Here is a 53525-nt window from a genome sequence, read left to right on the forward strand (position 1 = left end):
TGGCGGGTATCAAGCAACCCACTGCGGATGCCGTCGCTCATCTCTGCGAAAGCGTCGGGGTAGGCTTTGCGGATGGCACGCAGGGTGGCGGCAAGCATATCCAGCTGCTCACAGGTAGCTGTCAGCAGGTCGATTGCATCGCTTGCCACGGTGGCGATTGCGGGTGCGTTGCTCATACGGCACCGCCTTGCACTTCCAGAGCGCGAGCACGGGCCATGGCGGCGTTGTAGCGGCGCAGCCTAACCGCGAGGCTGGAGTCAGCTCGCAAAGCTGCCATAGCGCGGGCCTTCCAGGCTTCGGCATGAGTGCAGGTGTAGGCAGGCGCGGACGGGTTGAGGGCATTTTTCATGGGACGGTACTCCGTTACGACACGGGTTGACCGCCACAGAAATGTGGCGGCCGGGAGGTTCGTAACCGTGTACCCACGGTGGACTTCTTCCCCCTTTCGGGGTGTTTTATCCGTCACCCTCCCGGCCATAAAACGGCTGGAGTCGCCCAAAATCCGGGCGGATTGTGGGCGCAAAAAATCCACGACTGTCGGGCGCGGGGTTCCGGGGTACATAGAGTTACGACACTCTTGGCGAAAACCATAGCGCGCCTGGACGGGCTTGGCAACGGTTGGGAGAGAATGTTCGTTCATGCGGCGGCCTTCTGCGCTTTAGCGCGCCGGGTGAACATCAGCGCCAGCACCTTGTCAGCGTGCTCGTGTGCGCAGGCAGGCAGGCTGTAGCGCGTTACGTCGCACGGCTCGCCCCAGTTGTTCGCTGCTTTCTCCGGCATGTGCTCGAAGGTCAAACCGTGGTTATTTTCCAGCGCCGGAATAGTCGAGTTCAGGCAGGTGTCACCGACTTGGCGGGCGGCCTCAAACCGATTGAGAGAGCCGAAGTGGCGCAGGTACACCAGGACGCGAGCAATCTTGCTCGGCGCGGTGCGAAGCAGCTCGTCAGGTTTCATTCTGCGTCCCTCGCTTCGATCTTGGCGAGGAGCCAGGCCTGCACCTCAGCCACGACGTAATAAGCGGCGGCCTGGCGCGAATCGCCGTCTTTGATCGGGCGCGGGAAGGTTGAGTCTTTCTTGCGGAGCTTGTCCAGGCCAGAGCGGGACAGGTCGAGCCAGGCGCAGAGCGCCGGCTGGCGGATAAGGGCTTTACTTGGGGTAGGTGCTAGGTGCATATGGGCGCATCCGTTTGGTTGGGATGCCCCCCATTATTCACATGCCTTTCCGCTTAAGAAGGCCCTGAATAGGCCCTCATTTATGTCTATTCGGGGCTTACTGCTAATTTACGACGCCAAGCGAGCACGGCCTTCCGGGCCTTGTCTTTGCCAGGCAGGCCGTGCACGCCCGATTCGCGCAGTAGTTCAGCTGCTAAACCGGCAATTTCGACTTTGCCAATAGCATTGCCGACATGATCCTCAATCATGGCGGCCACCTCGGATAACAATGAGTGCTCAAGGCTGCTCGACTTCCTCCCCGGCTTGTTCTCGTATGGGGTCAGTTGTCCGGCAACAGAGTTCAGAACGGCCCCCAAGCGCACTAGGCCTTGCTGTAGTTGCTGAAGGGACAGATAGGCATCGCCACCAGCCTGGCGTATCTCCTCCCAGACCAAAGCGTCGGCATGCATTGGGAGCTGGTCGATATCTTTGTATAGCCCCCATGCAGTCTTGCCAAGCGCTTGCAGGTGCTCGACTGCAACCCCAACTTGCGGCTCAGTATCTGCTGCGCGCCTGAAATCGCGATATACGCCAATACGATAGGAGATTCTTTCAATCAGCAACTCAAAGTTGCCACCGAGGCGGCGGATTGTATCGGTCGTTTTGGCAGTGAGTTGATTATCCACATATCCGCCACTGCGCTGCGGCACAAGTTTTTTCATGCCCGCCTGATCTCCACCACGTTGCCCTGTGCCAGCTTGTCCAGGTAGTCGGCATACCATTGCAGCATGGTCGTGCGTTGTTCCAGGTACTGGGCCTTGTTGTAGATGCCGCGCACGCCGGGGGCCTTGTGGCTCAACTGGGCTTCGATATGGTCAGCGGTAAACCCGTGTTCGTTAAGGATGGTGCTGGCGATATGGCGGAAGCCATGGCCAGTCTGTCGGCCCTCGTAACCAAGACGCCGCAGAGCCATTAAAAACACAGTGTCACTGCGCGGTTTGGTGCGGTCGCTACGCCCAGGGAAGAGTAGGGCATAAGCTCCAGTGAACGGGCGCAGTTCTTCCAGTAGTGCTATGGCCTGGCGGCAGAGCGGCACCAGGTGCTCACGGCCCTTCTTGCGGCCTTTGCGCTCTACCGGGATCGTCCACAGCTTCTTGTCGAAGTCGAACTCTGACCACTGCGCCTCGCGCAGCTCGCTCGGGCGCACGGCCAGCAGGGTCAGCAGGCGCAGGCCGAGCTGCACGTCCTTGGCGTGAGGGTAGGAGTGGATGGCGCGGAGTAGGGCGGGCAGCTCATCGGCAGAGACGTGGGCATAGTTCTCTGCCTTGCCGGCTGACAGGAACTTATGCACGCCGTCCAGCGGGTTGTTCACTGCGCGGCCTGTCACGCGGGCCAGGTAGTACACGTCCTTGCAGTAGGCGCGCACCCGGCTCATCTGCTCGAGGATGCCTTGCCGCTCCATGCCGCGCAGTAGCTCCATCCACTCCATAGGCAAGATGCCGGTGTACGGACGTTTGCCGAAGGTAGGGAACACATGGCGTTCAAGTGCACCCATCACCCGTTTAGCGGTGCCAGCGTCCCAGCTGTTCAGCCGAGAGGCGTACCACTCCCGCGCCAGGTGCTCAAAGGTGTTATCAGCCGCGGCCTGTTCTTTAGCCTGGCGGGCCTGCTTACTTGCGAGTGGGTTTTTCCCTTCGGAAGCATCGGCCCGCAGATCAGCAGCTTTCTTCCTGGCCAGTGAACCACTCACTTCGGGGTAGCCGCCCAGGCCAAGCCATGACCACTTACCGTCTGGCTTCTTGTAGCGGAATTGCCACGACTTCTGCCCGTCTGGCTTGACTCGAAAATATAGGCCCGAGCCATCTAGCTCGCGGTATTCCTTGGCGTCAGGCTCCAGGCCCGCAAGGGCTGTGTCTGACAAGGGGCGGCGCTTGATCTCCGATCGCTGCATTTTGTGTATCCCCTCGGTTCAATTATTTGTCGAGGATACACACAGGGATACAGGGTGCGCAATGGCATGTGGGAACAAGTAGGAACGTGCAGATATAAGAAAGCCCGCACTAGGCGGGCTTCTTGGGGTGTTTCCGAAGCATGTGGGAACATGTGGAAACAGGTGTTTGGTGGCTACGCAGGGACTTGAACCCCGGACCCCAGCATTATGAATGCTATGCTCTAACCAGCTGAGCTACGTAGCCGAGTGGCGCGCATTATTCGCGTCTTGAGGGTTGCTGTCAACCCTGTTGAGTAGAAAATTTCTGCGCGCGATCAAGCGCTTACACGTTAAAGCGGAAATGCATCACGTCGCCGTCCTTGACGATGTATTCCTTGCCTTCCAGACGCCATTTGCCGGCCTCTTTGGTGCCGGCTTCGCCCTTGTATTGGATAAAGTCGTTGTAGGCGATGACTTCGGCGCGGATAAAGCCTTTTTCGAAATCGGTGTGGATCACGCCCGCAGCCTGCGGTGCGGTGGCACCGACGCGTACGGTCCAGGCGCGGACTTCTTCGACGCCGGCGGTGAAGTAAGTCTGCAGATGGAGCATTTCGTAGCCGGCGCGAATAACCCGATTCAGGCCGGGTTCTTCGAGGCCCAGGGCCTCTAGGAACATGTCCTTTTCTTCACCGTCGTCCAACTCGGCGATTTCCGCTTCGATCTTGTTGCACACCGGCACCACGATGGCACCTTCTTCTTCGGCAATGGCGCGCACCACGTCGAGCAGCGGGTTGTTGTCGAAGCCGTCTTCGGCGACGTTGGCGATATACATCACTGGCTTGGTGGTGAGCAGGTGGAAGCCACGGATCACTGCTTTCTCATCCGTGCCCATGTTCTTCATCAGGCTGCGCGCGGGCTTGCCTTCGCTGAAGTGAGCAATCAGCTGCTCCAGTAGGCCTTTCTGCACCACTGCGTCCTTGTCGCCGCCCTTGGCGTTGCGGGTGACTTTTTGCAGCTGCTTTTCGCAGCTGTCGAGGTCGGCGAAGATCAGCTCCAGATCGATGATCTCGATGTCGCGCTTGGGGTCGACGCTGTTGGATACGTGAATCACGTTGTCGTCTTCGAAGCAGCGCACCACATGGGCGATGGCATCGGTCTCGCGGATATTGGCGAGGAACTTGTTGCCCAGGCCTTCACCCTTGGAAGCGCCGGCCACTAAGCCTGCGATATCAACGAATTCCATGGTGGTCGGCAGGATGCGCTTGGGGTTGACGATATCGGCCAGGGCCTGCAGGCGCGGGTCGGGCATCGGCACGATGCCGCTGTTCGGCTCGATGGTGCAGAAGGGGAAGTTCTCCGCCGCAATCCCGGATTTGGTGAGGGCGTTGAACAGGGTGGACTTGCCGACGTTGGGCAGGCCGACGATGCCGCAGTTGAATCCCATGGTGTGTCCCTCGCGCGATTGGCGGTGAAGAGTTAAGAAGAGGCTTTCTGACTGTGCAGCTTGTGCATGGCCTTGCTCCAGTCGCCTGCGAGAATTTCCGGCAGGACGCCCAGGGCAAAGTCGATGCTGGTGTCCAGCAACTCCTGCTCGCTGCGCGGGGCGCGGCCGAGGACGAAGTTGGAGACCATGCTGCTGTGCCCGGGATGGCCAATGCCAAGCCGCAGGCGGTAAAAACTGTTCTGATTGCCGAGCTGGGCGATGATATCGCGTAGCCCGTTATGCCCGCCGTGCCCGCCACCCTGTTTGAGTTTGGCGACGCCTGGCGGCATATCGAGTTCGTCGTGGGCCACCAGAATGGCTTCCGGCGCAATGCGGAAGAAATTCGCCAATGCCGCTACAGCCTGGCCGCTGCGGTTCATAAAGGTGGTGGGGATCAGCAGACGAACATCGCGGCCCTGATGGCTGAATTTGCCAGTCAGGCCAAAATACTTTTTGTCGAGGCTCAAGTTGATGCGCTGGCTGTCGGCCAGACGCTCAACGAAAAGGGCCCCTGCATTATGCCGGGTCTGGTCGTATTCAGGGCCGGGGTTACCCAGGCCAACGATCAGTTGTACGGCAGTCATGTCAGGAGCCCTTTTGTGGAAATAGCCCGGCAGAATCGCATGCCGGGCTGGTTTCCGACGCTGCGAGGTTTACTCGGCAGCGCCTTCGCCTTCGCCTTCTTCTGCGTCTTTAGCAACGCGCGAGGCGTGGATGTTAGCCACGGCCAGGTCGTTACCGTGAGCCAGTGCAACCAGCTCAACGCCTTTTGGCAGTTTCAGATCGGCCAGGTGAACGATCTGACCGATTTCAACGGCAGCCATATCGACTTCGATGAATTCCGGCAGGTCTTTCGGCAGGCAGGACACTTCTACTTCGGACAGTACGTGGGAAACTTCGCCACCTTGCTGCTTCACGCCAACTGCAGTTTCCTGGTTGAGGAAGTGCAGGGGGACGATAGCGGTCAGTTTCTGGCCAGCAACGACGCGGATAAAGTCGGCGTGCATCACGTAGCCTTTGGCCGGGTGACGCTGCAGGGCTTTGATCAGTACGCTTTCGTTGCTACCGGCAACGTTCAGGCTCAGCACGTGGCTGTAGGCTGCTTCGTTTTCCAGCAGCTTGGCCAGTTCTTTGGCCAGCAGGCTGATCGATTGCGGGGCTTTTTCGCCACCGTAGATTACGGCAGGCACCATGGCAACGTTACGACGCAGGCGGCGGCTCGCACCTTTCCCCAGGTCGGAACGCACTTCGGCATTCAGGGCAAATTCAGCAGTCATTTCACTTCTCCAAAATAACCAAACCGTCCGTTACGCTTGCGACCAGCGACGGGACGGTTGGTTGAAAGGCCTTGCCATTAGGGCAGGGCGTTTGCGCTCAGGGCGATTTCCGGATTAACGGAACATCGCGCTGATCGATTCTTCATTGCTGATGCGGCGGACCGCTTCAGCGACTACCGGGGCGATATCCAGTTGGCGAATACGCGAACAGGATTGCGCGGCGGCGGACAGCGGGATGGTGTTGGTCACCACCAGCTCGTCGAGTACGGAATTTTCGATGTTTTCGATCGCCCGGCCAGACAGTACAGCGTGTGTGGCGTAGGCGAAGACTTTGGAGGCACCGTGTTCTTTCAGCGCTTTGGCTGCGTGGCACAGGGTGCCGGCGGTATCCACCATGTCGTCGACCAGGATGCAGGTACGGCCTTCCACGTCACCGATGATATGCATCACTTCGGAGTGGTTGGCTTTTTCGCGGCGCTTGTCGATGATCGCCAGGTCTACACCCAGGGATTTGGCCACGGCACGAGCACGTACCACGCCGCCGATATCCGGGGAAACGATCATCAGGTTTTCGAAGCGCTGGTCTTCGATATCGTCCACCAGTACTGGGGAGCCGTAGATGTTATCTACCGGGATATCGAAGAAGCCCTGGATCTGATCCGCGTGCAGGTCGACGGTCAGAACCCGGTCGATACCTACAACGGTGAGCATGTCAGCCACAACTTTGGCGCTGATTGCCACACGGGCGGAACGCGGACGGCGATCCTGGCGGGCATAGCCGAAGTAGGGGATAACTGCAGTAATTCGGGTCGCTGAGGAGCGGCGGAAGGCGTCGGCCATCACTACCAGTTCCATCAGGTTGTCATTGGTTGGCGCGCACGTCGGTTGAATCAGGAAGACGTCTTTACCGCGGACGTTTTCGTTGATTTCAATCATGATCTCGCCGTCGGAGAATTTACCGACTGAGGCATCACCGAGGGGAATGTGCAGCTGACGTACGATACGTCGCGCCAGATCGGGGTTAGCGTTCCCCGTAAAGACCATCATCTTGGACACGCGCAGTACCTGCCGGCTGAGGGTATACCTGGATGAGTATAGAAAATGGCAGGGGCGGCTGGATTCGAACCAACGCATGGCAGGATCAAAACCTGCTGCCTTACCGCTTGGCGACGCCCCTGTATCCGGTGTTACTGAATGCTCTGAGTTGTGTATCCGCTCCAGGACGGAAATGGCAGGGGCGGCTGGATTCGAACCAACGCATGGCAGGATCAAAACCTGCTGCCTTACCGCTTGGCGACGCCCCTACAACCGTACAACTCGGTAGAACACATTCACTTCCTGACCAATTTTTCCAGCTTGCGGTGCAACATCGAGATGTTACGACCCTGGGCAACAAAACTTGGCAAAGTGCCTGGAAGTTGGCGGGCGACTTTATCAGCATCGTCCCGGTTTGGGAAGCTCCCAAACACACAAGCTCCAGTGCCGGTTAATCTTGCGGGAACAAATTTGTTCAACAAGATCAAAGCGTTATGTACTTCTTTATAACGCTTCTGGACCACCGGCAGGCAGTCGTTACGACCACCCCCCTCAAGAAGGCTGCGAACTTTAATGGGCGGCGTATCCCGTGTCAACTCAGGGTCGGAGAAAACTTCTGCTGTGCTGACAAAGACTTGCGGTATGGCGACGAGAAACCAGGGCTCTTCCAGCTCCACGGCGGTGAGGCGCTCGCCCACACCCTCGGCAAAGGCCGCGTGACCGTGCACGAACACCGGCACATCGGCACCGAGCGACAGGCCCAGGGCTGCGAGGCGATCTTGGTCCCAGTTCAGCTGCCATAGATGATTGAGGCCGAGCAGGGTGGTGGCGGCATCCGAGCTGCCCCCGCCGATACCACCGCCCATGGGCAGGCGCTTGTCCAGCCAGATATCGGCCCCCAGGCGGGTGCCGCTGGCGTGCTGCAGGCTGCGGGCGGCGCGCACGATCAGGTTGCTGTCGTGGGGAACGCCGTCAATGGGTGTGTGCAGATGAATTTCACCGTCCTGGCGCAAGGCAAAGCCCAACTCGTCGGCGAAGTCGAGAAACTGGAACAGGGTCTGCAACTCGTGATAGCCGTCGGCGCGGCGGCCGAGGATGTGCAGCATCAGGTTGAGCTTGGCCGGTGCCGGCAGAGTCAGTTCGGCGGCAGCGGGAATTGCCGGGGCGGTCATTGGCCCAGCTGGCGCGGCTGCCAGTCCTTGATCACCAGGGTGACCTGCAGGTCAAAGCCGCTGAGCTTGATCCGCTCGGGCAGCCAGAAACCATTCTGCTCGGCATAGCGCAGGTACTCGACCTGCCAGCCATCCTGGCTCAGTTGCGCCAGACGGCTATCGGCATCCAGGTTCAGGCGGCTCTTGCTATCCGGGGAGGGCAGGCCGCGAATCCACCAGAGTAGGTGCGAGACCGGCAGATTCAGACCGAGTTGCTCCTGCATCAGCTGTTCCGGGGTGGCGGCCTGGTAGCGGCCTTGGTTGGCCACTTCCAGCAGGATGGCACCGGGGCGGCCGGTCAGGCGTGCGGCCCCGCGGCCGAGGGGGCCGGACAGGCGAATGTCGTAGTAATCCTGGCGTTGCAGCCAGAACAGGGTGCCGCTGCCTGAGTCCTGGGGGGCGCGAATGCCGACCTTGCCGCTGATCTGCCAGGCGTCGAGGCTGGCGACTTGCTGTTTGTGGGCTTGCCACAGGCCGGCGTCGCCCTGGCCCTCCAGGGCTTCACGGGAGGTCAGGCCGGCGCAGCCGGCGAGCAGGGCAATCAGGCTGAAAACAATCAGGTGGCGCGCAAGCATCAAAGCGTCTCTGCTCCGGTCAGGCGCAGCAGGGTGCTGCGCAGAATTGAACTGTCGGGTTGCTGTGCAAGGGCCTCGCGCCAGATTTTGCGGGCTTCCTTCTGTTTGCCCTGGGCCCAGAGCACTTCACCCAGGTGGGCGGCCACTTCGTGGTCGGGGAACTCTTGCAGGGCCTTGCGCAGCAGGCGTTCGGCCTCGTCCAGGTTGCCCTGGCGGTAGTTGACCCAGCCCAGGCTGTCGAGAATCGCCGGGTCGTCGGGGTTGAGCTGGTAGGCCTGCTCGATCAGCTCGCGCGCTTCGGCGTAACGGGTGGTGCGATCGGCCAGGGTGTAGCCCAAGGCGTTGAGGGCCATGGCATTGTCCGGCTCGCGCTCAAGGATAAAGCGCAGGTCTTGCTCAAGCAGCGGTAGGTTGTCGCGCTTTTCCGCGAGCATGGCGCGGGTATAGAGCAGGTTGAGGTCTTCGGGGAATTGCTTCAGGGCCTGCTCGATCACCTGCCAGGCGCGCTGGTTGTCCTGCTGCTTGCTCCAGGCTTCGGCTTCGATCAGGTACAGCTGGATGGCGTAATCGGGCTGGGTTTCCCGGGCCTGGCGCAGGCGCTTAGCCGCTTCCTCGCCGCGCTGCTGCTTGAACAGCAGCTCGCTCTGGCGCGACTGGGCGGGCAGATAGTCGTTGCTGGGACCGACCAGGGCGTATTCGATCAGGGCGCTGTCAGGCTCATCGAGGGCTTCGTAGGCGCGGGCCAGGTTGTAGTGGGCGGCGTCGACGTGATTGTCACGCTCGACCAGTTCTTCCAGGTAGACAATTGCCTCTTGCCAGGCTTCGGCTTCCAGGCAGACCAGGGCTAGGGAAAAACGCAGGTCGTCGTCATTGGGGAACTGCTGCAGCAGCGAGGCAAATTCGCCCTTGGCTTCGTCGAGGCGATCTTCGGCCACCAACAGGCGGGCGTAGGTCAGGCGCAGGCGTTTATCGTCCGGGTGCTGCTTGATAGCTTTTTCCAGCAGGGACAGGGCGTCATCGTTGCGTTCGAGGCTCTGCAGCAGGCGTGCCTGCAGCAGGATGGCGGCGATGGGGCGGTCCTTGGCCGGTTGCTCCTGCAGGCGCTCTAGGGCTTCCTGAGCGCGGCCGTCCTGTTGCAGCAACAGGGCCTGGCCGAACAGCAACTGATGGTTGTCGGGGTATTTCTTCTGCAGGCGAGCAAAGCTCTGCAGCAGCCCGGCGCGGGTGTCCGGGTCACTTTCCGCGGCGGACAGGGCGAGGAAGTCGAAATGCGTATCGCCCTGGCGCTGCAGCACACGTTCCATAAAGCTCATGGACTCGTCGTAGCGCCCGGCGCGGGCCAGCTGCACGGCGGCGGCGCGCTGGGCGTCGATGCTGTCGGGGGCATTCTTGGTCCACAGCAGGCTGGTTTCCAGGGCGGCCTGCTCGGCCCCCAGGTACTCGGCAATGCGAAAACCGCGCTCGGCAACGCCAGCATCCTGGGTCGCATTGGCCTGCTGGACATAGTTGCCCAGGGCAATGTCGAAGCGATTGCGTTGCCCGGCCAGTTCGGCCGTCAGCAACGCCAGCAGGGTGTCTTGGCTGAAGGAGCCATACACCTGAGGCTCCGCGGCTGGCGTCACAGCTGCAGGGTCTTCCACCGGTGGCGTGCCATCCGGGGCTGAGGGGGCAAACGTCTGGCAGCCACTGAGCAAGGCAGCGGCAGTCAGCAAGGCAAGGGATCTATTCATAGAGAGATATGTGGCCAACCTGCGGTTTGGGCATCATGACACAAGCGCCAGGGCAAGCCCATGGGGTGGGATGATCCGGATTAATAGATAAATCTGGCTAATGGGACAATAGCTAGCGGTGGTTGTTCTCGCCTGGCCGAAGTAGGACAATTGCCGGCTTCCACTCCCTGTCAGCGACCTTGCATGGCCTTTATTGCCCTTGGTATCAACCATAAAACCGCTTCGGTGGATGTCCGCGAACGCGTGGCTTTTACCCCCGAGCAGTTGGTTGAGGCGCTACAGCAGCTCTGTCAGCGCACCAGCAGCCGGGAGGCGGCGATTCTTTCGACCTGCAATCGCAGCGAACTCTACCTCGAACAGGACGGCCTGAGCGTCGATGAAGTGCTGGCCTGGCTGGCCGCTTATCACCAGCTGAGCCTTGAAGAGCTGCGCGCCTGCGCCTATATCCATGCCGATGACGAAGCCGTGCGCCATATGATGCGCGTGGCCTCGGGGCTGGACTCCATGGTGTTGGGCGAACCACAGATTCTCGGCCAGATGAAATCGGCCTTCGCCGTGGCCCGCGAGGCCGGCACCCTCGGCCCGCTGCTCGGGCGCTTGTTTCAGGCCACCTTCAGCACCGCCAAGACCGTGCGCACCGATACCGCGATTGGCGAAAACCCGGTCTCCGTGGCCTTTGCCGCCGTCAGCCTGGCCAAGCAGATTTTCGCCGACCTGCATCGCAGCCAGGCGCTGCTGATCGGCGCAGGGGAGACCATTAGCCTGGTCGCCCGTCATCTGCACGATCAGGGCATCAAGCGTATCGTGGTGGCCAACCGCACCTTGGAGCGCGCCAGCAACCTGGCCGAGCAGTTTGGTGCGCATGCGGTGCTGCTCTCGGAAATCCCTGATGAGCTGGTCAACAGCGATATCGTTATCAGCTCCACCGCCAGCCAGCTGCCGATTCTCGGCAAGGGCGCGGTGGAACGGGCGCTGAAGCAGCGCAAGCACAAGCCGATCTTTATGGTTGATATCGCCGTGCCGCGGGATATCGAGCCGGAAGTCGGCGAGCTGGACGACGTCTACCTCTATACCGTCGATGACCTGCATGAGGTAATCGCGGAAAACCTCAAAAGCCGTCAGGGCGCGGCCCAGGCCGCCGAGGAACTGGTGGCGATCGGCGCTCAGGACTTTATGCAGCGCCTGCGCGAGCTGGCTGCAGTGGATGTGCTCAAGGCCTACCGCCAGCAGGCCGAGCGCCTGCGCGACGAGGAGCTGAACAAGGCCCTGCGTCTGCTCAACAACGGCAGCTCGGCCGAGGATGTGCTGGCGCTGCTGGCCCGCGGCCTGACCAACAAGTTGCTGCATGCGCCTAGCGTGCAGCTGAAAAAATTCTCTGCTGACGGCCGCGTCGATGCGCTGGGCGTGGCTCAAGAACTCTTTGCCCTCGACGAGGGCGCGCCGCCTGCTTCGACCCATAGCGGCTCGGCCAATAAATAAAGGTCTGCAATGAAAGCGTCACTGATCAATAAACTCGACCTGTTGCAGGATCGTTTCGAAGAGCTGACCGCGCTGCTCGGCGATGCCGAAGTGATCAGCAACCAGCCGCAGTTTCGCGCCTATTCCAAGGAATACGCCGAGATTGAGCCGGTATACCAGGCGTTCAGTGCGTTCCGCAAAGTTCAGGCCGACCTCGAAGGTGCCCAGGCGCTGCTCAAGGACAGCGACCCGGACATGCGCGAGATGGCCGAGGAAGAAGTTGCCGAGGCAAAGGAACAGCTGATCGTACTGGAAGCCAGCCTGCAGCGCATGCTGCTGCCCAAGGACCCCAACGATGGCCGTAACGTATTCCTCGAAGTACGCGCCGGCACCGGTGGTGATGAGGCGGCGATCTTTTCCGGCGACCTGTTCCGCATGTATTCGCGTTATGCCGAGCGTCAGGGCTGGCGCGTAGAAGTGCTGTCGGCCAGCGAAGGCGAGCATGGCGGCTATAAGGAAGTGATTGCCCGGGTCGAGGGCGACAACGTCTACGGCAAGCTCAAGTTCGAGTCCGGCGCGCATCGCGTGCAGCGCGTGCCCGAGACCGAATCCCAGGGCCGCATTCACACCTCGGCCTGCACCGTCGCCGTGCTGCCCGAACCGGATGAGCAGATGGCCATCGATATCAACCCGGCCGACCTGCGGGTGGACACCTACCGCAGCTCCGGTGCCGGCGGTCAGCACGTTAACACCACCGACTCGGCGATCCGCATCACCCACATTCCCACCGGCACCGTGGTGGAATGTCAGGAAGAGCGCTCGCAGCACAAGAACCGCGCCAAGGCCATGGCCTGGCTCGCGGCGAAATTGAAAGACCAGCAGGAAGCCGCCGCGCACAAGGAAATTTCCGACTCGCGCAAACTGCTGGTGGGCTCCGGTGACCGTTCCGAGCGCATCCGCACCTACAACTTCCCGCAAGGGCGAGTCACCGATCACCGCATCAACCTGACCCTGTATTCACTCAATGAAGTGATTGCCGGCGGCGTCGAAGCGATTATCGAACCGCTGCTGGTCGAATATCAGGCCGATCAGCTGGCGGCGCTGGGCGATTGATAGGTTTGAATTTGACTCGGTAGCACGGCTTGCACCGATTGATCCCCTCGCCCCTTTGGGGAGAGGGTTAGGGAGAGGGGAGCGGTATCCGCCAGTACGTAGGGTGGATGACGCTTTTTCATCCACCAGGAGCCCGCACGGTGGGTCGATACAGCGCGAGCTACGCGCCTCGATCCACCCTACGAGAGAAGCATGGCTACCATCGAATCCCTGCTTAACGCTGCCGATCTACCGGACTCGCCCACCCCGCGCCTGGACGCCGAGTTGTTGCTCGCCCACGCCCTGGGCAAGTCGCGCAGCTATCTGCATACCTGGCCGGAGCGCGAGCTTGAGGCCGAGCAGCTTGAGCGCTATCAGGCCGCAATCGTTCGACGTCAGGCTGGCGAGCCGGTGGCCTATATCCTTGGCCAGCAGGGCTTCTGGAGTCTGGAGCTGGAGGTTGCGTCGCATACCCTGATCCCCCGTCCGGATACCGAATTGCTGGTGGAAACCGTGCTCGCGCTGCTACCGGCCACGCCTGCCACGCTGCTGGATCTGGGCACCGGCACCGGTGCGATTGCCCTGGCTTTGGCCAGCGAACGTCCAGCCTGGCGGTTAACCGGTGTGGATCGCGTGCCGGAGGCGGTGACCCTGGCCGAGCGCAATCGCGCACGGCTCAAACTGGCCAATACCAGCTTTGTTGCAAGCCACTGGTTTAGCGCTTTAGATGGACAGCGTTATCAGCTGATCGTCAGCAACCCGCCCTATATCGCCGCTGATGATCGTCATCTGGCCGAAGGCGATGTGCGTTTCGAGCCGAGCAGCGCGCTGGTGGCGGGCGCGGATGGGCTGGACGATATTCGCCTGATCATTGCCCAGGCACCGGACTATCTTGAAGCAGGCGGCTGGCTGTTGCTGGAGCATGGTTTCGATCAGGCGTTGGCGGTGCGCGAGCTACTCAATGCGCGTGGCTTTAGCGCGGTGGAAAGCCGGCGTGACCTCGGCGGCCATGAGCGCATCAGTCTGGGACGCTTCGATAATGAGTGACGCCATGAGTGCGCAGGACATGCTGAATGACGAGGAGCTGCTGCGCTATAGCCGGCAGATCCTTCTGCAACAGATCGATATCGCCGGCCAGCTGCGCCTGAAAAACAGCCGCGCGCTGATCATCGGCCTCGGCGGCCTGGGCTCGCCGGTGGCACTGTATCTGGCGGCGGCGGGCGTCGGTGAATTGCATCTGGCGGATTTCGATACGGTCGACCTGACCAATCTGCAACGGCAGATCGCCCATGACACCGCCAGCATTGGCCAAAGCAAGGTCGACTCGGCGAGTAAGCGTCTGCTCGCGATCAACCCGCAGCTGCGCCTGCAAGCGCATCGGCAGGGCTTGGACAGCGATTCTCTGGCGGCCGCTGTGGCGGCGGTGGATCTGGTGTTGGATTGCTCGGACAATTTCAGCACCCGCGAGGCGGTCAATGCCGCCTGCGTGGCCGCCAAGGTGCCGCTGGTTAGCGGCGCGGCGATTCGCTTGGAAGGCCAGCTCTCGGTATTCGATCCGCGGCGGGATGACAGCCCTTGCTACCACTGTATCTATGGTCACGGCAGCGAGGCCGAGTTGACCTGCAGCGAAGCTGGTGTGGTCGGCCCGCTGGTAGGTTTGGTCGGTAGTTTGCAGGCGCTGGAAGCCTTGAAGCTGCTGGCGCAGTTTGGCGAGCCGCTGGTGGGCCGCCTGCTGTTGATCGATGCGCTTGGCAGCCGTTTCCGCGAGCTGCGGGTCAAGCGCGATCCGGGCTGCAGCGTGTGTGGCGATGCGTAGGGTGGACATGGCTCCAGCCTTGTCCGCCATTACTGTCTGCGTGGTGGACAAGCCTTCGGCATGCCCACCCTACACTTGGCTGCAGTGGGTAAATATATGAGTCATCCAGACGCCCCGATTGGCGTATTCGACTCCGGCGTCGGCGGGCTGTCGGTGCTGGGTGAGATTCGTGCGCTGTTGCCGAATGAATCGCTGCTCTATGTCGCCGACAGCGGCCATGTGCCCTATGGCGAAAAGAGCCCGGAATTTATCCGCGAGCGCTGCCGGGTGCTGGCCGAGTTTCTTCTCGCCCAGGGTGCCAAGGCACTGGTGCTGGCCTGCAATACCGCCACGGTGGCGGGGGTGGCCGAGTTGCGTGAGCTCTATCCGCAGTTGCCATTGGTGGGCATGGAGCCGGCGGTCAAGCCTGCAGCGGCCGCCACGCAGAGCGGCGTGGTGGGTGTGCTGGCCACCACCGGTACGCTAAAAAGCGCCAAGTTCGCCGCCTTGCTCGACCGTTTTGCCAACGATGTGCGGGTGATTACCCAGCCCTGTCCCGGGCTGGTCGAGCGTATCGAGGCTGGCGAGCTGGACAGCGCCGCTACTCGCGAACTGCTCCAGGGCTTTGTCGCGCCGCTGCTGGCCGAGGGCTGCGATACGTTGATTCTCGGCTGCACCCATTACCCCTTTATCAAACCGCTGTTGCGTAGCTTGGTGCCGGACTCGGTCAGCCTGATCGACACCGGCGCGGCGGTGGCGCAGCAGGTCCGACGTCTGCTGGCAGGCAATGATCTGCTTGCCAACGGCCCGGCGCAGCCGGCGCAGTTCTGGTCGAGTGCTGATCCTGCGGCCATGCAGCGGGTGTTGCCGCTGCTATGGGGCGAAGCGGCGCTGGTCAGCGGCCTGCCCGACGCGGTTTACCCATAAGTAGTCTTTCTCAGCAGCTAAAGATTTCTATACTCTCAAGCAGTGACTGCAAGCTTCTACTTGGGTGGATAAGGATTATTACCATGAGAAAAGTCGTTACTTTGGCTGCGTTTGCGGCCTTAGCATTGGGGCCGGTGAGTGCGTTACAGGCGGCTGATCTGAGTGTTGCGGTTGGCCAGACGGGCGACTCGACCATGACCTATCGCCTCGGCACCCAGTTCGATTTCAACCGCAGCTGGTTTGCCAGTGATGTCGGCCGCCTGACTGGCTACTGGGACGCCGCCTACACCTATTGGGATGGCGACAAGACCGCGAGCAACCACAGCCTGTCGCTCAGCCCGGTGTTCGTTTACGAGTTTGCCGGCGAGCGCTTCAAGCCCTATATCGAAGCCGGCATCGGTATTGCGGCATTCAGCAGCACCGAGATGGAAGACAACGACCTGGGTTCCTCCTTCCAGTTTGAAGACCGCATCGGCTTCGGCGTGCGTTTCGCCGGGCAGGAAGTCGGCGTGCGTGCGCTGCATTACTCCAACGCCGGGCTTAAACAGCCTAACGACGGAGTTGAGAGCTATAGCCTGCATTACCGTATGAGTTTCTAGCGGTTGGTGGCGTTAAAAAAAACCGGATCGAGGTCCGGTTTTTTATGGTCTGCTATCCGTGGCACCACCCTTGGGGCGGTCGCTGCGCGACGTTAAAAATCGTACCTGACGATTTTTTGTACCCGCAGTAACGCGCGCGGGCTCAGCGGTAGATGCTGGTCATGCCCTTGCGCTCGTCCAGGCATTCGGGGGAGGCGGTTTCGAATTCGCGGCAGATCAGTGGGCGCACTTCGTAAATGGTGCAGCGCATGCTGTTGCGGTCCAGTGCAGCGCACCAGCCGTCGTCCAGGCGCAGCATCACTTCGCCGCCCCAGTCGTCGGTGTCGATATAGCGGGGCGGCACACCGGTGTCGGTGATCAGCATGACTTCCAGCTGGCAGCAGCAGGCGGCGCAGTTGCTGCAGCTGACCGCCGGTTCGTCCGCGAGTTGGGTATGGGGGATGTTCTGACTCATGCCGCGCAGTGTACGCCATGTGGTCGAGGCAGGAGCAGTGTGCAAATGTTGGATGCGCTGCTCGCAGGTCGGTGCGCGCGGCGCACCCTACAGCGTGCGGCTACGTAGGCTCTGTTCGTACTGGCCGCGATAGAGCTTGGCAAAGCCATGCAGCACGGGCATCACCAGGGCCCAGATCGCGCCGATCAGCAGCAAACTTTGCCAGGTGCCGTAAGGCAGGCCGACGCCGGCGATCTGTGCGCCCGCGTAATAGGACAGCGGTGCGGCGATGGCCCCCAGCAGGCTGGCGCGCCACCAGGGTTGTGCGGTCCACGCCAGGCAGTGGTTGAGGGTGGTGCCCAGCAACAGCCACAGGCAGGCCAGCCATAAGGGGATCAGGGTGCGCGGCGTGCCGAAGTCGAATACTCCGAGGTTGAGCAGAAAGCTGTCCAAAGCGCTGCCGGCGAGAAACACGCTGATCAACAGTTTGCCTTCCGCCGCCCAGCTGCTGGTCCAGAGCAGATGCACCGCCAGCACCGCTGCGACAATCAGCAGCCACAGGCTGTCGCCGCCAAATACGCAGGCGAACCAGCCGAGCTGAAACAGCAGGGTGTTGACGATCAATTTAGGCATTGAGGTTTCCCAGTAGCGGTGCAGGATGTGCCGCAGGCTTAGCCAGCAGCAGTTGCGCGGTGCCGATGGTGCGCTCGATAAAGCCGCCCTCGCAATAGCACAGGTAGAACTCCCACAGCCGATAGAAGTAGTCGTCGTAGCCGAGCTGTTCGAGTTTGTGCCGCGCCTGGCGCAGGTTGTCATGCCACAGGCGCAGGGTACGGGCGTAGTGCAGGCCGAAATCCTCCATATGGTGCAGGTTCATATCGGTTTTGTCGGTGACTATTTCCAGCATCTTCTGCACCGAGGGCAGGGCACCGCCGGGAAAGATATAGCGTTGGATAAAGTCGACGCTGTTTTTCGCCTGTTCGTAGCGCTGGTCGCGGATGGTGATGGCTTGCAGCAGCATCAGGCCGTCCGGCTTGAGCAGCTTGGCGCACTGCTCGAAGTAGTTGCCTAGAAAACGATGACCGACGGCCTCGATCATTTCGATCGACACCAGCTTGTCGTACTGGCCGTCGAGGTCGCGGTAGTCCTCCAGCAACAGGGTGATGCGCCCGCCCAGGCCGAGCTCGGCAATGCGCTTTTCGGTATAGGCGAACTGCTCGCGCGACAATGTGGTGGTGGTAACCCTGCAGCCATAGTGACTGGCGGCATAGATCGCCATGCTGCCCCAGCCGGTGCCGATTTCCAGCAGGTGGTCGCCGGGCTTCAGCGCTAGTTTCTGGCAGATGCGCTCGAGCTTGTGCAGCTGCGCCTGCTCCAGGCTGTCATCGGCGCTTTGGAACATTGCGGCCGAATACATCATGGTCGGGTCGAGAAACTGCTCGAACAGGTCATTGCCCAGGTCGTAGTGGGCCGAGATGTTCCTGCGCGAGCCCTTGCGGGTGTTGCGGTTGAACCAGTGCAGGGCCTGCACCAGAGGGCGGCCAAGGCGAGCCAGACCCCCCTCCATGGCATCTAGCATCTCAAGATTGCTGACGAATACCCGGATCACCGCGGTCAGGTCCGGAGTGCTCCAGTAACCGTGGATATAGGCCTCGCCAGCCCCAATCGAGCCGTTGCCCGCCACCAGGCCCCAGACCGCCGGGTCGAGCACCTGGATTTCGGCACTGAGGCTGGAGTGGGCGTCGCCGAACTCCAGGCGTTCGTCGCCTTCGATAATCACCAGCTGGCCGTGGCGCAACTGGCCGAGCTGACGCAACACCGCACGGCGCAACAGGCTGGCACCGATGCCGCTGCCGGCGCGCACACTATCTTTGGCGGAGACAAGGCTAGAGCTTTTCATGGGGGACTTCCTTCGATACGGGGCGAGCGACGCGCAAATCGCCTTCAGCGGCCCGGTGGCTGAACAGGGGAATACGTTTGAGCAGCAGGCGCAGGGCCTGCCAGTAGATGGCGACGACGGTTTTGCCGGTCATCCAGGGAAACTGCAGCAGGTAGCGGTGCAGGCTGGCGCGGTTCAGTTCGGTGCGTTGCAGGCTGAGGCTGGCATCGAAGAGTTTTTCCTCGCCCTGCCAGTCGGCCATGTGAATGCCCAAGCGCTCGCCGGCGGGGCTAAAGCTCATGCGGTATTCCAGCTCGCGCGGCAGAAACGGCGAAACGTGAAACGCCTTGGCCACGGCGACATGCTGATGGCCTGTGCCCTCGGCCGGCAGTACGTAGTGGTAGCGCTCGCGGAAAGGTGTGTTGCTGACCTCACAGAGAATCGCCGCCAGGCTGCCATCGGCCTCATAGCAGTAGAAAAAGCTCGCCGGATTGAAGGCCAGGCCCCAACTGCGGGGCTGGGTCAGCAGGCAGATATGGCCCAGCGGCGTACGGCCCAGTGCCTCGCCAACGCGTTGGCGCACGGCGTCGATCAGCTTGATCCCCGCGCCGGTGAACTGCGGCAGATAGTCGGTCTCGCGAAAGGCAAAGGGCGTAAAGCGGCCACTGCCAGCAAGCGGCGACAACGCCAGCACGGCTTCCTGCTCGCTCAGGTCGAGGTAGAGCAGGCCCATGCGATAGCGGAAATTGTGCAGGCGCGGCGCAAAACGCCGGTGCTGCACCCAGCCGCTGTACAGGGCGCTGTTCATCGCCATTGGGCTGTTCACTAGAGTGCCTCACCGAATTCACGGGCCACGCGCAGCGCGCTGACCACGCCGTCTTCGTGGAAGCCATTGGCCCAATAAGCGCCGCAGAAGTAGCTGTGGTTAGCGCCAAGCAGTTCTTCCCAGCGCTCCTGCGCGGCCATGCCGGCCAGGCTGTATTGCGGGTGGGCGTAGGTGTAGCGGGCGAGAATCTTGCTTGGGTCGATAGCGGCGGTCTGGTTCAGGCTGACGCAGAAGGTGGTGTCGCTGACGATGCCCTGAAGGATATTCATGTCATAGGTGACGGCGGCGGGCTGATCCACTGGCCCGCCGAGGCGATAGTTCCAGCTGGCCCAGGCCAGGGGCCGTTTTGGCAGCAGGCGGGTATCGGTGTGCAGCACCACGTCGTTGTCGGCATAGGGCAGCGCGCCGAGGATTTCCTGCTCGATGCGCGTAGGTTCGGCCAGCAGCGCCAGGGCCTGGTCGCTGTGGCAGGCGAAGATCACCTTGTCGAAGCGCTCGGTTCCGGCGGCGCTATGCACGGTCACGCCGTCCCCATCACGCTCGACCCGGCTCACCGGGCAGTTGAGGCGGATATGCTGCTTGAAGGACTCGGTCAGCGGCGCGATATAGCTGCTGGAACCACCTTCGACCACGCACCACTGCGGCCGATCACTGACCGACAGCAGGCCGTGGTTCTTGAAGAAACACACGAAGAATTGCAGCGGAAAACCGAGCATATCGTTCAGTGACATCGACCAGATCGCCGCGCCCATGGGCACGATGTAATGCTGGATAAAGCGCTCGCTGTAGCCATTGGCCTTGAGGTAGTCGCCCAGGGTCATGGTGCTGGCGATACGTTGCTGGTTGAGGTCGTTCAGCGCCTCGCGGTTAAAGCGCAGGATGTCGCGCACCATGCCCCAGAACTTTGGTGAAAGCAGGTTGCGGCGCTGGGCGAACAGGCTGTTGAGGCTGTGCCCGTTGTATTCCACGCCGCTGAGCGGGTCGCTGACCGAGAAGCTCATCTCGGTGGCCTTGAAGCCGACCCCCAGCTTGCCCAGCAGGCGAATAAAGTTGGGGTAGGTCCAGTCGTTGAACACGATAAAACCGGTGTCCACGGCGTAGCGCTGGCCAGCAACCTGCACATCCACGGTGTGGGTGTGCCCGCCAATCCAGTCGCCGGCCTCGAATACGCGGATGTCGTGGCTGCGGTTAAGCAGGTAGGCGCTGGTCAAACCGGCGATACCACTGCCGATAATGGCGATCTTCATGAGTTGTCCTTGGACTTGGCGTTAGTGCGAGCCATACGGGCCCCCATGGCCACCTGCAAGCGCTTGGGCAGATGGCCGAGCAGCTTGAGCATGGCGATAAAGGGGCCGGGGAAGCTTATTTCAAAGGGCTGCTGGTGCAGGCGTTCGGCGATATAGCGGGCGGCTTTGTCCACTGGCCAACGCATCGGCATGGGGAAGTCGTTCTGTTGCGTCAGTGGGGTGTCGACAAAGCCCGGGCTGACCAGGGTTACGGCGATACCCTCGGCGGCCAGGTCGATACGCAGGGCCTCGATCAGGTAGCGCATGCCAGCCTTGGACGCGCCATAGGCTTCGGCGCGGGGCAGCGGCAGGTAGGTCACCGAGCTGCCGACGGCCACCAGGTGCGGCTTGTGGCCCAGGCGCAGGAGGGGCAGGGCCGCCTCGATGCAATAGCTGGCGGAAAACAGGTTGGCGCGGACCACCCGCTCGACCATCGCCGCCTCGAAGCTCTGCACCTCGACGTATTCGCAGGTGCCGGCATTGAGGATCACGCTGTCCAGCGCGCCCCACACCTGGCCTATATGCGCGCCGATGGCGCGGACCTGGGCGGCGTCGGCAAGATCGCCAGAGACCACCAGCACCTGCGCCGGGTAGCGCTTGGCCATGGCCTGCAGCGGCTCGAGGGTGCGGGCGCTGAGTGCCAGGCGGTGACCCTGTTGCAACAGCTGCTCGGCCAGTGCCGCACCGATGCCGCTGCTGGCACCGGTAAGCCAGATACGCCGTGGTTTCGTGCTCATGCCAACCTCCGTTTCAGCCAGCGAATCGCCATGCCGAGCAACGGCAGGTGCTCATAGAGCAGACTGCCGGCGTCGAAATAGTCGCGGTGGCGATAGACCTTGCTCTGCCACAGCAGGTGCGAGCAGCCCTCCACGCGGATCAGCTGGCCGCCAGCCAGGCGCGGGTGGCGGTAGCTCATGGTCCAACGCAGGTAGCCTTCGCCGTCGCGTACCTGGTCGAAGCCGTAGAAGTCGAAGCGCAGTTCGCTGACGTTGGCGTACAGCTCGGCGAAGTAGTGCTGCATATTGCTCAGCCCGCGCACCTCGTGCATCGGGTCGCAGAACAGGGCGTCGTCGCTGTAGAGCTGGCCCAGACGCTCGAGGTTGTCCTTGTTCAGACCGGCAAAGCGCTGGGCGAACTGGCGCAGGAAGTCGCTCATAGCACCTCCTCGCCGGCCAGGTGCGGCAGGCACTTGAAGGCGGCTAGGGCACGCGCGCGGCTGGCGCTCAGGTCAACCATGGGACGCGGGTAGTCCGCGCCGCCAAACAGCCCGCCGCCACTGAGCAACGCGCCGCTCGGCTGGTGGATATGCTTCTTGCTCAAGCCCCCAAGCTCGGGCAGCCAGTGGCGGATAAAACGTCCGTCCGGGTCGAAGCGCTCGGACTGGCTAAGCGGGTTGAAGATGCGGAAGTAGGGGGCCGAATCGGTGCCGGTGGAGGAGCTCCATTGCCAGCCGCCATTGTTCGCTGCCAGGTCGCCGTCGATCAGGTGGCGCATAAAGAAACGCTCGCCTTCGCGCCAGTCGATCAGCAGGTTCTTGGTCAGAAACATCGCCACGATCATGCGCAGGCGGTTGTGCATCCAGCCGGTGGTCAGTAGCTGGCGCATCGCTGCATCGATAATCGGAAAACCGGTACGGCCTTGCTGCCAGGCTTGCAGCTCCTGCGGGGCGTTGCGCCAGGCCACGGCCTCGGTTTCCGTGCGAAAGGCGCGGTGCATGGAAACCCGCGGATAGCCGACCAGAATATGTTTGTAGAACTCGCGCCAGAGCAGCTCGTTGATCCAGGTAATCACCCCGAGATTGCCGCTGTCGAACTCGCCCTGGTTGGCCTGCAAGGCCGCATGCAGGCACTGGCGCGGCGAGATCACCCCAGCGGCCAGGTAGGCGGACAGCTGGCTGGTGCCAGGCTGTGCCGGGAAGTCGCGGGCGTTTTGATAGAAGTCGATCTGCTGTGCGGCAAAATCATCCAAACGCCGCGCCGCCTCTGCTTCACCGGCTGGCCACAGCTCACGCAGTTCGGCAGAGGGTAGGGCGAAGCCTGCAACTTGTTCAGGAAGGGCATCGCTTTGGATCGCCAACGGCACCTGCGCCTTGGGCGTGGCGATCAGCGCCGGCAGGGCGGTGTGCAGGCGCTGATAGCAGACCTTGCGGAACTGGCTATAGACCTGGAAGTAACCGCCGGATTTGGTCAGCACGCTGCCGGGTTTGAACAACAGCTGATCCAGATGGCTGCGAAAATTTACCCCAAGGCCACCAAGCGCCTCGGCCACAGCCTGGTCGCGGCGGGTTTCATGCACGCCGTACTCTTCATTGACCTGCACCGTGCCTATCTGCAGCTGCTGGCACAGCTCGCCGATTACCTGTGGCGCGGCGCTCCAGCTGTCGGCTTCACGCACCAGCAGCGGCACGTTGAGTTTGCCCAGTTCAGTGGCCAGCTCTTTGAGGTTGCGCAGCCAGAAGTCGACCTTGCTCGGCGCGTCATCGTGGGCCAGCCACTGGCCGGGGCTGAGCAGGTACAGCGCCACGGTCGGGCCGCTGCTCATGGCAGCGGCGAGGGCGCTGTTGTCCTGCACGCGCAGGTCGGTACGAAACCAGATCAATTGCAGCATGGTATGTCCCATCAGCTGTTCAGCAGGTTCAAGTCGGTAAGGATTTGCAGCGCGGCCAGCGGATCGGCGGCCAGGCTCAGGTCGGGGTTCTGCGCGGCCATGCCGCGCAGCTCCTGTTGATGGATCTGCACCGCCTGACCGATGATCAGACAGGGGCAGTCGTAGCCGGCCAGCAAGCGTTGCAGGTGATTGGTATTGAGTGCCTGGCTGGAATACAGCAGCACCGCGCGGGGCTGGATATGTTCCACCGCCAGGGCCAGTTCGGCCGGCGACAGCGGCCAGTCGAAGACGTCCACCGGGCAGTTGGCGCTGCTCGCCAGCCAGGCGGTCAGCCACATGCCCGGGGCCATGGGCAGGTCGGAGACATTGATCAGCAGCAGCGGCGCACCGTTGTACTGGCGATTGTTGTGGTACAGGCGCGCGCCCAGCTTGCTGCGCAGCCAGGAGTAGAAAAACACCCGCTCGGCCTGGGCACCGAACTGGTTGCGCCAGCGCAGTTCCAGTTCTTCCAGCAACGGCAGCAGCAGTTGTTGGCACAGGGTGTGCGGCGGGTAGAGCGCCAGTTCTCTGTTGAAACAGTCATCCAGGCGGCGCTCGCTAAGGTTGCAGATGCTCTCCTGCAGGCGCTGGCGCTTTTCCTCCCACTGCGAGCTGGCCTCACTGAACGCCGGCTGGCCGCTGCGCAGCAGGCCCTTGACCTGACTGACCGAAACCCCGCGGCCGAGCCAGGTGAGGATTGCCTGGATCCGAGCCACATGCTCGGCGGAATACAGGCGGTGGCCCTTGGGCGTGCGGTGCGGCACGATCAGGCCGTAGCGGCGTTCCCAGGCGCGCAGGGTGACGGCGTTGACCCCGGTGATGCGCGCCACATCGCGGATCGGCATAAAGCCTTGGGCGATGGCGGTTTGGTAGTCGTCGCCGGCGGCGGGGGCGTGGCTGTGGGTGAGTTCGTCCATGGTCAGAGGGCGTTACGCAGGCTGAGGTTTTCCGGGTGCGGCTGCAGGTACACCTGCTGCGCGATGTAGCTGTCCGGGTGGCGACGGAAGTGATGCTTGAGCAGGGTCATGGGCACCACCAGCGGCACCACGCCATGGCGGTACTGGCCGATCAGCTGCTGCATTTCCTGCTTCTCTGCGCTGCTCAGTGCTTGCTTGAGATAGCCGCAGATGTGCTGCAGCACGTTGCTGTGGGTGCGGCGGGTGGCGCAGCTTTTCAGCGCGCTCATCAGTTCGCTGAAATAGCGCGGTGCCAGCTCATTGATGTCGTGCTGGCCGAGGTTGCCGAGCATGCGCCCCAGGCTCTTGTACTGCTGCGGATGGGTGGCCATCAGCAGGTACTTGTAGCGCGAGTGGAAGTCGATCAGGCGCTTGCGCGTCAGGCCATCACGCAGCAGCTGTTGCCATTCGGAGTAGGCAAACACGCGGGTGATAAAGTTTTCGCGCAGGATCGGATCGTTGAGGCGGCCGTCTTCTTCCACCGGCAGATCGGGGTGCCGGGCGCAAAAGGCCTGGGCAAAGATGCCACGGCCAGGTTCGCTCGGGCGGCCGTTGTCCTGGTAGACCTTGACCCGATGCAGGCCGCAGGACGGCGACTGCTGCATAAAGATATAGCCGCAGATATCGCCCAGCTCACCAGCCATGCGCTCGCCGTAGGCGGTCAGGGGCTCGGTGACATCCACTTCGCGGTTGACCGTGCCCACTGCCCGGGGAGCCTGCGGATCGCCGACCAGGCGGATAGGTTCGCGGGGGGTGCCCAGGCCTATCGCTACTTCCGGGCACAGTGGGGCGAAGTCGAAATATTCGCTGAGGGTGCGGCTGCACAGACGCGATTCCTTATGGCCGCCGTTGTAGCGGACCTCGGCTCCGAGCAGGCAGGCGCTGATGGCGAGCTTGGGCTTGGTGGCAGTGATCTGGGACGTGTTCATGGCGCGACCTCTGATGTACGTCTTGTACATGCTGTGATGCATGTACAACTTGTGTTCATCATAGGTTTGTTGTTGTACAAGTCAAATACTTTGTACAGCTTCTGTAATGGAATCGGCTGGGTGGCGCAGCGAGAGATTCGCTACGACTTGGCCGTGGCGTTCGGGTGAGGGCAGGCGGGAGGGGATTTACGCGGCAGGAGCAGGCCGCTGGGAGGAGGGGCTTACTGCCAGCCCATCAGCCAGTGCTGGGAATTTTCCAGGGTTTGCCAATCCAGGCGTTGGTTGCGCTGGCTGAGTACGGCCTGTAATTCGACCTGCAGCACCGTGCCGTCTTCATCACAGAACAGTTCGGTGACCAGGAAGTGTTTTTCACGGTTCAGCGGCTGTGCTGCTGTCCATTTCGACAGCAGCAGCTTGCGCGGGTTAAGCCGGTGTTTGCCTGCGGTGTTGTTCGCCAAGCCCTTCATTGCAGGTGTTCAAGCAGGCGGCGGGCGGCTTCCTGGCCGCTGAGCCAGGCCCCTTCGACGCGGCCCGACAGGCACCAGTCGCCGCAGGCATACAGGCCCAGGCCGGCATCGGCCAGTACGCCCCATTGGTGCGCGGCAGCCGGGCGGGCATACAGCCAGCGATGGGCCAGGCTGAAGGTCGGTGCCGGCACAGCGCAGCCGATCAGTTCGGCAAAGGCCCCGTGCAGTTGCTCGATCACTTCTTCCTTGGGCATATCCAGATGCTGCCTGGTCCACTGGCTGGTGGCGTGCAGCACCCAGGTGTCCTGGTCGGTGTCGCGCCCGGGCTTACTGCGGTTGCGGGCCAGCCAGTCGAGCGGGTTGTCGCGCACAAAGCAGCCTTCGACCCTGGTTTCCAGCGGGCTGTCGAAGGCCAGGGCCACGGCCCAGGTCGGGTCCATGGCGACGCTGGCCGCGGCCCCGGCCAGTTTCGGGGCGCTGGAGAGCAGGGCAGTGGCCTGGGGTGCGGGCGTGGCAATCACTACATGGCTGAAGGGGCCATGGTTGTTGCCTTCCGCATCCTGCAGGTGCCAGTGCTGCTCGCCGCGAAACACTTCGGTGATACGGCAGGAGAAATGCACCGGTAAGGCCCCGAGCATGGCCCGGGTGATGGCGCTCATGCGTGGGCTGCCGACCCAGCGTGTCTGCTCGTCCGGCGAGGCGCTGAGCTGGCCGTTGTCGAAATTGTAGAGGCTGGGCGTCCACTCACTGACCCAGCCACGGGTCTGCCACTGTTGCACCACCTCGACGAAGCGGCGGTCGCGGGCCGTGAAGTACTGGGCACCCAGGTCCAGTGCGCCGGCGTCGCTGCGCTTGCTGGCCATGCGACCGCCGCTGCCACGGCTTTTGTCGAACAGTTGCACCGCATGTCCGGCCGCGTGCAGGGCCTGGGCTGCGGACAGCCCGGCGATGCCGGTACCGATGATGGCGATGGGGTTGATGGCTGTCATGGCTTACCTCTTGCTCAAGGCCATTTAGGCTACGCTTTAGACAGAAGCTATACAATATGGATTTTTTGTATAGGATGTGTGGCTGCAGTCGCGCCTACCTATAGTTAAGACAACTGGCTGCCGGAATAAAGGCACGCCGGTCATAAAACTTCATATTGCGCATATTCACTGTCAGGCCATGCGAGGACGATGCCATGCACATACTTCTAACCGGCGGTACTGGCCTGATCGGGCGTGCGTTGTGCCGACACTGGGCACAGCAGGGCCACCGGCTGACGGTGTGGAGCCGCACGCCGCAGCAGGTCGAGGCTCTGTGTGGGGCCGGGGTGCGCGGCATCGGTCGCCTTGAGGAGCTGGCCGAGGAACCGCTGGATGCTGTGGTCAACCTGGCCGGCGCGCCGATTGCCGACCGGCCCTGGACGCGCAAGCGCAAGACGCTGCTGTGGGCCAGCCGCATCACCCTGACCGAACAGTTGTTGGCCTGGCTAGCGAGCCGCGGGCAGAAGCCCCAGGTGTTGTTGTCCGGCTCGGCGGTGGGGTGGTATGGCGACGGCGGCGAGCGCGAGCTGCATGAGGATTCGATCCAGGTCACCGACGATTTTTCCGCGCAGCTGTGCGGTGCCTGGGAAGAAACCGCACTGCGCGCCGAAGACCAGGGCATCCGTGTGGTGCTACTGCGCACCGGGCTGGTGCTGGCCCGCGACGGTGGTTTGCTCAAGCGTCTGTTGCTGCCGTTCAAGCTGGGCCTGGGTGGCCCCCTGGGCAGCGGCCGGCAGTGGATGCCGTGGATTCATCTCAGCGACCAAATCGCTTTGATTGATTTTCTCCTGCAGCAGGAGCAGGCCCGCGGTCCTTATAATGCCTGCGCGCCGCAGCCGGTGCGCAACCGCGAGTTCAGCCAGGCCCTGGGCCGCGAGCTGCACCGTCCGGCGTTTATGCCGGCACCGGCGTTTGCCTTGCGTCTGGCGCTGGGCGAGTTGTCCGAGCTGCTGCTCGGCGGCCAACGCGCCTTGCCGACGCGCCTGCAGGCCGAAGGCTTCAGTTTTCGATTCACTCATTTGGATGTGGCGCTGGCGGATCTGCTGGGCCAACCTGACTAGGATTGCGCATGACCGATAACGCATTGCTGCTGGTAAACCTGGGGTCGCCGGCCTCCACCGAAGTCGCCGATGTACGCAGCTACCTCAATCAGTTTCTGATGGACCCCTATGTCGTCGATCTGCCCTGGCCGCTGCGGCGCTTGCTGGTGTCGCTGATCCTGATCAAGCGCCCGGCCGCTTCGGCCCACGCTTATGCCTCGATCTGGTGGGAGGAGGGCTCGCCCCTGGTGGTATTGAGCAAGCGCCTGCAGGAGGCAATGAAGGCGCAGTGGAATCATGGTCCGGTTGAGCTGGCCATGCGTTACGGCGAGCCGTCGATCGAGACGGTGCTCCAGCGTCTGGCCGCCCAGGGCATCAAGCAGGTCACCCTGGCACCGCTGTACCCGCAGTTTGCCGACAGCACCACCACCACGGTGATCGAGGAAGCGCGACGGGTGGTGCGCGAGCACAAGCTACCGATCCACTTTTCGATTCTGCCGCCCTTCTATGAGCAGCCCGAGTACCTCGAGGCCCTGGCCGACAGCGCCAGGCCCTATCTGGAGCAGGACTTCGATCACCTGCTGCTGAGCTTCCACGGCCTGCCGGAGCGCCACCTGCGCAAGCTTGACCCGAGCAAGCATTGCCTCAAGGGCCCGGACTGCTGCATGAGCGCACCCCCTGAGGTGCTGGCCAGCTGTTACCGCGCTCAGTGCATGCGCAGTGCCCACGCCTTTGCCCAGCGCATGGGCCTGCGCCCGGAGCAGTGGTCGGTGTCCTTCCAGTCGCGCCTGGGCCGCGACAAGTGGATCGAGCCCTACACCGAAAGCCGCCTGGAGGAACTGGCCGGGCAGGGGGTGAAAAAGCTGCTGGTTATGTGCCCGGCCTTTGTCGCCGACTGCATCGAAACCCTGGAGGAAATCGGCGACCGTGGCCGCGAGCAGTTTATCGAGGCCGGTGGCGAAAGCCTGCAGCTGGTGCCCTGCCTGAACGACCACCCAAGCTGGGTGGCGGCGTTAAAAGTACTGAGCGAGCGTGCACCCTTGATGCTTTGAAGCGGGGGATGCATTAGCTCGAAAGGATGCATTGCATTCGCCTGACTGATAACACCTACGGGCGATACTCATCGCCCTGTATATCGACCTAAGCTGGCAGTTCTTTCAACCGTCGTGCAGCGCATCTGTGCTGCCGAGGAGACTGCCAGTGCCTCACAACAACAATAACGGCTATCCCTCCAGTACCCGCGCCTGGGTCACTGTCGCCATTCTGATGGTCGCCTATGTGCTGTCCTTTATCGACCGGCAGATTCTCAACCTGCTGGTGGGGCCGATCCGCCGCGATCTGATGATCAGCGACACCCAGATGAGTCTGTTGATGGGGCTGTCCTTCGCCCTGTTCTACACCGTCTGCGGGATTCCCCTGGGCCGCCTGGCCGATACCAAGAGCCGCCGCGGCCTGATCGCCATCGGTGTGTTGTTCTGGAGTGCGGCCACCGCCGCCTGCGGCCTGGCGAAGTTGTACTGGCAGTTTCTGATCTGCCGTATCGGCGTGGGGGTGGGCGAGGCGGCGCTGTCGCCGGCGGCTTACTCGCTGATTGCCGACAGTTTCCCCGCCGAGCGCCGCGCCACAGCGATCAGCGTGTATTCCATGGGGGTTTATCTGGGTTCGGGCCTGGCTTTTCTGCTCGGCGGTCTGGTTATCCAGTTCGCTTCGGCCCAGGGCGATGTGCTGCTGCCAATCGTTGGCGAGGTGCGACCCTGGCAGTTGATCTTCCTCATTCTCGGCGCGGCCGGGGTGCTGTTTACCCTGTTGATGCTGGCGGTCAAGGAGCCGACCCGGCGTGGCGTCGGTGCTGGCGTTGCGGTGCCGCTGGCCGATGTCGGCCGCTATATCCGCGCCAACAAACGCACCGTGCTCTGCCATAACTTCGGCTTCGCCGGCCTGGCCTTTGCCGGCTATGGCAGTGCGGCCTGGATTCCGACCTTCTTTATCCGCACCTACGGCTGGGACGCCGGCCAGGTGGGCATCGTCTACGGCAGCATTGTTGCGGTGTTCGGCTGTCTGGGCATCGTCTTCGGCGGCCGCCTGGCCGACTGGATGGCCAAGCGCGGCAGCAGCGACGCCAATATGCGTGTCGGCTTGTACGCGGCCATTGGCGCGGTGCCTTGTGTGCTGGCCTTTCCGCTGATGGAAACGGCGCTATGGGCGGCGATCTTGACCGCGCCGGCGGTGTTTTTCCTGAGCATGCCGTTCGGCGTGGCTCCGGCGGCGATCCAGGAGATCATGCCCAACTCGATGCGCGGCCAGGCCTCGGCGATCTACCTGTTCGTGATCACCCTGATCGGCCTGGGCATCGGCCCGACCGCAGTGGCGCTGGTGACCGATTATGTGTTCGGCGACGACATGGCGCTGCGCTACTCGCTGCTGATCGTTACCAGCATCGCCGTGTTCAGCTCCATTGTGCTGCTGAGCATGAGCCTCAAGCCTTATCGCGAAAGCGTGGTGCGCCTGCAACAGTGGGCGGCTGAGCCGGCTTGAGGAAGGCAATCCCGGATTGCGCCTAAGGCTTATCCGGGCTGCCGGGCCGCTTTGTAGGGTGGACATCGCGAAGCGTTGTCCACCGCTGGCATCCGCATGGCGGACAAACCTTGCCTAGGCCTCTGGCTCTTCGCTAAGCGTCTTGTTGCGCCAGCCTTGGCCACCCGGCAGCAGGAGGTTGAGCAGGATGGCGATGATGCCGCACAGGGAGATGCCTTTCAGGCTGACGTCGCCTGCGCCAATCACCATACCGCCAATGCCGAACACCAGGGTGACCGCAACGATCACCAGGTTGCGCGCCTCGGACAGGTCGACCTGGTGACGGATCAGGGTATTCAGGCCGACCACGGCGATGGAGCCGAACAACAGGCAGAGAATGCCGCCCATCACCGGCACCGGGATGCTCTGCAGCACCGCGCCGAACTTGCCGATAAAGGCCAGGGTCATGGCGATGACCGCCGCCCAGAGCATCACCTTGGGGTTGAAGTTCTTGGTCAGCATCACCGCCCCGGTAACTTCCGAGTAGGTGGTATTGGGCGGCCCGCCGAGCAGGCCGGCGGCCGAGGTGGCCAGGCCGTCGCCGAGCAGGGTGCGGTGCAGACCCGGCTGTTTCAGGTAGTTCTTGCCGGTGACGGTGCCGATCGCCAGCACGTCGCCGATATGCTCGATGGCCGGGGCAATGGCCACCGGCAGGATAAACAGGATGGCCCCCCAGTGCAGTTCCGGGGCGACGAAGTTCGGTACGGCCAGCCAGGGCGCAGCGGCCACCGGGCTGAAGTCGACCACGCCGAACAGCCAGGCCAGCATATAACCCAAGAAAATCCCGCAGAGAATCGGGATCAGGCGGAAGATGCCGCGGCCGATCACCGCGACGATCAGGGTGGTGAGCAGCGCCGGCAGGGAAATCATCAGGGCGATGTCATAGGGCACCAGCTGCGCGCTGGCGTCACCGGCCTTGCCCATGGCCATATTGGCCGCCACCGGGGCCAGGCCCAGGCCGATGGCCATGATCACCGGGCCAATCACCACTGGCGGCAGCAGGCGGTCGATAAAACCGGTGCCTTTGATCTTCACTGCACCGGCCAGCAGCATATAAGCCACACCGGCGGCGACCAGGCCGCCGAGGGTGGCGGGCAGGCCGAAGTCGGCCTTGGCGGCAAGGATAGGGGCGATAAAGGCAAAGCTGGAGGCGAGAAACACCGGCACCTGGTTCTTGGTCACCAGTTGGAAGATCAAGGTGCCGAGCCCTGCGGTAAACAGCGCCACGTTGGGGTCCATGCCGGTGATCAGCGGCATCAGCACCAGTGCGCCAAAGGCCACGAAGAGCATCTGCGAGCCGGCCAGGGCCTGACGCCAGGTGGCGTCCTGCATATGATCCTGCATGCTCAGGCGTCCTTTTGCTTGGTGCCGAAGATCTTGTCGCCGGCATCGCCTAGGCCGGGAATGATATAGCCGTGTTCATTCAGGCACTGGTCGATGGAGGCGGTAAAGATGGTCACGTCCGGGTGGGCATCGGCCACCGCCTTGATGCCTTCCGGCGCGGCGACCAGGACCATGGCGCGGATTTCCTTGCAGCCGGCTTTTTTCAGCAGGTCGATGGTGGCGACCATGGAGCCGCCGGTGGCCAGCATGGGGTCGATGATCATCGCCAGGCGCTCGTCGATTTCCGGTACCAGTTTTTCCAGGTAGGTGTGCGCTTCCAGCGTTTCCTCGTTACGCGCCACGCCCACGGCACTGACCTTGGCCCCGGGAATCAGGCTGAGCACGCCTTCGAGCATGCCGATGCCGGCACGCAGGATCGGCACCACGGTGATCTTCTTGCCGGAGATCTTTTCCACCTGCACTGTGCCGCACCAGCCTTCGATCTCGCAGTTTTCCAGGGGCAGATCCTTGGTCGCCTCGTAGGTCAGCAGCGCGCCGACTTCCTGGGCCAGTTCGCGAAAATTCTTTGTGCTGATATCGGCGCGGCGCATCAGGCCGAGCTTGTGGCGGATCAGCGGGTGGCGGATCTCGAGGATGGGCATGGCGGGGTCTCCGGCAGGACGGGTAGAAAACTGGCCTAGATTAAAGCATTGGCGATTCCAATTGCTGCCTCGAGCCCGGGTGAAATCGGCAATTAGCGTCTAAATTTCGCCTGTTGCCGACAATTTGCCCTGTTTGTCTGCCAGACCTTGCTCTGCTTGCCGCAGATGGGTACCTTTGCCGGCTTTTATTTTGACGCATCGATCAGCTTTCTGCTGCTTGTCGTCCCGTTCCCAAGAGGAAACAGCATGTCCGTCGATCTCGCGCATATCCGCCAAGTCATGTCCGAAGCCGATTGCCTGTACAGCAATGCCGAGGTCGAAGTGGCCATCGACACCATGGCGGCGGCCATCAACAGCGAGATGGCCGAGAGCAATCCCGTGGTGTTCTGCGTGATGAACGGCGGGCTGATCTTCTCCGGCAAGCTGTTGCCCAAGCTCAACTTTCCGCTGGAACTGTCCTACCTGCACGCCACCCGCTACCGCAATGAAACCAGCGGCGGCGAGCTGTTCTGGAAGGCCAAGCCGGAAATCTCCTTTATTGATCGCGACGTGCTGATCATCGACGACATCCTCGATGAAGGGCACACCCTCGGCGCAATCATCGATTTCTGCCGGCATGCCGGTGCCAAGAACGTGCGCATCGCCGTGCTGGTAGACAAGACCCACGACCGCAAGGCGCGCCCCGACCTCAAGGCTGATTACGTCGGCATGCCCTGCGTTGATCGCTACGTGTTTGGCTACGGCATGGATTACAAGGGCTACTGGCGCAACGCGCCGGGGATCTACGCGGTTAAAGGTCTGTAAGCACCGCTGCTGTAGGGTGGAAAACCGCGAAGCGTTTTCCACCATCAAGGTCCATGGTGGATAAGCTGCGCGTTATCCACCCTACGTTGCTGATCCCTCATCGGCCTTGGGTGTCAGCCAGCGCAGGGCCTTTTCCCGGGCCTGGGCCAGGTCGCGCACGTAGGCCAGATGGCCTTCGACGCGCTGGATGCCGGCGCGCCGTAGTTGCAGGCGCACATGGGGCACCGGCCCGCTCAGGATCAGGCCGACGCCCTGGGCGCGGTAGTCGCGCAGCACATTGTCCAGCGCCGCCAGGGCGGTCATATCCAGCAGCGGTACCGCGCTGATATCGACGATCACCACCTTGACCCCCGGACTAAAGCGGCGCAGCACGCTCAGGGCCTTTTCCGCCGCGCCGAAAAACAGCGGGCCGCGAATGGCGTACACCAGCACATGCTCGGGCAGATCACTCAGCGCCTGGTGAAAGTCCCGGGGCAGGCTCTCGGTGTCGGTCAGGTCGCTCATGCGCTTGATAAACAGCCCCGCCGCGAGCAGCAGGCCGACCCCCACCGCCAGCACCATATCGAACAGCACGGTCAGGGTCAGGCAGGTCAGCAGTACCAGCACGTCGCTGCGTGGGGCTATGCGCAGGGTGTGCTGCACATGCCGCACCTCGCTCATATTCCACGCCACCATCAGCAACAGGGCGGCCAGGGCGGCCATCGGCAGGTAGCTGAACAGCGGCGCGAGAAACAGGATGGCGACCAGTACCACGGCCGAATGGATAATCGCCGCCAGCGGCGAAAAGGCCCCGGCGCGCACATTGGCGGCGCTGCGGGCAATCGCCGCGGTGGCGGTGATGCCGCCGAAAAGGGGCGCGAGCAGATTGCCCAGGCCTTGGCCGATCAGCTCACCATTGGGGTCGTGCTTGCTGCCGGTCATGCCGTCGGCGACCACCGCGCACAGCAGCGACTCGATGGCTCCGAGCATGGCGATGGCAAAGGCCGGGGCGAGCAGCTGGCGGAACAGTTCGAAGCTGATTGCCAGCGGTTGTCCGTCGGGGCCGGGCAGCAGCCAGGGCCAGCTGAAGCTCGGCAAAAAAGGCGGAATGCCCGGGTACTCGACACCCTCCACGCTGTAGCTGAAACGCTCGCCGATGGTCGCCACGGGTATCTGCAGGCTTTCCAGCAGCAGGCCGAGCAGGGCACCCACCGCCAGCGCCACCAGATGCCCTGGCACCCTGGGGACCCAGCGCGGCCAGAGCAGCAGCACCGCCAGGCACACCAGTGCCACCAGGCTGTCGCCCAGCTGCAGGCTGGGCAGGGCCTGCAACAGCCCCTGCACCTGCTCGATATAGTTGTTCGGCTGGTCGGCCAGGCTCAGGCCGAACAGGTCCTTGAACTGCAAGGTGGCGATCACGATGCCGATCCCGGCGGTAAAGCCCAGGGTGACCGGGTAGGGGATAAATTCGATCAGCCGGCCGGCGCGCATCAGCCCCAGGGCAATCAGAATCAGCCCGGCCATCAGGGTGCACAGCAGCAGGCCGCCGAGGCCGAATTGCTGGGTGATCGGCAGCAGTATCACCACAAAGGCCGCGGTCGGGCCGCTGACATTGAAGCGCGAGCCGCCAAACAAGGCGATCAGGCTGCCGGCCACCAGCACCGTATACAGACCGTGTTGCGGCGGCACGCCCACGGCAATCGCCAGGGCCATGGCCAGCGGAATGGCGATGATGCCAACGGTGAGGCCGGCACTGAGGTCGCCGCGCAGGGCGCGCCAGGAGTAGCCGGCACGCAGGGTTTGACGCCAGGCAGCGAACAGCGGCGGTAAGGGCAGCGACATGATGGCTCCGCGGTGGATACTGGCAGTATAGGGGCTGCGGCGGCGGTTCAGGGGTGACCTAAGTCGGCTATTCCGAGCCCCGTGGCCATGCTAAAAAGTTCGGCTCGCTGGTGATGCGTTGAGCCCTGGCCCGCGCCGGGGGTAAACTGCCGGCCCCCGAGGCCCGGTATGCTGGAGTTGATGATGCGCAAAGACAAGAAACAGGTGATTGGCGAAGAGATTGGTGACGAGCCGATCAAGCTGTTCCTCGCCGTGGAGCCGGCCGATGCCACGCCGCCCTCGCTGCACAAACTGGTCAAGGCCTACCGCGGCCTGCGCATCGACGACTTCGAGCGTTTTGTCGGCTTTTTTGTCGCCGCCGGGTACGACCTGAACGCCAAGGATGCCCAAGGCAACGACTTTATCGCGCTGATTCAGGACCAGCGCTTTGCCGAACCCTATATTGAAGTGATCAAAGCCGCTCGCGGCTGATCCAGCCCTTCCGCCAGGCCCTCCCATCTGGCCTAGCTTGCGCTGCTTCCCAGCGATCGCGGGCATGGCCCGCTCCTACGGATGTCAGCGTCTGTAGGAGCGGGGGGGACACCTCGTTCCATGCCCGCGAAATCAATCCTGATCCCCGCTCAACTTCTTGCTACTAATCACGCAAATCAATAGTGCTGGGCGGGCGAGACGACCGGTCATATTCTTGCCGGCATGAACTCAAACATCCGACTCGACAAGCGTGACCTGATCCTCGCCAAAGGCGCCGAGGTGATGACCCGTCGTGGTTATCACGGTGCTGGCGTGCAGGAGATCGTGCAGGCGGCGGGGGTGCCTAAGGGCTCCTTCTACCACTACTTCGCCAGCAAGGAAGACTTTGCCCTGCAGGCCCTGCAGCAGGTTTACCAACCGCGCCTGGCGCGTTATGCCGAAGCCCTAGCCAATCCTGCATTGAGCCCGCGCGAGCGCATCCTCGGTTATTACGCCGAACTGGTAGAGCACTTCGCTCGCCAGGAGCGTCTGGAGTACCACTGCTTTATTGGCAGCCTGAGTTTCGAGATGGCCGAGCTGTCGCCGACCCTGGGCGCGCAGGTCGATGCGATCCTGCAGCGCTCGGCGGACATCCTCCAAGGCTGCCTGGAACAGGCGCAGGCGGCCGGTGAACTACCGGCCGATGAGGATTGCCGCAACCTGGCGAGCTTTGTTGCCAATGCCTGGCAGGGCGCGCTGACCCGGCTCAAGGTGTCGAGCAATACCCGGGTGCTGGAAGACTTTATCCAACGTCTGCAACTGCTGTTGCAGGCCTGACATTTAACCTTCGACTAACCATGACCGGTCGCCAGGCCGGCTAGAGGAACGATGATGACCGATCCCGTTAAAGCGCTGTTCCAACCCTTTACCCTGGGCAACCTGGAGCTGCCGACCCGTGTAGTCATGGCCCCGATGACCCGTTCCTTTTCCCCGGGTGGCGTGCCCAACAGCAAGGTCATCGAGTACTACCGTCGCCGCGCCGCTGGCGGTGTAGGTCTGATCGTCACCGAAGGCACCACGGTTGGCCACAAGGCCGCCAACGGTTACCCGAACGTGCCGCGTTTCTACGGTGAAGACGCCCTGGCTGGTTGGAAGAAAGTGGTCGAGGCGGTGCACGCCGAAGGCGGCAAGATCGTTCCGCAGCTGTGGCACGTGGGCAATGTGCGCAAGCTGGGCACCGAGCCGGACGCCAGCGTCCCAGGCTACGGCCCGAGCGAGAAAATCAAAGAAGGCAACGTGGTTGTGCACGGTATGACCCAGGACGACATCAACGAGGTGATCGCCGCCTTCGCCCAGGCTGCCAAGGATGCCCAAGCCATCGGCATGGACGGCGTGGAAATCCACGGTGCCCACGGCTATCTGGTCGACCAGTTCTTCTGGGCCGGCAGCAACCAGCGCAGCGACGAATACGGCGGTGACCTGGCGCAGCGCTCGCGTTTCGCCATCGAACTGATCAAGGCCGTACGCGCCGCAGTCGGCCCGGAGTTCCCGATCATCTTCCGCTTCTCGCAGTGGAAGCAGCAGGATTACAGCGCCCGTCTGGTGGAAACCCCGGAAGCCCTGGAAGCTTTCCTCAAGCCGCTGTCTGACGCCGGCGTGGATATCTTCCATTGCTCGACCCGCCGCTTCTGGGAGCCGGAATTCGACGGCTCCGAGCTGAACCTGGCCGGCTGGACCCGCAAACTTACCGGCAAGCCAACCATCACCGTCGGCAGCGTCGGCCTGGACGGCGAGTTCCTGCAGTTTATGGTCAACACCGACAAGGTGGCTCAGCCCGCCAGCCTGGAAAACCTGCTGGAGCGCCTGAACAACCAGGAGTTCGACCTGGTGGCCGTAGGCCGCGCGCTGCTGGTTGACCCGGATTGGGCGGTAAAAGTACGCGATGGCCGCGAGCAGGACATTTTGCCGTTTAGTCGTGATGCCCTGACCAGCTTGGTCTGATTACCCGTTTTATCGTGTGCGCCGCAAAACGGCGCAACACTCCTCAAGCCCCGGCACATCGGGGCTTTTTTTCGTCTGCACAATCGCCGCAACTGGTGTGCTGCAACAGCCTGGGCGGAGCGGCGGTATTTTTCACGAGCGGCTGTCTGTGGCTGCTTATATGCAAACGAAGTAAGAAGTTCCCGTGTCATCAAATATTTATATATCAGCAACGGCGCTGAAATATCCCGCCGCCAAGATTCCCTCCAGCACGAACGAGCCCCAGCGCTCGGGTGTTTTAAACACTTAAAAGTCCATTTAGAGGAATCTTCGATGATCCGTAAGCACAGCTTTCGTGGAGTAATGGCCGGCTTCGCAACCAGCGCTCTGGCCCTGGCCGTTTCCGCCCAGGCTTTCGCTGGCACCGTTACAACTGACGGCGCCGACATCGTGGTCAAGACCAAGGGTGGCCTGGAAGTGGCCACCACCGACAAAGAATTCAGCTTCAAGATTGGTGGTCGCCTGCAGGCTGACTTCGACCAGTTCGACGGTATCTACACCAAGAACGGTAAGACCGCCAACGAAGCCTACTTCCGCCGTGCCATCCTGGAGATTTCCGGTACTGCCTACAAGGATTGGAAATACGCCTTCAACGTCGATTTCGGTGAAAGCGGTTCGAGCAAGTGGGACGAAGCGTCCATCACTTACACCGGGTTCAAGCCGGTTAACGTGAAAATCGGTCGTTTCGACCCGGATTTCGGTCTGGAAAAAGCCACCAGCTCCAAGTGGATCAGCACCATCGAGCGTTCCGCTATCTATGACCTGGCCGACTGGGTCAACGACAAGCAAGATGGCATGGGCATCCAGGTTAGCGGTGTGGCAGGCGAGCTGTTCTACGGCTCGGCCGGGATCAACCGCGCCAAGGGTAACGAAGATGACGACGGCAAGAACAACAACACCTACAACCTGCGCGGTGTGATCGCGCCGATGGCCGAGGCCGGCAATGTGCTGCACTTCGGCGTCAACTACGCCAAGCGCACCACTGAAGACTTCGATGGCCGGGTGCGTTCGCGTCTGAATGTGCGTGGTACTACCGAAGACACCAAGAACGGCAACCGTCCTGACTTCGCGCCTGCAGTTGCCGGCCAGTTCGACGGCGATGATGCCTGGGGCCTGGAAGCCGCTTTCGCTATGGGTCCGTTCTCCATCCAGAGCGAATACCTGCGTCGCGACATCGATGCCAAGTCGGGCTCGCTGCGCAATGACCGCGAAGCCACTGGCTACAACGTGCAACTGGCTTACACCCTGACCGGTGAAGCCCGCGGCTACAAACTCGACGGCGGCAAGTTCGACAGCATCAAGCCTGCCAACAAGCAGACTGGCGCTTGGGAACTGGTGTACCGCTACGACAATATCAAGGCTGAAGAAAGCGACTTCGTAGACACCAAGGCCAAGATCCACACCGTGGGTGTGAACTGGTATGCCAACGAAGCGGTAAAAGTTTCGGCCAACTACTTGATGGCTGACAGCGACAACATCGCCAATGCCAGCAACGGCGACGATGGCGACGCACTGAGCCTGCGCCTGCAATACGCGTTCTAAGCAACAAACTCCTCATACGCTGCTCCTTTCAAGCCCCGCCTCGTGCGGGGCTTTTTTTCGTCGCGATATATCTGCAACGCGGCCCATAAGCGGGGGCAGGCTGCGGGTTGATCTCCCGTAGCGCCCTACAGCGGCTCTGGCGCTATAGTGCAGCCTTGCCCGACTCGCCGAGCTACCGATGTTGCCTACCCGCCTGAATTCCATCGATGAAATTGCCGCCAGTCAGTGGGACGGCCTGCTGACTGAGGCGCAGCCCTTCTTGCGCCATGCTTTTCTCGCGGCGCTGGAGGACAGTGGCAGCGTTGGCGGGCGCAGTGGTTGGCAGCCGGCTCATGCGGTTCTACTGGGTGAGCAGGGCCAGCTGCTGGCCGCCATGCCGGCCTATGTGAAAAGCCATTCCTACGGCGAGTACGTGTTTGACCACGGCTGGGCCGATGCCTGCCACCGTGCCGGCATCGATTATTACCCCAAACTGCTCGGTGCCATTCCCTTCTCGCCGGTGGGTGGGCAGCGCTTGCTCGGCGATCCGCTGGCCGCCGGGCAATTGCTCGATAAGCTAAGCGCCAGCCTGGCAGCGCAGGGGCTGTCGAGCCTGCATATCAACTTCACCAGCCCGGCCGACGATGCCCTGCTGCAGGGCCGCGACGGCTGGTTGCAGCGCCTCGGCTGCCAATATCACTGGCACAACCGCGGCTACCGGGATTTTCAGGACTTTCTCGATGCCCTCAGTTCGCGCAAGCGCAAGCAGATGCGCAAGGAGCGCGAACAGGTGGCAGGGCAGGGCATCGACTTCGACTGGCGTGAGGGCCATCAGCTTAGCGAGCTGGAGTGGGATTTTGTTTATCTGTGCTACGCCAATACCTACCACGTGCGCGGCCAGTCACCGTACCTGACGCGCGCCTTCTTCAGCCTGCTGGCCGAGCGCATGCCCGAGATGATTCGTGTGGTGCTGGCGCATCAAGCCGGTAGACCGGTGGCCATGGCCTTTAGCCTGGTCGGCGGCGACAGCCTATACGGGCGCTACTGGGGTTGCCTGGCCGAGTTCGATCGGCTGCACTTCGAAACCTGTTTCTACCAGGGCATGGACTATGCGATTGCCCAGGGAATGCAGCGTTTCGATGCCGGTGCCCAGGGCGAGCACAAGCTGATCCGCGGCTTTGAACCGGTGATCACTCACTCCTGGCACTACCTCTGCCATCCAGGCCTGCGCGATGCCGTGGCGAACTTCCTCGTCGAGGAACAGCACGGCATCCGCGCTTATGTCGAACAGGCCCGCGAGCTACTGCCGTACCGCCAGAACTGAGATTTTTCGCGGCCATGGGCCGCTCCTACAAAAACAGCGTGTTGTCAGTCTATCCTCGACGTAGGAGCGGGCCATGCCCGCGAATTTCTCAAGGAGAACGCTTATGGACGAGCGTTACAGCTACCGGAAACCGGGGCACGCAGCATTACGCAATGGCCGTGCATCTATCTGCAATACGGCTTATCTGATCACCACAACAACTCAAAATCGCGAACCGCTGCTCAGCCACTTTCCTGCGGCGTGCTCGGCCGCTCGCTGTTTCGAAGACGCCGCCTTGCTCAGAGGAAGCCGCATGCTGGCCTGGGTGTTGATGCCGGACCATGCGCACTGGTTGCTTCAGCTTGGCGAGGCCGACAACCTCGGCGATGTGATTGGCCGGCTCAAATCCGCCAGTTCCCGCCACACTAATCGCACCCTGAATCGAATGGGGTCGCTGTGGTCGAAAGCCTTTCACGATCATGCCCTGCGCGAAGAGGACGATCTGCAAGCCGTCGCCCGTTATATCGTGGCCAATCCGCTGCGAGCGGGGCTGGTCAAGCGGATCGGGGATTATCCGTTCTGGAATGCCATCTGGCTTTGATCCGGATCGGCGATGGTTGGTGTATTCAATATCGCTTCGCGGCCATGGGCCGCTCCTACGGGGGGAGTGGTGTATCCGCGTTGTGCGTTTTACTCCACCCCAACAAACCCCCCGGTCTGGTGCTGCCAAAGCCGTGCATAGAGGCCGCCTTGGGCAATCAGCTCACTGTGGCTGCCGGTTTCGACGATGCGACCCTGATCGATCACCACCAGCCGGTCCATGCGGGCGATGGTCGATAGGCGGTGGGCGATGGCGATCACCGTTTTGCCTTGCATCAGGGTATCCAGGCTTTCCTGGATCGCCGCTTCGATTTCCGAGTCCAGCGCCGAGGTGGCTTCGTCGAGCACCAGGATCGGTGCGTCCTTGAGCAGCACGCGGGCGATGGCGATGCGTTGGCGCTGGCCGCCGGAGAGCTTGACCCCGCGCTCGCCGACCTGGGCGTCGAAGCCGCGGCCGCCCTGGCCGTCGTCGAGCCGCGGGATAAAGCTGTCGGCGCGGGCTTTGCGCACGGCTTCAAGCAATTCATCCTCGCTGGCATCGGGTTTGCCATAGAGCAGGTTGTCGCGGATCGAGCGGTGCAGCAGCGAGGTGTCCTGAGTGACCATGCCGATCTGTGCGCGCAGGCTTTCCTGGGCTACTTCGGCGATGTTCTGGCCGTCGATCAGGATGCGCCCGCTCTCCAGGTCGTAGAGGCGCAGCAGCAGATTGACCAGAGTTGACTTGCCCGCGCCGGAAGGGCCAACCAGGCCGATTTTCTCGCCGGGCGCAACCGTCAGGCTCAGGCCGGCGATCACCCCGTGGCTGTTGCCGTAATGAAAGTGGATATCGTCGAACTGCACCGCGCCGCGGCTGACTTGCAACGGCTTGGCCTGTTCCTGGTCGAGCACCTGGCGCGGCTGGACGATGGTTTTCATGCCGTCCTGCACGGTGCCGACGTTCTCGAAGATGCCGTTGACCACCCACATGATCCATTCGGCCATGCCGTTGATGCGGATCACCAGGCCCAGCGCCAGGGCGATGGCACCGGTGCTGATCAGCGCCTGGCTCCACAGCCACAGGGCCAGCGCACCGGTGCCGACGATCAGCATGCCGTTGAGGCAGGTCACCAGAAAATCCAGGGTGGTGATGATGCGTGATTGCAGGCGCACCTTGCCGAGCAGCTCCTGGATGGCGTCACGGGTGTAGTGCTCCTCGACCTGGGTATGGGCGAACAGTTTGAGGGTGGCGATATTGCTGTAGCCGTCGACTACCCGGCCCATGACTTTCGAGCGCGCCGCCGAGGCTTGCGCGGAGCGCTCCTTGATCCGCGGCACGAAGTACCAGAGCGCCGCGCAGTAGCCGATGATCCACAGCAGCAGCGGGGCAATCAGGCGCAGGTCGGCGGCGGCGAACAGGTACAGCGCGCTGGCGGCATACACCGCCACGTGCCAGAGGGCGTCGACCACCTGCATGGCCGAGTCGCGTAGCGAAGGGCCGGTTTGCATGATGCGTTGGGCGATGCGCCCGGCGAAGTCGTTCTGGAAGAAGCCCAGGCTCTGCTTGAGCACATAGCGATGGTTCTGCCAGCGGATCAGGTTGGTCAGGCCGGGGTTGATGGTCTGGTGGGTCAGCAGGTTGTGCAGGCCGAACACCAGCGGGCGGATAACCAGGGCCACCAGCAGCATCCACAACAGGGTGCCCTGGTGTTGCTGGAAGAACTCGCTACTGGGGGTGGTCTGGGTCATGTCGATCAGCTGGCCGAGGAAGCTGAACAGCGCCACTTCGATCAAGGCGGCGACGAAACCGACCACCAGCACGGCGATCATTAGCGGCCAGACCTGGCGCAGGTAGTGGGCATAGAAAGCCAGCATGCCGGCCGGCGGTTCGACGTCGGGGCTGGGTTTGAAGACGTCGATCAGGCTTTCGAAGCGGCGAAACAACATGTCAGGCGTCCTGCCCAGGTCGGGGAAAAGAGCCTGATTCTAGCGAGTTTGCCGGGGCGGGTGTTGCGCGGATGACGAGGGTGGGCATCTGCAGCATGCCCACCCTGCGGGGTGGATCAGAGGCGCTTGGCTTCGAGGATCAGCACCGGTTCGCGGGGCACGTTCTGGTGGCCGCCGCGGTTGGCGGTGGGCACCTGGGCGATCTTGTCGACCACGTCCATGCCCTTCACCACCTTGCCGAATACCGCGTAACCGAAGTCGCGCGAGCCGTGGTCAAGGAAGGCGTTGTCCTGGTGGTTGATAAAGAACTGGCTGGTGGCCGAGTCGCGCACCTGGGTGCGGGCCATGGCCAGGGTGCCGCGTACGTTGTGCAACCCGTTGTCGGCTTCATTCTTGATCGAGGCTTGAGGGTCTTTCTGCTGCATCTGCGCATCGAAACCGCCGCCCTGCACCATAAAGCCCGGAATTACCCGGTGGAACTGGGTGCCGGCGTAATAGCCGCTGTCCACGTAGCCGAGGAAGTTGGCGGTGCTGATCGGGGCCTTGGTGGCTTCCAGTTCGATTTCGATTTCGCCCAGGCTGGTGGTCAGCAGCACTTTCGGGTTATCCGCGGCCAGCAGGCTGGTGGCGAACAATAGGGAGCAGGCGGCGAGGGTGAGGGTTTTCAACATGCGTGTGGGTCCTTATTGGGCTGTGGGGGCAGCCTGCTCGACTTCGCTGAGGAAGGCCAGCAGATTGCTGTTGAATAGTTCAGGTTGGTCCAACGGGGTGGCGTGGCGCGAGTCGTCGATCACCAGCAGGCGGGCATTGGGCATTTCGTCAACGTAGGCCTGCTTCTGCGCCACCGGGGTGTAATCGCGGTCAGCGGCGATTACCAATGTAGGACAGGTGATGGCTGCCAGTTGTTCGCGTACGCCCCAGCCGATAATCGCATCGAGGCTGGCGAGGTAGGCGCGTTTGTCATTCTGCGGCCAGCGCTCCTCGATCTTGCGCCGCAGTTCGCCCTGCTCGGGCTTGGGGAATAGCAGCCGACCGAGGCCCTTGGCGATGGTGTCGAGGCTGAGCAGGCGTGACAGGGTCCAGCGTTTGGCGATTTCCAGGTAATCGCGCGGGCTTTTCGCCTTCACTTCCGGGCCGCTGTTGACGATGCACAGGCTTTTCAGCAGGTCGGGGCGTTCCACGCCGAGCTGGAAGCCGATCATCCCGCCCATGGAAATGCCCACCAGGTGCACCGGGCCGTAGTTCAGGTGTTCGATCAGGGCGATGGTGTCTTCGGCAAAACCGGCGATGCTGTAAGGCTCGCGCGGTTTGTCGGAACGGCCGTGGCCGCGTACGTCGAGGGCGATCACCCGGTAGTGGGCCGCCAGGTCGGGGATCTGGTACTCCCAGTCGCGGGTGCTCGAACCCAGGCCGTGGACCAGCAACACGGGCGCGCCGTGGCCGTACTCTTCGTAGTGCAACTGACAGCCATCGTGATTGAAATAGGACATCTAGCGGACTCCTTATCAGGCCGAGGGCAGGGGGGCGGCAAAGGCTGCATTCAACGGCGCGGCATCGAAGCGGCGGATCAAATCGACCAGGATCTGGGTCGCGGGGCCCAGGGGTTTGTCTTTGTTCGAATAAAGATAGAAGACCGGGTTGCGGCTGCCACCCTGATCCAAGGGTAGGGGTTTGAGCAACCCGTCCTTGAGTTCCCGTTCGATCAGGTGGCGCGGCAGCCAGGCGAAGCCCAGGCCGTTGCCAACGAAGGTCGCCGCGGTGGCCAGGCTGCCGACCGTCCAGCGCTGTTCCGCACCGAGCCAGCCGACATCCCGCGGCTGCAGGCGGCCGGAATCGCGGATCACCACCTGCATCTGGGTTTCTAGGTCCTGAAAGGTCAGTTCGCGTTGCATGCGATGCAGGGCATGGTCGGGGTGGGCGACAGCGATAAATTCGACCGAACTCATCTCGGTGCCGAGAAAGCCCGGAAGGCTCAGGGCGCTGATGGCCAGGTCGGCCGTGCCTTCCCGGAGCACCTCCTCGACGCCGGACAGCACCTCCTCGCGCAGGCGCACCCGGCAGCCGCGGCTTTGCGGCATAAAGGCGGTCAGCGCCCGCACCAGGCGGGCGTTGGGGTAGGCGGCATCGACCACCAGGCGCGCCTCCGCTTCCCAGCCCTGCTCCATATGGTGGGCCAGGTCTTCCAGCTGGCTGGCCTGCTTGACCAGTTGCCGCGAACGGCGCAGCAGCACGTCGCCGGCTTCGGTGAGCACTGCCTTGCGCCCGTCGATACGCAGCAACGGTACGCCGAGCTGCTCCTGCATGCGCGCCACCGTATAGCTGACCGAGGATTGCGAGCGGTGCAGCACTTCGGCCGCCTGGGCGAAGCCGCCCTGGTCCACCACCGCCTGCAGGGTGCGCCATTGATCGAGGGTCACGCGTGGGGCTTTCATCGATTTATCCTGTCCACTAAGGTGCAAATGCCGGCTCAATCAACCTAAACTGGCCGTCTTTCGCTGGAGACTGCCCGCATGAAAAAATTCTGTTGCGCCTTGCTCGCCTGTTTGCCGCTGAGCGTTTTTGCCTACCCGATCGAGCTGGAAAAACAGTTCAACGGTGCCGAAGTCTCGGCCTCCACCCAGGAAATCGACCACAACATGGGCGGCCTGATGCTGCACAACTATGGCAGCAGCGCTGCCCAGTGCACGGCGCTGTTTCGCAACGGCCCGGAAGCCCCGCGCACCCGCAAGGTCAGCCTGGCAGCAGGGGAAAGCAGTAATGTCACGGTCAAGTTCAGCCGCAGCATTATTCGCCTGCGCATCCAGCTGACCTGCGGCCTGCAATAACCTGCCGGGGTGTTCCCGAGCCTAATCCTGGGGGTGGTATAAATCAACTTTATCGATAGCTTGGTGCAGATATTTGCGCTTTTTTATCGGTTTGTGCCTCTCTACTCTGCGCCCATCGACGTTCATCACCCCCTACGCGATGGAGCACCCAGCATGTCAACGCTACTGGTAATCGAAAGCAGCGCCCGTCAACAGGGTTCGGTATCGCGCCAGCTCACCGCGCAATTTATTGCCAACTGGCAGGCCGCCAACCCGAGTGATCAGATCAAGGTACGCGACCTGGCCATCGATCAGGTGCCTCACCTGGATGCCAACCTGCTGGGCGGCTGGATGACCCCGGCCGTGCAGCAGAGCACCGCCGAACAGGCGGCGCTGGCCTTGTCCAATAGCCTTACCGACGAGCTGCTGGCCGCCGATGTGCTGGTGCTGGCCGCGCCCATGTACAACTTCACCATTCCCAGCACCCTCAAGGCCTGGCTCGACCATGTGCTGCGCGCCGGGGTGACCTTCAAGTACACGGAAAACGGTCCGCAAGGCTTGCTCAGCGGCAAGCGTGCCTTTGTCCTGACTGCCCGCGGCGGTATCTATGCCGGCAGCGCCATGGACCATCAGGAACCTTACCTGCGCCAGGCGCTGGCCTTTATCGGCATTCACGATGTCAGCTTTATCCATGCCGAAGGCCTCAACCTGGGCGGCGAGTTTATGGAAAAGGGCCTGAGCGAGGCCAAGGGGAAAATCGCCCAGGTCGTCTGACCTCAGCGCTTATCGACTCTCCTGGCATCCGCAGCTCCCGGATGCCGTTCCCCGACCCGTTGCGAAAGCAGCTGGTCGGTTTTTTTTATCTGCCGTTGCCACGGTGGGTGGCGATTGTTCGGTGCGTCGCGACAGGCTAAGGTCGCCGCCTTGCAGAGAGGTGGCTATGCGTTATCTGGTTATCGTGACCCTGTTGTGGGCCTTTTCCTTCAGCCTGATCGGCGAATACCTGGCCGGCCAGGTCGACAGCTATTTTGCCGTGCTGACGCGCATCGTTATCGCCGGTCTGGTGTTTTTGCCCTTGACCCGCTGGCGCGGCGTGGCCCCTGGGTTTATGCGCGGCATGCTGGTGATCGGGGCGCTGCAGTTCGGCGTGACCTATGTCTGCCTGTACCTGAGTTTCAGCGTGCTGACGGTGCCGGAGGTGTTGCTGTTCACCATTCTCACGCCGCTGCACGTGACCCTGATCGAGGATGCCTTCAACCGCCGCTTCAATCCCTGGGCTCTGCTTGCCGCCCTGGTGGCGGTGGCGGGCGCGGCGGTGATTCGCTACGACCAGATCAGTGCCGACTTCTATTACGGCTTCTTTCTGCTGCAGATCGCCAATGCCACCTTCGCCGCCGGCCAGGTGTTCTACAAGCACCTGCTGACGCGGTATCCGGCGAGCATGCCGGAGTACCGGCGCTTCGGTTATTTCTACCTGGGTGCCCTGGCCGTGGCGCTTCCGGCCTTTCTCGTATTCGGCAACGCCGCCCGCTTACCCGCCAACGTCACCCAGTGGAGCGTATTGCTCTGGCTCGGCCTGGTCGCCTCCGGTCTTGGTCTTTACTGGTGGAACAAGGGCGCGAGCCTGGTTGATGGCGGCACCCTGGCGGTGATGAATAACGCCCTGGTGCCGGCGGGGTTGCTGGTCAACCTGCTGTTGTGGAACCGTGATGCCGACCTGCTGCGCCTGGGCGTGGGCGGGCTGGTGATTGCGGGCTCCCTGTTGCTGACGCGGCTGGCCATGGCGCGCCGGCCTGCGCTTGAGGTGAGGCGATGAATCTATCCGGTAAGGGCGTGGCATTTTCAGTCGGTGCCTCGGTACTGTTCGCCATGATCCCCGGCTATGTGCAGCAGCTGGCTCCTCTGGACGGCCTGCAGGTATTCGCCCAGCGGGTGCTCTGGTCGATTCCCGCGGTGTTGCTGCTGGTCGCCCTGTCGCGCCAGTGGGCCGTGCTGGGCCGGGCCTTTGTGCGCTTGCGTCACGAACCCTTGCTGCTGGCTGCGCTGCCGCTGGCTGCCGGGATGATGGCCATCCAGTGGGCGCTGTTTGTCTGGGCTCCGCTGGCCGGGCGGATGCTTGAGGTGTCGCTGGGTTATTTCCTTCTGCCGCTGGCGATGGTGCTGAGCGGGCGGGTGTTCTATGGCGAGCGGCTGCGGCCTTTGCAGCGCCTGGCGGTGATCTGTGCGCTGCTCGGGGTGGCCCACGAACTCTGGCTGACCCAGGCGTTTTCCTGGATCGTGCTGGTCACGGTGCTCGGCTATCCGCCTTATTTTATGCTGCGCCGCTGGATGCGCCTGGATGCGCTGTCCGGCTTCGTTCTGGAAATGCTGATGATGGCACCGGTGGCGATCTGGATGATCGTCGCCTGGGGCCCGCCGCAGGTGTTTGCCCAGGCCCCGCAACTGTGGTGGCTGCTGCCGGGGCTGGGCCTGCTCAGCGCCCTGGCGTTTGCCGCGATGATGGCCGCCAGTCGCCTGCTGCCGATGGGCCTGTTCGGCATTCTCAGTTATGTCGAACCGGTGTTGCTGTTTCTGGTGGCCCTGGTGTTTCTCGGCGAGCGCTTCAATGCCGCGCAGTGGCTGACCTACCTGCCGATCTGGCTGGCGGTGCTGCTGGTCGCCTGGGATAGCGCGCGGGTGCTGCTCAAGCAGCGCCGCGCCTTTGCGGTTGGCTAAGGCAGTGAAGGGCTGCGTGCATCGCTAGGGCGGCCTCGGCGCGAAGCGACAGACCGCCATTTTTTGTGCCGCGCCAGTGGACCAGGGTGCACTGCCTGCGGCGAGTGACACCCTACGGATTGCCCAAGCTAATGAGGTGACGCCTAGTGCGTCACATCATGGCGCTGTCTCTCAGTCCAGTATGTTTCTCAGCACTTCGTAGACAATTCCGGTGGCTATGGCCACCAGCACCACGTCGGTGCCGACCTGTTTCCACTCGTAGCCCTCGTAGCGTGGCAGCTGGCCGGCCACGCGGCTGTCGAAGTTTTTCGCGATACCCGGTGGGAGCGGCTTGCCGCGGGCCAGGTTCTTGGCAATGCCGGGCGGCAAGGCGCTGCTCGGACCAATCAGGTTGCGATTCTCGCCCAGAACGATGCGCACCCGGCCGATATCGATCGACGGGCCCTGGATGCTGACGCCGACATCCTGCTCACGCTGGTCGTGGGCGCCGCCCGACTTGCCCGGGTGATCGGCCTTGGGGGCGGCAAGGGCGCTCTGGGTGGCGAGTGCTACGGTCAGCGCGGCAACGATCAGCAGGGCGCGGGGAAGGCGGCGCATAGGGTGCTCCAGAGTGATTGTTCTGTGCGATTTGAACCCTTGAGCAGGGCTTCGTTCAAGGGCGGCCGTCGCTTTGTTTGCCAACAAGTGCAAAGAAACTCGGCCGCAAGGCCGGAAAGCGTTAGGCTATGCGGCTGATTTTTTTGTTTTTCGTCGAGGTTGCCCCGTGTTTGCCCAATTCGCCCTGCATGAACGCCTGCTTAAAGCCGTGGCCGCGCTGAACTTTGTCGAGCCCACCCCGGTGCAGGTGGCGGCTATTCCGCTGGCGCTGCAAGGCAAGGACCTGCGGGTAATCGCACAAACCGGCAGCGGCAAGACTGCTGCCTTCGTGCTGCCGATGCTTAACCGCCTGCTTGGCGATGGCGCGTCCTCGCCGCGTATGAGCGTACGCGCGATGATCATGCTGCCCACCCGCGAGCTGGCCCAGCAGACCCTCAAGGAAGTCGAGCGTTTCGCCCAGTTCACCTTTCTCAAGGCCGGTCTGATCACCGGCGGCGAAGATTTCAAGGTGCAGGCCGCCATGCTGCGCCGCGTCGACATCCTGATCGGCACCCCGGGGCGTCTGATCGAACACGCCAACGCCGGCAACCTGCTGCTCGATGAAGTGGAAGTGCTGGTGCTCGACGAAGCCGACCGCATGCTCGACATGGGTTTTGCCGAAGATGTGCAGCGCCTTGGCGAACTGTGCAACGCCCAACGCCAGACCCTGCTGTTCTCCGCCACCAGCGGCGGTGCCGGGCTGCGCGAGATCGTCGGCAAGGTCCTGAAAGACCCCGAGCACCTGCAGCTCAATCGGGTCAGCCAGCTTAATGAGGGCACCCGTCAGCAGATCATCACTGCCGACCACAACCACCATAAAGAGCGCCTGGTCGAGTGGCTGCTGAAGAACGAGACCTACGACAAGGCGATTATCTTCACCAATACCCGGGTTCAGGCTGACCGCCTGTATGGCAAGTTGGTCGCCCATGACTTCAAAACCTTTGTGTTGCACGGCGAGAAGGACCAGAAGGATCGCAAGCTGGCCATCGACCGCCTCAAGCAAGGCGCGGTGAAGATCCTGGTGGCCACCGACGTAGCCGCCCGTGGCCTGGATGTTGATGGCCTGGATCTGGTGATCAACTTCGATATGCCGCGCTCCGGCGATGAGTACGTGCACCGTATCGGCCGTACCGGCCGCGCCGGTGCCGAGGGCCTGGCGATCTCGCTGATCTGCCACAACGACTGGGCACTGATGTCGAGCATCGAGCGCTACCTCAAGCAGCGCTTCGAGCGACGCAATATCAAGGACCTCAAGGGCATCTACCAGGGCCCGAAAAACCTCAAAGCCTCGGGCAAGGCAGCGGGTCCGAAAAAGAAGAAGATCGACCCCAAGACCGGCAAGAAACTCGCCAGCAAAAAGCCTGCGGCCAAGCCGAGCAAGCGCAACACCATCAACCGGCCAAAACCCGATGCCCCGGTGCTGGTCAGCCAGGACGGCCTGGCCCCGCTGAAGCGCCGCACGCCCGCGGCCGAGTAAGTCGATGGTCGGGCGGCGTGGTTACGGACTTGCGCTGGTGCTCTGCACTGGCCTGGTCCAGGCGCAGGGCGCTATTCACAAGTGCGTGCAGCCAGACGGGGTGATGCTTTACAGCGATCAGCCCTGCGCCGTGGCGCACAGCAACCTGGCCTTGAGTGTCAGTGGTTACGCCAGTTATCCGCCAATGCTGCAGGGTGTTGCTGCTTTCTGGCACGAACGGGTTCAGCCGCTGCTGGTCGGCCTCGATCTCGATTTCGATCCCCTGGTGTTGCTGGCGCTGGTCTACGGGCTGATGAGCCTGATCTGCTATATCGCCTATTCCCGCGATAAACAATTCGCCATTCAGGGCCTGCAGCGCACCCCCGAGGCGCGCCTGCATCTGTATGAGTTGCTGGGCGGCTGGCCAGGCGGTTTGCTGGCCCAGCGGCTGATCCGCCACAAGAACCGCAAGCTGAGTTATCAGCTGATCTTCTGGTTGATCGTGTTGCTGCACCTGTCCCTGGCGGGGCTGGTGCTATGGCTAATCAATACACCTGCAGGTGGCTGAACGACGGCAGGTTACCCGCCGTCGTTAGCTTAACGGTTACTTCGGCACGATCAGAATCTTGCCGTCGCGCTCGCCGCTGGCGGCTGCGGCTACTGCCTGCTTGATCTCGCTGACGTCATAGGTGGCGGCCACGCGGGTGTGCAGCTTGCCGCTGGCGACCAGTTGCACCAGTTCGCCGAATACCTTCATCTGCTCGGCCTGGCTGGCGTTCTGGAACCATTTGGCCAGCCAGAAGCCGCGCAGGCTGACGTCGCGGAACACGAAGGAGGCTGGGGATACCTGGCATGGCTGGCGGCTCATCATGCCGTAGTTGACCAGCACACCGCCTTCGCTGAGGCTCGCCGCCAGGTGGTCGGTAGACTCGCCGCCCACCGCATCGATGCCCAGGCGTACGGCCGCACCGCCTGTGGCTGCGCGCACGCGCTTGGCCAGGTCGGGGCCATCGACCAGCACCACATCGCCGCCATCAGCCTCAACCCCAGCTACCGCCGACTCACGGCGCACCACATTGATGGTCTTGAAGCCGCGCAGCTTGGCCAGCTGGATCAGGTAGCTGCCAACCCCTGAGTTGGCAGCGTTCTGGATCACCCAGTCGCCGGGCTGGAGGTCGACGAACTCGCTGAGCATCAAGGAGGCGGTTGGCGGGTTGACAGTCAGCATCGCCAGTTGCTGCGGGTCGGCTTCCGGCAGCGGAATCAGTTTATTGGCCGGTGCATTGAGGTGGCTGACCCAGGTGCCGCAACCGACTGGCAGCAGCACCATCTGGCCGACCTTCAGGTTGCCGACCTCGGCACCCAGCGCCTCTACCCGGCCGACCCCTTCGTTGCCACCAATGGCTGGCAGCGGCGGCAGCATGCCGTATTCGCCGGTGAGGGTGAGCACATCGGACGGGTTGATCGGTGCGGCCAGCACCTTGATCCGCGCCTGGCCGGCAGCAGGTTCCGGAAGCTGCAGGGCAACTGCCGCGATTGCTTCCTGGGGAACGGGGCCGCGGGTTTGATACTCGGCTTTAAGCATGGGAATTCTCCGGTTGAGGCTGAACAAAGTGGCTGAAGTCTAGACCGGAGTGGCCAAGGTGCGACGAATCCTCTGTCATCGATCCGGGTGATCGGCAGCGGCTGAGCAGGCCGAGTGTTGGCTAGTTTTGGCTGTCTTCCATCTCATCGCCGGCTTCGTCCAGTTCCTTGAGGCGCTGGTCGTAGCCTTCGCAAGCGTTTTCCAGCTCCTCGGCGGAGGTCTCCGGTGAGGTTTCCTTAAGTTCTGCGCGCAGCTGGGCCGCACGGGCAGGGTCTTTCTGGGTGATCTCTGTGATTTTGGCCGCGAGTTGCTCGGCCTTGGCGATCTCCTCCTCGGAACTGCAAGAGGCATAGGCCGTGCTCTGGGCAAATACGGCGAAGGCGGCGCAAAGGCCCAGGGCGGTTTTGCTTGGCAGGGTAGTCTTCATGGCAATGTCCTCGCGGGTGAGCAGGCTGACGTTCCCGGTTGAGTAGCCCTGGCTGGGTAAAGTTCAGGCTATTCGCCCGGTGTGCTGAAGCCACAGCTGGCTCTAGCGCACGCGGTCGCGGCAGAACGGCTGCCGTGATGATCGATCGCGCAACGGCAGGTATCGGCTGGAACAGGCGCGTGGGGCATGGTTCAGGCGCTGCTGCCGCGCGTGGCTGTGCATTGGGTCGAACCTAAGCGGGTATGGGCGGGTCGGAGACTAAGAGGGCGGCATGCAATGGCGATATGCAATTGCGACATGCAATAAGGCCCTCGCGCTTGCCACTGGGATGAGCGCAACGCGAAATGGGAGAGGAAGAGATGGCTTATAACTGGGATCTGATCGAGCGTTTGCTGCATGAAGTGCAAAATTCCGCCGATAAAAATTTCGCGCCTCGTGAGTATGCCGGGGAGCTGGCGCAGGAGCTTGAGCGTGCAGGTGAGCACACCAACAACCTGGATGCGTTGAAAGTAGAGGCGACGGAGTACGAATCGCAATTGCTCGGCGCTGGCTTTATCGAGCCGCGGCCGGAAGACGAGGGAGGTAACGGCGAGAATTTCGTGCTGACCCAACGAGGCCTGCAGCTGCTCAGCATGATCGATAGCAGCATTCCCGGCGGCGAGCACTCCCGTGAGTTGCTCGACGAGCAGGGCACGGCGGCATTGGCACCTGAGGTGTTTGACGCGACGGCGGCCCGAGCCAATCTGGTTTAACGCCCCAGGGCAATTCCTGCTCACCGGCCAGGTCGTGGCCGGTTGGTCAGGGTTGCAGTTTTCCACTGCAGGCTCACCACTCGATATCGACTGACTTGGGTGGGAAGAGTCTGTGTGGCCTGGGCGACTCATGCGCAGTAATCGAGCTCAGTGATAGGGCAGTGCATAGCCACGCCATAGCCGGCTATGCTGGGCACTGGTCCTACCTGGGTATCGTTATGAAGTGGTTGTGGGTCTGTTGTTTGCTTTCATGCAGCTTGACGGTGTCGGCACAAGCCCTGCGCGTAGGCTTTGGCACGCACAAACCGCCTTATATCTTCGAGAATGAAGCCCGCGGGCTGGAGTACGACATCGTGATGATTGCCGCGCAACGCGG

At 62.4% G+C, this 53525-nt stretch carries 58 protein-coding genes, 3 tRNA genes and 1 pseudogene (1 of these 62 running past the window's edge); 24 read left to right on the forward strand and 38 right to left on the reverse strand.

The window, feature by feature from the left end; all coding sequences use genetic code 11:
* Positions 1-172: 172 nt before the first annotated feature.
* The 15 genes from VMP31_RS13795 to VMP31_RS13865 form a co-directional block, all read right to left on the reverse strand.
* Entirely contained in the window at positions 173-349 is a 177-nt protein-coding gene (locus VMP31_RS13795) for a hypothetical protein (RefSeq protein WP_325508056.1), read from the reverse strand.
* A gap of 287 nt (positions 350-636) precedes the next feature.
* Entirely contained in the window at positions 637-954 is a 318-nt protein-coding gene (locus VMP31_RS13800) for a hypothetical protein (RefSeq protein WP_325508058.1), read from the reverse strand.
* On the reverse strand, positions 951-1172 hold the full coding sequence (locus VMP31_RS13805) for a transcriptional regulator (protein WP_325508060.1): 222 nt from the start codon (positions 1170-1172) through the stop codon (positions 951-953). Before VMP31_RS13805 ends, VMP31_RS13800 begins: the two co-directional genes overlap by 4 nt.
* A gap of 86 nt (positions 1173-1258) precedes the next feature.
* Entirely contained in the window at positions 1259-1873 is a 615-nt protein-coding gene (locus VMP31_RS13810; RefSeq protein ID WP_325508062.1) for a hypothetical protein, read from the reverse strand.
* Complete coding sequence (locus VMP31_RS13815) at positions 1870-3102, reverse strand: tyrosine-type recombinase/integrase (RefSeq protein WP_325508064.1); 1233 nt, start codon at positions 3100-3102, stop codon at positions 1870-1872. Before VMP31_RS13815 ends, VMP31_RS13810 begins: the two co-directional genes overlap by 4 nt.
* A gap of 167 nt (positions 3103-3269) precedes the next feature.
* Positions 3270-3346, reverse strand: a tRNA-Met gene (locus VMP31_RS13820).
* Between the two features lie 78 nt (positions 3347-3424).
* Positions 3425-4525 carry a redox-regulated ATPase YchF gene (gene ychF / locus VMP31_RS13825; RefSeq protein ID WP_325508066.1) on the reverse strand — a complete coding sequence of 367 codons (1101 nt, stop codon included), beginning with the start codon at positions 4523-4525 and terminating at the stop codon, positions 3425-3427.
* 32 nt (positions 4526-4557) lie between these two features.
* On the reverse strand, positions 4558-5148 hold the full coding sequence (gene pth / locus VMP31_RS13830) for an aminoacyl-tRNA hydrolase (protein WP_325508068.1): 591 nt from the start codon (positions 5146-5148) through the stop codon (positions 4558-4560).
* A 69-nt stretch (positions 5149-5217) separates the two neighbouring features.
* A complete protein-coding gene (locus VMP31_RS13835; RefSeq protein ID WP_325508070.1) occupies positions 5218-5841 on the reverse strand; it encodes a 50S ribosomal protein L25/general stress protein Ctc in 624 nt (207 codons plus the stop codon).
* 114 nt (positions 5842-5955) lie between these two features.
* Entirely contained in the window at positions 5956-6897 is a 942-nt protein-coding gene (locus VMP31_RS13840) for a ribose-phosphate pyrophosphokinase (protein ID WP_305593610.1), read from the reverse strand.
* A gap of 46 nt (positions 6898-6943) precedes the next feature.
* A tRNA-Gln gene (locus VMP31_RS13845) sits at positions 6944-7018 on the reverse strand.
* A gap of 52 nt (positions 7019-7070) precedes the next feature.
* Positions 7071-7145, reverse strand: a tRNA-Gln gene (locus VMP31_RS13850).
* Positions 7146-7172: 27 nt separating this feature from the next.
* Positions 7173-8048, reverse strand: coding sequence for a 4-(cytidine 5'-diphospho)-2-C-methyl-D-erythritol kinase (gene ispE, locus VMP31_RS13855; RefSeq protein ID WP_325508073.1), 876 nt, complete (start codon positions 8046-8048; stop codon positions 7173-7175).
* Positions 8045-8662: a lipoprotein insertase outer membrane protein LolB gene (lolB, locus tag VMP31_RS13860; RefSeq protein WP_325508075.1), complete on the reverse strand. Its 618-nt coding sequence runs from the start codon at positions 8660-8662 to the stop codon at positions 8045-8047. Before lolB ends, ispE begins: the two co-directional genes overlap by 4 nt.
* Positions 8662-10392 (reverse strand): tetratricopeptide repeat protein, encoded by a 1731-nt coding sequence (locus VMP31_RS13865; RefSeq protein WP_325508077.1) that lies wholly within the window; start codon positions 10390-10392, stop codon positions 8662-8664. Before VMP31_RS13865 ends, lolB begins: the two co-directional genes overlap by 1 nt.
* 183 nt (positions 10393-10575) lie before the next feature.
* Here VMP31_RS13865 and hemA point away from each other — a divergent pair, with 183 nt between their 5' ends.
* From hemA to VMP31_RS13895, 6 genes are all read left to right on the forward strand, one after another.
* Entirely contained in the window at positions 10576-11871 is a 1296-nt protein-coding gene (hemA, locus tag VMP31_RS13870; protein WP_325508079.1) for a glutamyl-tRNA reductase, read from the forward strand.
* A gap of 9 nt (positions 11872-11880) precedes the next feature.
* Positions 11881-12963 (forward strand): peptide chain release factor 1, encoded by a 1083-nt coding sequence (gene prfA, locus VMP31_RS13875; RefSeq protein WP_325508081.1) that lies wholly within the window; start codon positions 11881-11883, stop codon positions 12961-12963.
* Between the two features lie 192 nt (positions 12964-13155).
* The gene (prmC, locus tag VMP31_RS13880; RefSeq protein ID WP_325508083.1) at positions 13156-13989 is read left to right on the forward strand and encodes a peptide chain release factor N(5)-glutamine methyltransferase; all 834 of its coding nucleotides are present in this window, start codon (positions 13156-13158) and stop codon (positions 13987-13989) included.
* Positions 13990-14008: 19 nt separating this feature from the next.
* Positions 14009-14758 (forward strand): molybdopterin-synthase adenylyltransferase MoeB, encoded by a 750-nt coding sequence (locus VMP31_RS13885; protein WP_325508164.1) that lies wholly within the window; start codon positions 14009-14011, stop codon positions 14756-14758.
* Between the two features lie 96 nt (positions 14759-14854).
* On the forward strand, positions 14855-15664 hold the full coding sequence (murI, locus tag VMP31_RS13890) for a glutamate racemase (protein ID WP_325508085.1): 810 nt from the start codon (positions 14855-14857) through the stop codon (positions 15662-15664).
* Between the two features lie 83 nt (positions 15665-15747).
* Positions 15748-16263 (forward strand): acyloxyacyl hydrolase, encoded by a 516-nt coding sequence (locus VMP31_RS13895; RefSeq protein WP_325508087.1) that lies wholly within the window; start codon positions 15748-15750, stop codon positions 16261-16263.
* A gap of 142 nt (positions 16264-16405) precedes the next feature.
* On the opposite strand, the gene VMP31_RS13900 is transcribed toward VMP31_RS13895, so the two are convergent.
* The 12 genes from VMP31_RS13900 to VMP31_RS13955 all read right to left on the reverse strand — a co-directional run bounded on the left by VMP31_RS13900 (position 16406) and on the right by VMP31_RS13955 (position 26674).
* Positions 16406-16717 carry a YkgJ family cysteine cluster protein gene (locus VMP31_RS13900; protein WP_325508089.1) on the reverse strand — a complete coding sequence of 104 codons (312 nt, stop codon included), beginning with the start codon at positions 16715-16717 and terminating at the stop codon, positions 16406-16408.
* An 87-nt stretch (positions 16718-16804) separates the two neighbouring features.
* Positions 16805-17329 (reverse strand): DUF2878 domain-containing protein, encoded by a 525-nt coding sequence (locus tag VMP31_RS13905; protein WP_325508091.1) that lies wholly within the window; start codon positions 17327-17329, stop codon positions 16805-16807.
* Positions 17322-18596 (reverse strand): cyclopropane-fatty-acyl-phospholipid synthase family protein, encoded by a 1275-nt coding sequence (locus VMP31_RS13910; protein ID WP_325508093.1) that lies wholly within the window; start codon positions 18594-18596, stop codon positions 17322-17324. Before VMP31_RS13910 ends, VMP31_RS13905 begins: the two co-directional genes overlap by 8 nt.
* Positions 18583-19383, reverse strand: coding sequence for a DUF1365 domain-containing protein (locus tag VMP31_RS13915; protein WP_325508165.1), 801 nt, complete (start codon positions 19381-19383; stop codon positions 18583-18585). The genes VMP31_RS13910 and VMP31_RS13915 overlap by 14 nt, the downstream gene beginning before the upstream one ends.
* A gap of 17 nt (positions 19384-19400) precedes the next feature.
* Positions 19401-20648 carry an NAD(P)/FAD-dependent oxidoreductase gene (locus VMP31_RS13920; RefSeq protein WP_325508095.1) on the reverse strand — a complete coding sequence of 416 codons (1248 nt, stop codon included), beginning with the start codon at positions 20646-20648 and terminating at the stop codon, positions 19401-19403.
* On the reverse strand, positions 20645-21424 hold the full coding sequence (locus VMP31_RS13925) for an SDR family NAD(P)-dependent oxidoreductase (RefSeq protein WP_325508097.1): 780 nt from the start codon (positions 21422-21424) through the stop codon (positions 20645-20647). The genes VMP31_RS13920 and VMP31_RS13925 overlap by 4 nt, the downstream gene beginning before the upstream one ends.
* Entirely contained in the window at positions 21421-21843 is a 423-nt protein-coding gene (locus tag VMP31_RS13930; RefSeq protein ID WP_325508099.1) for a nuclear transport factor 2 family protein, read from the reverse strand. Before VMP31_RS13930 ends, VMP31_RS13925 begins: the two co-directional genes overlap by 4 nt.
* Positions 21840-23291, reverse strand: coding sequence for a deoxyribodipyrimidine photo-lyase (gene phrB / locus VMP31_RS13935; RefSeq protein WP_325508166.1), 1452 nt, complete (start codon positions 23289-23291; stop codon positions 21840-21842). The genes VMP31_RS13930 and phrB overlap by 4 nt, the downstream gene beginning before the upstream one ends.
* Positions 23292-23305: 14 nt before the next feature.
* Positions 23306-24250 carry a MerR family transcriptional regulator gene (locus VMP31_RS13940; protein WP_414705460.1) on the reverse strand — a complete coding sequence of 315 codons (945 nt, stop codon included), beginning with the start codon at positions 24248-24250 and terminating at the stop codon, positions 23306-23308.
* A 2-nt stretch (positions 24251-24252) separates the two neighbouring features.
* A complete protein-coding gene (locus VMP31_RS13945; RefSeq protein WP_325508101.1) occupies positions 24253-25218 on the reverse strand; it encodes a 2-thiouracil desulfurase family protein in 966 nt (321 codons plus the stop codon).
* A 221-nt stretch (positions 25219-25439) separates the two neighbouring features.
* Positions 25440-25685: a TIGR02450 family Trp-rich protein gene (locus tag VMP31_RS13950; protein WP_325508103.1), complete on the reverse strand. Its 246-nt coding sequence runs from the start codon at positions 25683-25685 to the stop codon at positions 25440-25442.
* On the reverse strand, positions 25682-26674 hold the full coding sequence (locus VMP31_RS13955) for an NAD(P)/FAD-dependent oxidoreductase (protein ID WP_325508105.1): 993 nt from the start codon (positions 26672-26674) through the stop codon (positions 25682-25684). Before VMP31_RS13955 ends, VMP31_RS13950 begins: the two co-directional genes overlap by 4 nt.
* Before the next feature lie 194 nt (positions 26675-26868).
* On the opposite strand from VMP31_RS13955, the gene VMP31_RS13960 reads away from it, so the two are divergent.
* The 3 genes from VMP31_RS13960 (at position 26869) to VMP31_RS13970 (ending at position 30288) form a co-directional block, all read left to right on the forward strand.
* Positions 26869-27774, forward strand: a complete 906-nt coding sequence (locus VMP31_RS13960; protein ID WP_325508107.1) for a TIGR01777 family oxidoreductase — start codon at positions 26869-26871, stop codon at positions 27772-27774.
* An 8-nt stretch (positions 27775-27782) separates the two neighbouring features.
* Entirely contained in the window at positions 27783-28805 is a 1023-nt protein-coding gene (gene hemH / locus VMP31_RS13965) for a ferrochelatase (RefSeq protein WP_325508109.1), read from the forward strand.
* A gap of 148 nt (positions 28806-28953) precedes the next feature.
* Positions 28954-30288 carry an MFS transporter gene (locus VMP31_RS13970; protein WP_325508111.1) on the forward strand — a complete coding sequence of 445 codons (1335 nt, stop codon included), beginning with the start codon at positions 28954-28956 and terminating at the stop codon, positions 30286-30288.
* Between the two features lie 114 nt (positions 30289-30402).
* Here VMP31_RS13970 and VMP31_RS13975 read toward each other — a convergent pair whose 3' ends face one another.
* From VMP31_RS13975 to VMP31_RS13985, 3 genes are all read right to left on the reverse strand, one after another.
* Positions 30403-31671: a uracil-xanthine permease family protein gene (locus tag VMP31_RS13975; protein WP_325508113.1), complete on the reverse strand. Its 1269-nt coding sequence runs from the start codon at positions 31669-31671 to the stop codon at positions 30403-30405.
* A 2-nt stretch (positions 31672-31673) separates the two neighbouring features.
* The gene (gene upp / locus VMP31_RS13980; RefSeq protein WP_325508115.1) at positions 31674-32312 is read right to left on the reverse strand and encodes a uracil phosphoribosyltransferase; all 639 of its coding nucleotides are present in this window, start codon (positions 32310-32312) and stop codon (positions 31674-31676) included.
* 99 nt (positions 32313-32411) lie between these two features.
* The gene (locus tag VMP31_RS13985; protein WP_325508117.1) at positions 32412-32579 is read right to left on the reverse strand and encodes a hypothetical protein; all 168 of its coding nucleotides are present in this window, start codon (positions 32577-32579) and stop codon (positions 32412-32414) included.
* On the opposite strand from VMP31_RS13985, the gene VMP31_RS13990 reads away from it, so the two are divergent.
* A complete protein-coding gene (locus tag VMP31_RS13990) occupies positions 32559-33116 on the forward strand; it encodes a hypoxanthine-guanine phosphoribosyltransferase (RefSeq protein WP_325508119.1) in 558 nt (185 codons plus the stop codon). The genes VMP31_RS13985 and VMP31_RS13990 overlap by 21 nt on opposite strands.
* Positions 33117-33197: 81 nt before the next feature.
* Here the strand turns inward: VMP31_RS13990 and dauA are convergent, their stop codons facing one another.
* Positions 33198-34937 carry a C4-dicarboxylic acid transporter DauA gene (dauA, locus tag VMP31_RS13995; protein ID WP_325508121.1) on the reverse strand — a complete coding sequence of 580 codons (1740 nt, stop codon included), beginning with the start codon at positions 34935-34937 and terminating at the stop codon, positions 33198-33200.
* Between the two features lie 183 nt (positions 34938-35120).
* Between dauA and VMP31_RS14000 the strand changes: the two genes are divergently transcribed.
* The 6 genes from VMP31_RS14000 to VMP31_RS14025 all read left to right on the forward strand — a co-directional run bounded on the left by VMP31_RS14000 (position 35121) and on the right by VMP31_RS14025 (position 40852).
* Positions 35121-35408, forward strand: a complete 288-nt coding sequence (locus VMP31_RS14000; protein WP_325508123.1) for a PA4642 family protein — start codon at positions 35121-35123, stop codon at positions 35406-35408.
* Positions 35409-35630: 222 nt separating this feature from the next.
* Positions 35631-36224, forward strand: coding sequence for a TetR/AcrR family transcriptional regulator (locus VMP31_RS14005; RefSeq protein WP_325508124.1), 594 nt, complete (start codon positions 35631-35633; stop codon positions 36222-36224).
* Between the two features lie 54 nt (positions 36225-36278).
* The gene (locus tag VMP31_RS14010) at positions 36279-37388 is read left to right on the forward strand and encodes an NADH:flavin oxidoreductase (protein WP_325508125.1); all 1110 of its coding nucleotides are present in this window, start codon (positions 36279-36281) and stop codon (positions 37386-37388) included.
* A 312-nt stretch (positions 37389-37700) separates the two neighbouring features.
* A complete protein-coding gene (locus VMP31_RS14015; protein ID WP_325508126.1) occupies positions 37701-38969 on the forward strand; it encodes an OprO/OprP family phosphate-selective porin in 1269 nt (422 codons plus the stop codon).
* 178 nt (positions 38970-39147) lie between these two features.
* Positions 39148-40272, forward strand: coding sequence for a GNAT family N-acetyltransferase (locus VMP31_RS14020; protein WP_325508127.1), 1125 nt, complete (start codon positions 39148-39150; stop codon positions 40270-40272).
* Positions 40273-40375: 103 nt separating this feature from the next.
* Entirely contained in the window at positions 40376-40852 is a 477-nt protein-coding gene (locus VMP31_RS14025; RefSeq protein WP_325508128.1) for an REP-associated tyrosine transposase, read from the forward strand.
* A gap of 89 nt (positions 40853-40941) precedes the next feature.
* On the opposite strand, the gene VMP31_RS14030 is transcribed toward VMP31_RS14025, so the two are convergent.
* From VMP31_RS14030 to VMP31_RS14045, 4 genes are all read right to left on the reverse strand, one after another.
* Positions 40942-42774, reverse strand: a complete 1833-nt coding sequence (locus tag VMP31_RS14030; protein WP_325508129.1) for an ABC transporter ATP-binding protein — start codon at positions 42772-42774, stop codon at positions 40942-40944.
* Positions 42775-42890: 116 nt separating this feature from the next.
* On the reverse strand, positions 42891-43445 hold the full coding sequence (locus VMP31_RS14035; protein ID WP_325508130.1) for a peptidylprolyl isomerase: 555 nt from the start codon (positions 43443-43445) through the stop codon (positions 42891-42893).
* A gap of 12 nt (positions 43446-43457) precedes the next feature.
* Positions 43458-44264 (reverse strand): alpha/beta hydrolase, encoded by an 807-nt coding sequence (locus tag VMP31_RS14040; RefSeq protein WP_325508131.1) that lies wholly within the window; start codon positions 44262-44264, stop codon positions 43458-43460.
* Between the two features lie 15 nt (positions 44265-44279).
* Positions 44280-45206 carry a LysR family transcriptional regulator gene (locus VMP31_RS14045; protein WP_325508132.1) on the reverse strand — a complete coding sequence of 309 codons (927 nt, stop codon included), beginning with the start codon at positions 45204-45206 and terminating at the stop codon, positions 44280-44282.
* Between the two features lie 78 nt (positions 45207-45284).
* On the opposite strand from VMP31_RS14045, the gene VMP31_RS14050 reads away from it, so the two are divergent.
* The 4 genes from VMP31_RS14050 (at position 45285) to rarD (ending at position 48293) form a co-directional block, all read left to right on the forward strand.
* A complete protein-coding gene (locus tag VMP31_RS14050) occupies positions 45285-45599 on the forward strand; it encodes a 3-phosphoglycerate kinase (RefSeq protein ID WP_325508133.1) in 315 nt (104 codons plus the stop codon).
* A gap of 153 nt (positions 45600-45752) precedes the next feature.
* Positions 45753-46352 carry an FMN-dependent NADH-azoreductase gene (locus VMP31_RS14055; RefSeq protein WP_325508134.1) on the forward strand — a complete coding sequence of 200 codons (600 nt, stop codon included), beginning with the start codon at positions 45753-45755 and terminating at the stop codon, positions 46350-46352.
* A 166-nt stretch (positions 46353-46518) separates the two neighbouring features.
* Complete coding sequence (locus VMP31_RS14060; protein ID WP_325508135.1) at positions 46519-47394, forward strand: carboxylate/amino acid/amine transporter; 876 nt, start codon at positions 46519-46521, stop codon at positions 47392-47394.
* Positions 47391-48293, forward strand: a complete 903-nt coding sequence (rarD, locus tag VMP31_RS14065) for an EamA family transporter RarD (protein WP_325508136.1) — start codon at positions 47391-47393, stop codon at positions 48291-48293. The genes VMP31_RS14060 and rarD overlap by 4 nt, the downstream gene beginning before the upstream one ends.
* 171 nt (positions 48294-48464) lie before the next feature.
* Here the strand turns inward: rarD and VMP31_RS14070 are convergent, their stop codons facing one another.
* A complete protein-coding gene (locus VMP31_RS14070) occupies positions 48465-48890 on the reverse strand; it encodes an anti-virulence regulator CigR family protein (RefSeq protein ID WP_325508137.1) in 426 nt (141 codons plus the stop codon).
* A gap of 166 nt (positions 48891-49056) precedes the next feature.
* Here VMP31_RS14070 and VMP31_RS14075 point away from each other — a divergent pair, with 166 nt between their 5' ends.
* On the forward strand, positions 49057-50406 hold the full coding sequence (locus tag VMP31_RS14075) for a DEAD/DEAH box helicase (protein WP_325508138.1): 1350 nt from the start codon (positions 49057-49059) through the stop codon (positions 50404-50406).
* A gap of 277 nt (positions 50407-50683) precedes the next feature.
* Positions 50684-50953 (forward strand): annotated as a pseudogene (locus VMP31_RS23400) (DUF1294 domain-containing protein); the annotation flags it as partial.
* A 36-nt stretch (positions 50954-50989) separates the two neighbouring features.
* Here VMP31_RS23400 and VMP31_RS14085 read toward each other — a convergent pair.
* Both VMP31_RS14085 and VMP31_RS14090 read right to left on the reverse strand, forming a co-directional pair.
* Positions 50990-51970: a zinc-dependent alcohol dehydrogenase family protein gene (locus VMP31_RS14085; RefSeq protein WP_325508140.1), complete on the reverse strand. Its 981-nt coding sequence runs from the start codon at positions 51968-51970 to the stop codon at positions 50990-50992.
* A gap of 121 nt (positions 51971-52091) precedes the next feature.
* On the reverse strand, positions 52092-52397 hold the full coding sequence (locus tag VMP31_RS14090; RefSeq protein WP_325508141.1) for a hypothetical protein: 306 nt from the start codon (positions 52395-52397) through the stop codon (positions 52092-52094).
* Between the two features lie 359 nt (positions 52398-52756).
* On the opposite strand from VMP31_RS14090, the gene VMP31_RS14095 reads away from it, so the two are divergent.
* Together VMP31_RS14095 and VMP31_RS14100 are read left to right on the forward strand one after the other, a co-directional pair.
* Positions 52757-53149 carry a transcriptional regulator gene (locus VMP31_RS14095; RefSeq protein WP_325508169.1) on the forward strand — a complete coding sequence of 131 codons (393 nt, stop codon included), beginning with the start codon at positions 52757-52759 and terminating at the stop codon, positions 53147-53149.
* 263 nt (positions 53150-53412) lie between these two features.
* Positions 53413-53525, forward strand: partial view of a substrate-binding periplasmic protein gene (locus tag VMP31_RS14100; protein ID WP_325508142.1) — the start only. 565 nt of this gene lie beyond the right edge of the window; the window shows 113 of its 678 coding nt (coding positions 1-113); the start codon lies at positions 53413-53415; its stop codon lies beyond the right edge, outside the window.

Origin of the sequence: Pseudomonas sp. (genome assembly GCF_035512415.1) — a bacterium.
Classification (GTDB): domain Bacteria; phylum Pseudomonadota; class Gammaproteobacteria; order Pseudomonadales; family Pseudomonadaceae; genus Aquipseudomonas.

What these genes read in the sequence shown, in the direction of transcription:
- VMP31_RS13920 (WP_325508095.1), bottom strand. Translation starts at nt 20,648, where the DNA reads ATGAAGATCGCCATTATCGGCAGTGGTATCGCCGGTTTGACCAGCGCC.
- VMP31_RS14000 (WP_325508123.1), top strand. Translation starts at nt 35,121, where the DNA reads ATGCGCAAAGACAAGAAACAGGTGATTGGCGAAGAGATTGGTGACGAG.
- VMP31_RS14090 (WP_325508141.1), bottom strand. Translation starts at nt 52,397, where the DNA reads ATGAAGACTACCCTGCCAAGCAAAACCGCCCTGGGCCTTTGCGCCGCC.
- VMP31_RS13805 (WP_325508060.1), bottom strand. Translation starts at nt 1,172, where the DNA reads ATGCACCTAGCACCTACCCCAAGTAAAGCCCTTATCCGCCAGCCGGCG.
- pth (WP_325508068.1), bottom strand. Translation starts at nt 5,148, where the DNA reads ATGACTGCCGTACAACTGATCGTTGGCCTGGGTAACCCCGGCCCTGAA.
- dauA (WP_325508121.1), bottom strand. Translation starts at nt 34,937, where the DNA reads ATGTCGCTGCCCTTACCGCCGCTGTTCGCTGCCTGGCGTCAAACCCTG.
- ispE (WP_325508073.1), bottom strand. Translation starts at nt 8,048, where the DNA reads ATGACCGCCCCGGCAATTCCCGCTGCCGCCGAACTGACTCTGCCGGCA.
- VMP31_RS13885 (WP_325508164.1), top strand. Translation starts at nt 14,009, where the DNA reads ATGCTGAATGACGAGGAGCTGCTGCGCTATAGCCGGCAGATCCTTCTG.
- VMP31_RS13905 (WP_325508091.1), bottom strand. Translation starts at nt 17,329, where the DNA reads ATGCCTAAATTGATCGTCAACACCCTGCTGTTTCAGCTCGGCTGGTTC.
- VMP31_RS13975 (WP_325508113.1), bottom strand. Translation starts at nt 31,671, where the DNA reads ATGCAGGATCATATGCAGGACGCCACCTGGCGTCAGGCCCTGGCCGGC.
- VMP31_RS13950 (WP_325508103.1), bottom strand. Translation starts at nt 25,685, where the DNA reads ATGAAGGGCTTGGCGAACAACACCGCAGGCAAACACCGGCTTAACCCG.
- VMP31_RS13955 (WP_325508105.1), bottom strand. Translation starts at nt 26,674, where the DNA reads ATGACAGCCATCAACCCCATCGCCATCATCGGTACCGGCATCGCCGGG.
- VMP31_RS13910 (WP_325508093.1), bottom strand. Translation starts at nt 18,596, where the DNA reads ATGAAAAGCTCTAGCCTTGTCTCCGCCAAAGATAGTGTGCGCGCCGGC.
- ychF (WP_325508066.1), bottom strand. Translation starts at nt 4,525, where the DNA reads ATGGGATTCAACTGCGGCATCGTCGGCCTGCCCAACGTCGGCAAGTCC.
- VMP31_RS13815 (WP_325508064.1), bottom strand. Translation starts at nt 3,102, where the DNA reads ATGCAGCGATCGGAGATCAAGCGCCGCCCCTTGTCAGACACAGCCCTT.
- VMP31_RS14020 (WP_325508127.1), top strand. Translation starts at nt 39,148, where the DNA reads ATGTTGCCTACCCGCCTGAATTCCATCGATGAAATTGCCGCCAGTCAG.
- VMP31_RS13835 (WP_325508070.1), bottom strand. Translation starts at nt 5,841, where the DNA reads ATGACTGCTGAATTTGCCCTGAATGCCGAAGTGCGTTCCGACCTGGGG.
- VMP31_RS13985 (WP_325508117.1), bottom strand. Translation starts at nt 32,579, where the DNA reads ATGCGCGAGATCGACGGACATGCTGTTTCCTCTTGGGAACGGGACGAC.
- hemA (WP_325508079.1), top strand. Translation starts at nt 10,576, where the DNA reads ATGGCCTTTATTGCCCTTGGTATCAACCATAAAACCGCTTCGGTGGAT.
- murI (WP_325508085.1), top strand. Translation starts at nt 14,855, where the DNA reads ATGAGTCATCCAGACGCCCCGATTGGCGTATTCGACTCCGGCGTCGGC.
- VMP31_RS13960 (WP_325508107.1), top strand. Translation starts at nt 26,869, where the DNA reads ATGCACATACTTCTAACCGGCGGTACTGGCCTGATCGGGCGTGCGTTG.
- VMP31_RS14015 (WP_325508126.1), top strand. Translation starts at nt 37,701, where the DNA reads ATGATCCGTAAGCACAGCTTTCGTGGAGTAATGGCCGGCTTCGCAACC.
- VMP31_RS14070 (WP_325508137.1), bottom strand. Translation starts at nt 48,890, where the DNA reads ATGCGCCGCCTTCCCCGCGCCCTGCTGATCGTTGCCGCGCTGACCGTA.
- VMP31_RS13940 (WP_414705460.1), bottom strand. Translation starts at nt 24,250, where the DNA reads ATGGACGAACTCACCCACAGCCACGCCCCCGCCGCCGGCGACGACTAC.
- VMP31_RS13925 (WP_325508097.1), bottom strand. Translation starts at nt 21,424, where the DNA reads ATGAGCACGAAACCACGGCGTATCTGGCTTACCGGTGCCAGCAGCGGC.
- prmC (WP_325508083.1), top strand. Translation starts at nt 13,156, where the DNA reads ATGGCTACCATCGAATCCCTGCTTAACGCTGCCGATCTACCGGACTCG.
- VMP31_RS14045 (WP_325508132.1), bottom strand. Translation starts at nt 45,206, where the DNA reads ATGAAAGCCCCACGCGTGACCCTCGATCAATGGCGCACCCTGCAGGCG.
- VMP31_RS13810 (WP_325508062.1), bottom strand. Translation starts at nt 1,873, where the DNA reads ATGAAAAAACTTGTGCCGCAGCGCAGTGGCGGATATGTGGATAATCAA.
- lolB (WP_325508075.1), bottom strand. Translation starts at nt 8,662, where the DNA reads ATGCTTGCGCGCCACCTGATTGTTTTCAGCCTGATTGCCCTGCTCGCC.
- VMP31_RS13900 (WP_325508089.1), bottom strand. Translation starts at nt 16,717, where the DNA reads ATGAGTCAGAACATCCCCCATACCCAACTCGCGGACGAACCGGCGGTC.
- VMP31_RS13800 (WP_325508058.1), bottom strand. Translation starts at nt 954, where the DNA reads ATGAAACCTGACGAGCTGCTTCGCACCGCGCCGAGCAAGATTGCTCGC.
- VMP31_RS14030 (WP_325508129.1), bottom strand. Translation starts at nt 42,774, where the DNA reads ATGTTGTTTCGCCGCTTCGAAAGCCTGATCGACGTCTTCAAACCCAGC.
- hemH (WP_325508109.1), top strand. Translation starts at nt 27,783, where the DNA reads ATGACCGATAACGCATTGCTGCTGGTAAACCTGGGGTCGCCGGCCTCC.
- VMP31_RS14050 (WP_325508133.1), top strand. Translation starts at nt 45,285, where the DNA reads ATGAAAAAATTCTGTTGCGCCTTGCTCGCCTGTTTGCCGCTGAGCGTT.
- VMP31_RS14025 (WP_325508128.1), top strand. Translation starts at nt 40,376, where the DNA reads ATGGACGAGCGTTACAGCTACCGGAAACCGGGGCACGCAGCATTACGC.
- VMP31_RS14005 (WP_325508124.1), top strand. Translation starts at nt 35,631, where the DNA reads ATGAACTCAAACATCCGACTCGACAAGCGTGACCTGATCCTCGCCAAA.
- VMP31_RS13795 (WP_325508056.1), bottom strand. Translation starts at nt 349, where the DNA reads ATGAAAAATGCCCTCAACCCGTCCGCGCCTGCCTACACCTGCACTCAT.
- prfA (WP_325508081.1), top strand. Translation starts at nt 11,881, where the DNA reads ATGAAAGCGTCACTGATCAATAAACTCGACCTGTTGCAGGATCGTTTC.
- VMP31_RS14095 (WP_325508169.1), top strand. Translation starts at nt 52,757, where the DNA reads ATGGCTTATAACTGGGATCTGATCGAGCGTTTGCTGCATGAAGTGCAA.
- VMP31_RS14040 (WP_325508131.1), bottom strand. Translation starts at nt 44,264, where the DNA reads ATGTCCTATTTCAATCACGATGGCTGTCAGTTGCACTACGAAGAGTAC.
- rarD (WP_325508136.1), top strand. Translation starts at nt 47,391, where the DNA reads ATGAATCTATCCGGTAAGGGCGTGGCATTTTCAGTCGGTGCCTCGGTA.
- VMP31_RS13865 (WP_325508077.1), bottom strand. Translation starts at nt 10,392, where the DNA reads ATGAATAGATCCCTTGCCTTGCTGACTGCCGCTGCCTTGCTCAGTGGC.
- VMP31_RS13930 (WP_325508099.1), bottom strand. Translation starts at nt 21,843, where the DNA reads ATGAGCGACTTCCTGCGCCAGTTCGCCCAGCGCTTTGCCGGTCTGAAC.
- VMP31_RS13895 (WP_325508087.1), top strand. Translation starts at nt 15,748, where the DNA reads ATGAGAAAAGTCGTTACTTTGGCTGCGTTTGCGGCCTTAGCATTGGGG.
- VMP31_RS14010 (WP_325508125.1), top strand. Translation starts at nt 36,279, where the DNA reads ATGACCGATCCCGTTAAAGCGCTGTTCCAACCCTTTACCCTGGGCAAC.
- VMP31_RS14085 (WP_325508140.1), bottom strand. Translation starts at nt 51,970, where the DNA reads ATGCTTAAAGCCGAGTATCAAACCCGCGGCCCCGTTCCCCAGGAAGCA.
- VMP31_RS13945 (WP_325508101.1), bottom strand. Translation starts at nt 25,218, where the DNA reads ATGAACACGTCCCAGATCACTGCCACCAAGCCCAAGCTCGCCATCAGC.
- VMP31_RS14055 (WP_325508134.1), top strand. Translation starts at nt 45,753, where the DNA reads ATGTCAACGCTACTGGTAATCGAAAGCAGCGCCCGTCAACAGGGTTCG.
- VMP31_RS13990 (WP_325508119.1), top strand. Translation starts at nt 32,559, where the DNA reads ATGTCCGTCGATCTCGCGCATATCCGCCAAGTCATGTCCGAAGCCGAT.
- upp (WP_325508115.1), bottom strand. Translation starts at nt 32,312, where the DNA reads ATGCCCATCCTCGAGATCCGCCACCCGCTGATCCGCCACAAGCTCGGC.
- VMP31_RS13915 (WP_325508165.1), bottom strand. Translation starts at nt 19,383, where the DNA reads ATGAACAGCGCCCTGTACAGCGGCTGGGTGCAGCACCGGCGTTTTGCG.
- VMP31_RS14035 (WP_325508130.1), bottom strand. Translation starts at nt 43,445, where the DNA reads ATGTTGAAAACCCTCACCCTCGCCGCCTGCTCCCTATTGTTCGCCACC.
- VMP31_RS14060 (WP_325508135.1), top strand. Translation starts at nt 46,519, where the DNA reads ATGCGTTATCTGGTTATCGTGACCCTGTTGTGGGCCTTTTCCTTCAGC.